The organism is Brachybacterium rhamnosum, from assembly GCF_039526185.1.
Lineage (GTDB): Bacteria > Actinomycetota > Actinomycetes > Actinomycetales > Dermabacteraceae > Brachybacterium > Brachybacterium rhamnosum.
Window position 1 is genome coordinate 1,410,273 of the sequence record NZ_BAAAIS010000002.1, and the last position, 55,300, is coordinate 1,465,572.

General features: G+C 72.4%; 54 protein-coding genes, 6 tRNA genes and 1 pseudogene (2 of these 61 only partly in view). 38 read left to right on the forward strand and 23 right to left on the reverse strand.

Going from position 1 to position 55,300, the window contains the following annotated elements:
* The 3 genes in view from ABD080_RS08265 to mnhG are tightly spaced (each overlapping or abutting the next) and all read left to right on the forward strand, a layout consistent with a single transcriptional unit that may run on beyond the window.
* Positions 1-155: the 3' portion of a Na+/H+ antiporter subunit E gene (locus tag ABD080_RS08265; RefSeq protein WP_343904360.1), read on the forward strand. The gene continues 382 nt to the left of window position 1, outside the view; the window shows 155 of its 537 coding nt (coding positions 383-537); its start codon lies off the left edge, out of view; it ends in the stop codon at positions 153-155.
* Complete coding sequence (locus ABD080_RS08270) at positions 152-697, forward strand: MrpF/PhaF family protein (protein ID WP_343904361.1); 546 nt, start codon at positions 152-154, stop codon at positions 695-697. Before ABD080_RS08265 ends, ABD080_RS08270 begins: the two co-directional genes overlap by 4 nt.
* A complete protein-coding gene (gene mnhG, locus ABD080_RS08275; RefSeq protein WP_343904362.1) occupies positions 694-1,296 on the forward strand; it encodes a monovalent cation/H(+) antiporter subunit G in 603 nt (200 codons plus the stop codon). Before ABD080_RS08270 ends, mnhG begins: the two co-directional genes overlap by 4 nt.
* A gap of 31 nt (positions 1,297-1,327) precedes the next feature.
* Here mnhG and ABD080_RS08280 read toward each other — a convergent pair whose 3' ends face one another.
* Positions 1,328-2,998: a formate--tetrahydrofolate ligase gene (locus ABD080_RS08280; RefSeq protein WP_343904363.1), complete on the reverse strand. Its 1,671-nt coding sequence runs from the start codon at positions 2,996-2,998 to the stop codon at positions 1,328-1,330.
* 240 nt (positions 2,999-3,238) lie between these two features.
* On the opposite strand from ABD080_RS08280, the gene ABD080_RS08285 reads away from it, so the two are divergent.
* The 5 genes from ABD080_RS08285 to ABD080_RS08305 all read left to right on the forward strand — a co-directional run bounded on the left by ABD080_RS08285 (position 3,239) and on the right by ABD080_RS08305 (position 5,579).
* Positions 3,239-3,311, forward strand: a tRNA-Glu gene (locus tag ABD080_RS08285).
* 106 nt (positions 3,312-3,417) lie between these two features.
* Positions 3,418-3,491, forward strand: a tRNA-Asp gene (locus ABD080_RS08290).
* Positions 3,492-3,649: 158 nt separating this feature from the next.
* Positions 3,650-4,669 (forward strand): NADP-dependent oxidoreductase, encoded by a 1,020-nt coding sequence (locus ABD080_RS08295; protein WP_343904364.1) that lies wholly within the window; start codon positions 3,650-3,652, stop codon positions 4,667-4,669.
* 150 nt (positions 4,670-4,819) lie between these two features.
* A tRNA-Phe gene (locus ABD080_RS08300) sits at positions 4,820-4,892 on the forward strand.
* 324 nt (positions 4,893-5,216) lie between these two features.
* Positions 5,217-5,579, forward strand: coding sequence for a metallopeptidase family protein (locus ABD080_RS08305; RefSeq protein ID WP_168198044.1), 363 nt, complete (start codon positions 5,217-5,219; stop codon positions 5,577-5,579).
* Positions 5,580-5,602: 23 nt separating this feature from the next.
* On the opposite strand, the gene ABD080_RS08310 is transcribed toward ABD080_RS08305, so the two are convergent.
* Together ABD080_RS08310 and ABD080_RS08315 are read right to left on the reverse strand one after the other, a co-directional pair.
* The gene (locus tag ABD080_RS08310) at positions 5,603-6,286 is read right to left on the reverse strand and encodes a response regulator (protein ID WP_168198045.1); all 684 of its coding nucleotides are present in this window, start codon (positions 6,284-6,286) and stop codon (positions 5,603-5,605) included.
* Positions 6,271-7,395: a sensor histidine kinase gene (locus ABD080_RS08315; RefSeq protein WP_343904365.1), complete on the reverse strand. Its 1,125-nt coding sequence runs from the start codon at positions 7,393-7,395 to the stop codon at positions 6,271-6,273. Before ABD080_RS08315 ends, ABD080_RS08310 begins: the two co-directional genes overlap by 16 nt.
* A gap of 175 nt (positions 7,396-7,570) precedes the next feature.
* Between ABD080_RS08315 and ABD080_RS08320 the strand changes: the two genes are divergently transcribed.
* The 4 genes from ABD080_RS08320 (at position 7,571) to ABD080_RS08335 (ending at position 10,323) form a co-directional block, all read left to right on the forward strand.
* Positions 7,571-9,220 (forward strand): alpha/beta hydrolase, encoded by a 1,650-nt coding sequence (locus tag ABD080_RS08320; protein ID WP_343904366.1) that lies wholly within the window; start codon positions 7,571-7,573, stop codon positions 9,218-9,220.
* A gap of 106 nt (positions 9,221-9,326) precedes the next feature.
* Positions 9,327-9,402 (forward strand) — tRNA-Thr (locus tag ABD080_RS08325).
* Between the two features lie 538 nt (positions 9,403-9,940).
* On the forward strand, positions 9,941-10,138 hold the full coding sequence (locus tag ABD080_RS08330; protein ID WP_264451882.1) for a hypothetical protein: 198 nt from the start codon (positions 9,941-9,943) through the stop codon (positions 10,136-10,138).
* An 11-nt stretch (positions 10,139-10,149) separates the two neighbouring features.
* Positions 10,150-10,323 carry a hypothetical protein gene (locus ABD080_RS08335; RefSeq protein WP_168198046.1) on the forward strand — a complete coding sequence of 58 codons (174 nt, stop codon included), beginning with the start codon at positions 10,150-10,152 and terminating at the stop codon, positions 10,321-10,323.
* Positions 10,324-10,463: 140 nt separating this feature from the next.
* On the opposite strand, the gene ABD080_RS08340 is transcribed toward ABD080_RS08335, so the two are convergent.
* The 3 genes from ABD080_RS08340 to ABD080_RS08350 all read right to left on the reverse strand — a co-directional run bounded on the left by ABD080_RS08340 (position 10,464) and on the right by ABD080_RS08350 (position 13,280).
* Complete coding sequence (locus ABD080_RS08340) at positions 10,464-11,015, reverse strand: hypothetical protein (RefSeq protein WP_137770022.1); 552 nt, start codon at positions 11,013-11,015, stop codon at positions 10,464-10,466.
* Positions 11,016-11,271: 256 nt separating this feature from the next.
* On the reverse strand, positions 11,272-11,994 hold the full coding sequence (locus ABD080_RS08345; RefSeq protein ID WP_343904367.1) for a response regulator: 723 nt from the start codon (positions 11,992-11,994) through the stop codon (positions 11,272-11,274).
* Positions 11,994-13,280 carry a sensor histidine kinase gene (locus ABD080_RS08350; protein WP_343904368.1) on the reverse strand — a complete coding sequence of 429 codons (1,287 nt, stop codon included), beginning with the start codon at positions 13,278-13,280 and terminating at the stop codon, positions 11,994-11,996. Before ABD080_RS08350 ends, ABD080_RS08345 begins: the two co-directional genes overlap by 1 nt.
* 122 nt (positions 13,281-13,402) lie before the next feature.
* On the opposite strand from ABD080_RS08350, the gene ABD080_RS08355 reads away from it, so the two are divergent.
* Positions 13,403-13,876 carry a Fur family transcriptional regulator gene (locus ABD080_RS08355; RefSeq protein ID WP_137770025.1) on the forward strand — a complete coding sequence of 158 codons (474 nt, stop codon included), beginning with the start codon at positions 13,403-13,405 and terminating at the stop codon, positions 13,874-13,876.
* Positions 13,877-13,944: 68 nt separating this feature from the next.
* Entirely contained in the window at positions 13,945-15,456 is a 1,512-nt protein-coding gene (locus ABD080_RS08360; RefSeq protein WP_343904369.1) for a catalase, read from the forward strand.
* A 77-nt stretch (positions 15,457-15,533) separates the two neighbouring features.
* On the opposite strand, the gene ABD080_RS08365 is transcribed toward ABD080_RS08360, so the two are convergent.
* Positions 15,534-15,917 carry a universal stress protein gene (locus ABD080_RS08365; protein ID WP_137770027.1) on the reverse strand — a complete coding sequence of 128 codons (384 nt, stop codon included), beginning with the start codon at positions 15,915-15,917 and terminating at the stop codon, positions 15,534-15,536.
* A 131-nt stretch (positions 15,918-16,048) separates the two neighbouring features.
* A complete protein-coding gene (locus ABD080_RS08370; RefSeq protein WP_137770028.1) occupies positions 16,049-16,720 on the reverse strand; it encodes a lysophospholipid acyltransferase family protein in 672 nt (223 codons plus the stop codon).
* Between the two features lie 213 nt (positions 16,721-16,933).
* On the opposite strand from ABD080_RS08370, the gene ABD080_RS08375 reads away from it, so the two are divergent.
* The 5 genes from ABD080_RS08375 (at position 16,934) to ABD080_RS08395 (ending at position 22,217) form a co-directional block, all read left to right on the forward strand.
* Positions 16,934-18,565, forward strand: a complete 1,632-nt coding sequence (locus ABD080_RS08375) for a Gfo/Idh/MocA family oxidoreductase (protein WP_343904370.1) — start codon at positions 16,934-16,936, stop codon at positions 18,563-18,565.
* Between the two features lie 575 nt (positions 18,566-19,140).
* On the forward strand, positions 19,141-19,404 hold the full coding sequence (nrdH, locus tag ABD080_RS08380; RefSeq protein WP_168198047.1) for a glutaredoxin-like protein NrdH: 264 nt from the start codon (positions 19,141-19,143) through the stop codon (positions 19,402-19,404).
* A gap of 20 nt (positions 19,405-19,424) precedes the next feature.
* The gene (gene nrdI / locus ABD080_RS08385; protein WP_103384852.1) at positions 19,425-19,823 is read left to right on the forward strand and encodes a class Ib ribonucleoside-diphosphate reductase assembly flavoprotein NrdI; all 399 of its coding nucleotides are present in this window, start codon (positions 19,425-19,427) and stop codon (positions 19,821-19,823) included.
* A gap of 5 nt (positions 19,824-19,828) precedes the next feature.
* Positions 19,829-21,961: a class 1b ribonucleoside-diphosphate reductase subunit alpha gene (nrdE, locus tag ABD080_RS08390; RefSeq protein ID WP_264451510.1), complete on the forward strand. Its 2,133-nt coding sequence runs from the start codon at positions 19,829-19,831 to the stop codon at positions 21,959-21,961.
* Between the two features lie 76 nt (positions 21,962-22,037).
* Positions 22,038-22,217: a hypothetical protein gene (locus ABD080_RS08395; protein ID WP_343904371.1), complete on the forward strand. Its 180-nt coding sequence runs from the start codon at positions 22,038-22,040 to the stop codon at positions 22,215-22,217.
* A gap of 37 nt (positions 22,218-22,254) precedes the next feature.
* Here ABD080_RS08395 and ABD080_RS08400 read toward each other — a convergent pair whose 3' ends face one another.
* Positions 22,255-23,214: an NAD(P)-dependent oxidoreductase gene (locus ABD080_RS08400; protein WP_343904372.1), complete on the reverse strand. Its 960-nt coding sequence runs from the start codon at positions 23,212-23,214 to the stop codon at positions 22,255-22,257.
* A 123-nt stretch (positions 23,215-23,337) separates the two neighbouring features.
* On the opposite strand from ABD080_RS08400, the gene ABD080_RS08405 reads away from it, so the two are divergent.
* The 3 genes from ABD080_RS08405 to ABD080_RS08415 all read left to right on the forward strand — a co-directional run bounded on the left by ABD080_RS08405 (position 23,338) and on the right by ABD080_RS08415 (position 26,950).
* The gene (locus tag ABD080_RS08405) at positions 23,338-24,435 is read left to right on the forward strand and encodes a D-2-hydroxyacid dehydrogenase (protein ID WP_343904373.1); all 1,098 of its coding nucleotides are present in this window, start codon (positions 23,338-23,340) and stop codon (positions 24,433-24,435) included.
* 16 nt (positions 24,436-24,451) lie between these two features.
* Positions 24,452-25,234 (forward strand): IclR family transcriptional regulator, encoded by a 783-nt coding sequence (locus ABD080_RS08410; protein ID WP_343904374.1) that lies wholly within the window; start codon positions 24,452-24,454, stop codon positions 25,232-25,234.
* 162 nt (positions 25,235-25,396) lie between these two features.
* Positions 25,397-26,950, forward strand: coding sequence for an MFS transporter (locus tag ABD080_RS08415; RefSeq protein ID WP_343904375.1), 1,554 nt, complete (start codon positions 25,397-25,399; stop codon positions 26,948-26,950).
* Positions 26,951-27,045: 95 nt separating this feature from the next.
* Here the strand turns inward: ABD080_RS08415 and ABD080_RS08420 are convergent, their stop codons facing one another.
* Positions 27,046-28,464 carry a sugar porter family MFS transporter gene (locus ABD080_RS08420; RefSeq protein ID WP_240811289.1) on the reverse strand — a complete coding sequence of 473 codons (1,419 nt, stop codon included), beginning with the start codon at positions 28,462-28,464 and terminating at the stop codon, positions 27,046-27,048.
* A gap of 330 nt (positions 28,465-28,794) precedes the next feature.
* Between ABD080_RS08420 and ABD080_RS08425 the strand changes: the two genes are divergently transcribed.
* Positions 28,795-30,195 (forward strand): multidrug effflux MFS transporter, encoded by a 1,401-nt coding sequence (locus tag ABD080_RS08425; protein ID WP_343904376.1) that lies wholly within the window; start codon positions 28,795-28,797, stop codon positions 30,193-30,195.
* A 13-nt stretch (positions 30,196-30,208) separates the two neighbouring features.
* Here the strand turns inward: ABD080_RS08425 and ABD080_RS08430 are convergent, their stop codons facing one another.
* Both ABD080_RS08430 and ABD080_RS08435 read right to left on the reverse strand, forming a co-directional pair.
* Complete coding sequence (locus tag ABD080_RS08430) at positions 30,209-31,234, reverse strand: permease prefix domain 1-containing protein (RefSeq protein ID WP_343904377.1); 1,026 nt, start codon at positions 31,232-31,234, stop codon at positions 30,209-30,211.
* Complete coding sequence (locus tag ABD080_RS08435; RefSeq protein ID WP_343904378.1) at positions 31,231-31,617, reverse strand: PadR family transcriptional regulator; 387 nt, start codon at positions 31,615-31,617, stop codon at positions 31,231-31,233. Before ABD080_RS08435 ends, ABD080_RS08430 begins: the two co-directional genes overlap by 4 nt.
* 573 nt (positions 31,618-32,190) lie before the next feature.
* Here ABD080_RS08435 and nrdF point away from each other — a divergent pair.
* Both nrdF and ABD080_RS08445 read left to right on the forward strand, forming a co-directional pair.
* Positions 32,191-33,159, forward strand: coding sequence for a class 1b ribonucleoside-diphosphate reductase subunit beta (gene nrdF / locus ABD080_RS08440; protein WP_343904379.1), 969 nt, complete (start codon positions 32,191-32,193; stop codon positions 33,157-33,159).
* Between the two features lie 82 nt (positions 33,160-33,241).
* The gene (locus tag ABD080_RS08445; protein WP_343904380.1) at positions 33,242-33,775 is read left to right on the forward strand and encodes a 4'-phosphopantetheinyl transferase family protein; all 534 of its coding nucleotides are present in this window, start codon (positions 33,242-33,244) and stop codon (positions 33,773-33,775) included.
* Between the two features lie 274 nt (positions 33,776-34,049).
* Here the strand turns inward: ABD080_RS08445 and ABD080_RS08450 are convergent, their stop codons facing one another.
* The 5 genes from ABD080_RS08450 to ABD080_RS08470 all read right to left on the reverse strand — a co-directional run bounded on the left by ABD080_RS08450 (position 34,050) and on the right by ABD080_RS08470 (position 41,701).
* Entirely contained in the window at positions 34,050-35,438 is a 1,389-nt protein-coding gene (locus ABD080_RS08450) for a M1 family metallopeptidase (RefSeq protein WP_343904381.1), read from the reverse strand.
* Entirely contained in the window at positions 35,435-39,328 is a 3,894-nt protein-coding gene (locus ABD080_RS08455; RefSeq protein WP_343904382.1) for a Pls/PosA family non-ribosomal peptide synthetase, read from the reverse strand. Before ABD080_RS08455 ends, ABD080_RS08450 begins: the two co-directional genes overlap by 4 nt.
* Positions 39,329-39,420: 92 nt before the next feature.
* Positions 39,421-40,182 carry a DUF3349 domain-containing protein gene (locus tag ABD080_RS08460; protein ID WP_343904383.1) on the reverse strand — a complete coding sequence of 254 codons (762 nt, stop codon included), beginning with the start codon at positions 40,180-40,182 and terminating at the stop codon, positions 39,421-39,423.
* A 17-nt stretch (positions 40,183-40,199) separates the two neighbouring features.
* Complete coding sequence (locus tag ABD080_RS08465; RefSeq protein ID WP_137770043.1) at positions 40,200-40,484, reverse strand: hypothetical protein; 285 nt, start codon at positions 40,482-40,484, stop codon at positions 40,200-40,202.
* Positions 40,485-40,486: 2 nt separating this feature from the next.
* Positions 40,487-41,701: an inorganic phosphate transporter gene (locus ABD080_RS08470; protein WP_343904384.1), complete on the reverse strand. Its 1,215-nt coding sequence runs from the start codon at positions 41,699-41,701 to the stop codon at positions 40,487-40,489.
* Positions 41,702-41,998: 297 nt separating this feature from the next.
* Between ABD080_RS08470 and ABD080_RS08475 the strand changes: the two genes are divergently transcribed.
* Complete coding sequence (locus ABD080_RS08475) at positions 41,999-42,283, forward strand: GlsB/YeaQ/YmgE family stress response membrane protein (protein ID WP_137770045.1); 285 nt, start codon at positions 41,999-42,001, stop codon at positions 42,281-42,283.
* 96 nt (positions 42,284-42,379) lie between these two features.
* On the opposite strand, the gene ABD080_RS08480 is transcribed toward ABD080_RS08475, so the two are convergent.
* The 3 genes from ABD080_RS08480 to ABD080_RS08490 all read right to left on the reverse strand — a co-directional run bounded on the left by ABD080_RS08480 (position 42,380) and on the right by ABD080_RS08490 (position 45,597).
* The gene (locus ABD080_RS08480) at positions 42,380-43,783 is read right to left on the reverse strand and encodes a GntP family permease (protein ID WP_137770046.1); all 1,404 of its coding nucleotides are present in this window, start codon (positions 43,781-43,783) and stop codon (positions 42,380-42,382) included.
* A 76-nt stretch (positions 43,784-43,859) separates the two neighbouring features.
* Positions 43,860-44,630, reverse strand: coding sequence for an SDR family oxidoreductase (locus ABD080_RS08485; protein ID WP_343904385.1), 771 nt, complete (start codon positions 44,628-44,630; stop codon positions 43,860-43,862).
* A gap of 190 nt (positions 44,631-44,820) precedes the next feature.
* Complete coding sequence (locus ABD080_RS08490) at positions 44,821-45,597, reverse strand: IclR family transcriptional regulator (protein ID WP_343904386.1); 777 nt, start codon at positions 45,595-45,597, stop codon at positions 44,821-44,823.
* 108 nt (positions 45,598-45,705) lie between these two features.
* Here ABD080_RS08490 and ABD080_RS08495 point away from each other — a divergent pair, with 108 nt between their 5' ends.
* Positions 45,706-46,434 (forward strand): hypothetical protein, encoded by a 729-nt coding sequence (locus ABD080_RS08495; protein WP_343904387.1) that lies wholly within the window; start codon positions 45,706-45,708, stop codon positions 46,432-46,434.
* 10 nt (positions 46,435-46,444) lie between these two features.
* Here the strand turns inward: ABD080_RS08495 and ABD080_RS08500 are convergent, their stop codons facing one another.
* Positions 46,445-47,107: an IMPACT family protein gene (locus ABD080_RS08500; RefSeq protein WP_343904388.1), complete on the reverse strand. Its 663-nt coding sequence runs from the start codon at positions 47,105-47,107 to the stop codon at positions 46,445-46,447.
* Positions 47,108-47,315: 208 nt separating this feature from the next.
* Between ABD080_RS08500 and ABD080_RS08505 the strand changes: the two genes are divergently transcribed.
* Entirely contained in the window at positions 47,316-47,489 is a 174-nt protein-coding gene (locus tag ABD080_RS08505; protein WP_343904389.1) for a hypothetical protein, read from the forward strand.
* A gap of 81 nt (positions 47,490-47,570) precedes the next feature.
* Positions 47,571-47,643: transfer RNA gene (locus ABD080_RS08510), tRNA-Lys, on the forward strand.
* A 373-nt stretch (positions 47,644-48,016) separates the two neighbouring features.
* On the opposite strand, the gene ABD080_RS08515 is transcribed toward ABD080_RS08510, so the two are convergent.
* Complete coding sequence (locus ABD080_RS08515) at positions 48,017-48,445, reverse strand: arsenate-mycothiol transferase ArsC (protein ID WP_137771682.1); 429 nt, start codon at positions 48,443-48,445, stop codon at positions 48,017-48,019.
* A gap of 23 nt (positions 48,446-48,468) precedes the next feature.
* Entirely contained in the window at positions 48,469-49,560 is a 1,092-nt protein-coding gene (gene arsB, locus ABD080_RS08520; RefSeq protein ID WP_343904390.1) for an ACR3 family arsenite efflux transporter, read from the reverse strand.
* 81 nt (positions 49,561-49,641) lie between these two features.
* Here arsB and ABD080_RS08525 point away from each other — a divergent pair, with 81 nt between their 5' ends.
* The 9 genes and pseudogenes from ABD080_RS08525 to ABD080_RS08565 all read left to right on the forward strand — a co-directional run.
* The gene (locus ABD080_RS08525) at positions 49,642-50,007 is read left to right on the forward strand and encodes an ArsR/SmtB family transcription factor (RefSeq protein WP_137770053.1); all 366 of its coding nucleotides are present in this window, start codon (positions 49,642-49,644) and stop codon (positions 50,005-50,007) included.
* Positions 50,008-50,033: 26 nt separating this feature from the next.
* Positions 50,034-50,429 (forward strand): annotated as a pseudogene (locus ABD080_RS08530) (arsenate reductase ArsC); the annotation flags it as partial.
* Between the two features lie 150 nt (positions 50,430-50,579).
* Positions 50,580-50,682: transfer RNA gene (locus tag ABD080_RS08535), tRNA-Lys, on the forward strand.
* A 471-nt stretch (positions 50,683-51,153) separates the two neighbouring features.
* A complete protein-coding gene (locus ABD080_RS08540; RefSeq protein WP_343904391.1) occupies positions 51,154-52,605 on the forward strand; it encodes a hypothetical protein in 1,452 nt (483 codons plus the stop codon).
* Positions 52,606-52,685: 80 nt separating this feature from the next.
* Positions 52,686-53,492: a DUF4184 family protein gene (locus ABD080_RS08545; protein WP_343904392.1), complete on the forward strand. Its 807-nt coding sequence runs from the start codon at positions 52,686-52,688 to the stop codon at positions 53,490-53,492.
* 146 nt (positions 53,493-53,638) lie between these two features.
* A complete protein-coding gene (locus ABD080_RS08550) occupies positions 53,639-53,857 on the forward strand; it encodes a hypothetical protein (protein WP_137770056.1) in 219 nt (72 codons plus the stop codon).
* Between the two features lie 67 nt (positions 53,858-53,924).
* Positions 53,925-54,167: a hypothetical protein gene (locus ABD080_RS08555; RefSeq protein ID WP_343904393.1), complete on the forward strand. Its 243-nt coding sequence runs from the start codon at positions 53,925-53,927 to the stop codon at positions 54,165-54,167.
* A 15-nt stretch (positions 54,168-54,182) separates the two neighbouring features.
* Entirely contained in the window at positions 54,183-54,689 is a 507-nt protein-coding gene (locus ABD080_RS08560; RefSeq protein WP_343904394.1) for a phosphotransferase, read from the forward strand.
* A 98-nt stretch (positions 54,690-54,787) separates the two neighbouring features.
* Positions 54,788-55,300, forward strand: partial view of an acyltransferase family protein gene (locus ABD080_RS08565; RefSeq protein ID WP_343904395.1) — the 5' portion only. The gene runs 540 nt beyond the window's last position; only the first 513 of its 1,053 coding nucleotides appear in the window; the start codon lies at positions 54,788-54,790; the stop codon falls past the right edge of the window.

The following is a 55,300-nucleotide window of genomic DNA, read 5'->3' on the forward strand; positions in this document are numbered from 1 at the left end:
CGCAGCGGGCCACGGGCACCCTCTTCCTCCACGTCATCGGCGCGGCGGACGAGGAGCAGGCGGAGGCGCAGCGCGAGGCGACCCGGGCGCAGGAGCGGCGGCTGCTGCTCGCCCTCGCCCGCCGCGAGGTGCTCGAGGAGGCGGGACTGCGATGACCCCCGTCGACATCGCCCTGCTCGTGCTCGGCGGCGTGCTCGCCCTCACCGCGATCGCGGTCGTGGTGCGCATGATCATCGGCCCCACGATCCTGGACCGCGCCGTCGCCACCGACATGCTCGTGGTGCTGCTGGTGCTCGCCCTCGCCCTGTACACGGCGCACGCCCACGCCGCCTGGGCCGTGCCCTCGATGCTCACCCTCACGGGCCTCGCCTTCATCGGCACCGTCACCTTCGCGCGCTTCGTGGCGCGCGAGGACCCGGCACGCGCGGGCCGGCGCACGCACGGGGAGGCCTCCGCGACGGGCGGATTCCGGGCGCTCGACCTCGAGCAGCCCGGGAGGGTCGCCGGCGGGGACGACGGGAACGGTCCCGAGGGGGCCGACGGCGGTGCGGCCGACGGCGCGAACACCTGGCAGGACGTCGAGGTGGGGGAGGAGATCCCCGTCAACGCCCACGAGGACGCCGACGGCGGACCGGGGCCGGTGGACGAGGACGACGAGCTCGTTGAGGGCTTCGGCCGTGAGGAGGGCCCGCGATGACCGCGCTCGAGATCCTCGCCGTGGCGCTCATGTCCCTCGGCGTGCTGCTCACGGTCGTCGCCGCCGTGGGCCTGCACCGCTTCGACGGCGTGCTCGCCCGCATGCACGCGACCTCGAAGCCGCAGACCCTGGGGCTCATGCTCGTGTTCGGCGGCGTCGCCCTGCTCGTGGGCTCCTGGGCGCTCGCGGGGATGCTCGTGCTCGTGCTCGTCGCGCAGATGCTCACGGTCCCCGTGGCGAGCACGATGGTGGGCCGCGCCGCGTTCCGCCGCGGCTTCGTGCGCGGGGGCGAGTACGCGATCGACGAGCTCACCCCGCGCCTCGCGGACGCGGGCGACGAGGACGACGACGAGGACGGCTTCCTCGACGAGGGCGACGACCCGCACGAGGGCCTCGCGGCGCAGGCGGAGGACCACCGCTTCCCCGAGAACGTCGTCGCGGCGGAGGACGCCGCGGGCGCCGTCATCGACCGCAACTGGGACGAGCCCGAGGACGAGGACGACGACCTCGGCCCGGACCCCGAGAGCTACGACCTCGACCTGGGCGACGAGACCGAGCGCGAGGCCGAGGAGGTCGCGGAGCGCGACGCGCGCCGCTGACCCCCTCCCGGCGCGGGATCGATGAGGTCCGTCAGAAGAGCCCGCGGGCGGTGCCGTCGGCCTCGACCCCCATGCGCAGGGCGGCCGGCTCCTTCGGCAGCCCCGGCATGGTCATCACCGCGCCGGTGAGCGCGACGACGAAGCCCGCGCCGATCCGCGGCACGAGGTCGCGCACGTGGAGCGTGTGGCCGTCCGGGGCGCCGAGCGCGGTCGGGTCCTCGGAGAAGGAGTACTGCGTCTTCGCCATGCACACGGGGAGCGTGTCCCAGCCGTGGCGCCGCAGCATCCGCAGCTGGGCGGGGGCGCGGTCGGTCAGGAGCACCTCGCCCGCGCCGTAGACCTCGGTCGCGATCGTGCGGATCGAGGCCTCCACGCCGTCGGCGGGGTCGTAGAGCGGGCGGTAGTCCGAGCCCTCCTCGAGCACGGCGAGGACCTCCTCGGCGAGGGCGCGCCCGCCCTCGCCGCCGGAGGCCCACACCTCGGAGAGCGCCGCCCGGCATCCCTGCCCGCGGGCCCAGTCGAGCACCGCGTCGATCTCGGCCTCGGTGTCCGTGGGGAAGCGGTTCAGGGCGATGACGGGCTCCAGGCCGAAGCGCCGCAGGTTCTCGACGTGGCGGCGCAGGTTCGCGGTGCCGCGCAGAGCGGCGTCGACGTCCTCCGCGGCGAGGTCGTCCTTCGCGACGCCGCCGTGCATCTTCAGCGCCCGCACCGTCGCGACGAGCACCGCCGCGTCGGGGTGGAGGCCGCCCAGGCGGGCCTTGATGTCGAGGAACTTCTCCGCCCCGAGGTCCGAGCCGAAGCCGGCCTCGGTGACGACCACCTCGGAGAGGTCCAGGGCAAGGCGGGTCGCGGCGAGGGAGTTGCAGCCGTGGGCGATGTTCGCGAAGGGGCCGCCGTGCACGAGTGCGGGGGTGCCGCCGAGGGTCTGCACGAGGTTCGGCAGCAGCGCGTCCTTGAGCAGCAGCGTGATCGCGCCCGCGACGCCGAGGTCGCCGGCGGTGACGGGGGAGCGGTCGTAGCGGAAGCCCACGACGATCCGGGCGATTCGGCGCTCGAGGTCGGCGACGTCGGTCGCGAGGCACAGGATCGCCATGATCTCCGAGGCGACGACGATGTCGAAGCCGTCCTCGCGCGGCACGCCCTGGGTGGGGCCGCCGAGGCCGACGACGACATGGCGCAGGGCGCGGTCGTTGACGTCGACGACGCGCCGCCACTGGACCCGACGGGGATCGATGCCGAGCTCGTTGCCCTGGTGGAGGTGGTTGTCCACGAGGGCGGCGAGCGTGTTGTTCGCGATCTGGATCGCGTGGAAGTCGCCCGTGAAGTGCAGGTTGATGTTCTCCATCGGCACCACCTGGGCGTGGCCGCCGCCGGTCGCGCCGCCCTTGACGCCCATCACGGGGCCGAGCGCCGGCTCCCGCAGCGCGACCATGGTCCGCCTCCCGGCGAGGGAGAGGGCGTCGGCGAGGCCCACGGTCGTCGTCGACTTCCCCTCGCCCGCGGGGGTGGGGGACATGGCGGAGACGAGCACGAGCTTCCCGGTGCCGCCCGACGGGGTCACGCGCGAGCGGTCCACCTTCGCGATGTGGTGGCCGTGGGGGATCAGCGCCTCCTCGGGGATACCCGCGCGGGCGGCGATCTCGGCGATGGGGCGCAGCGCCGCGGCCTGGGCGATGGCGAGATCCGGGTTCTCGGACGGCATCGGTTCCTCTTTCTCGGGACGGAGGTGGTCCTGGGACGGCGGCGGCGCCGGCGGGTGGCCGGCAGTCCTCACCCTAGGGTCGTGGCGCGGGGCGCGCGGCGGCTTCGCCGGGTTCCGGCCCGGTGGTCCCGGTGGCCCCGGAGGCGGCGACGGTGTCGGGTGCGCCGCATCGCGGCGGGGACGTCTCGCACGCGGGTCTCGGGCATGGGTATGCTCGGCCCGGGCAGCTCGCTGCCCCGGGCCCCCATCGTCTAGCGGCCCAGGACACTGGCCTTTCACGCCGGCGACACGGGTTCGAATCCCGTTGGGGGTACTGCTCGCAGGACTGCGAGGGGCGTCACAGCGAAAGTGGTCATGACCCCCCGCGGAGGTCCGGTAGAGTTATCCGAGTCGAGAGGCCGCGAGGCGGAACGACGAATGGCCCTGTAGCTCAGTTGGTTAGAGCGCCGCCCTGTCACGGCGGAGGTCGCCGGTTCAAGTCCGGTCAGGGTCGCACCGCACAGAAGGCCCCGGAGCATCGCTCCGGGGCCTTCTGCATGCCCGCCGGTCCTCCGAGCGCCCGAGGGTCGCGCTCGCGCATCGGCCGAGGCCTGAGTGCCGCTCACACCCCTGTCACAGCGTGCAGGGGCAGGCGGCTCCTAGGGTTGAGGGATGAGCACCCCCGTCAACCACCGGATCCGTCTCGCCTCCCGTCCCCACGGCGTGCCCGCGCCGGAGGACTTCGTCCACGACTCCGCCCCGCTGCCCGTCCCCGGCCTGGGGGAGGCGCTGCTGCGTACCCTCCACATCTCGCTGGACCCGTACGTGCGCGGCCGCATGAGCGACGCCCGCTCCTACGCGGCCCCCATGGAGATCGGGGACGTCATCGTCGGCGCGACCGTCGCCGAGGTCGTCGCCTCGGAGGCGGAGGGCCTCGCGCCCGGCGAGATCGTCCTCGGCTACGGCGGCTGGCAGGAGTACAGCGTCGAGCCCGCCGCGACGCTGCGCCGCCTCGACCCGGCCGTCGCCCCCGTCACCACCGCCCTCGGCGTGCTCGGCATGCCCGGCTTCACCGCCTATGCGGGCCTGCGCGCCATCGGCAAGCCCCAGCAGGGCGAGACCCTCGCCGTCGCCGCCGCCGCCGGGCCCGTCGGCTCCGCCGTCGGCCAGATCGCCCGCCTGCGCGGCGCCCGAGCGATCGGCATCGCCGGCGGCGAGCGCAAGGTCGAGCACCTGCGCGGCCTCGGCTTCGACGAGGCCCTCGACCATCGCGCCCCGGACTTCCCGGGCCGCCTCGCGGCCGCCTCCCCGCGGGGCATCGACGTGTACTTCGAGAACGTGGGCGGCGCCGTGTGGGACGCCGTGCTGCCGCTGCTGAACGAGTACGCTCGCGTGCCCGTGTGCGGCCTCGCCGCCCAGTACAGCGCCACCTCGCTGCCCGAGGGGCCGGACCGCTCGGGGCAGCTGCTGGGGCAGGTGCTCTCGCGGAGCCTGACCCTGCGCGGCTTCATCCAGCGGGAGTTCCGCGAGGAGATGCAAGAGGACTTCCTGCGGGAGATGACCGCCTGGGTGCAGGACGGCTCCGTGCGCTACGCGGAGGACGTCACCCGGGGCCTGGACCGGGCGCCGGAGGCGTTCGTCGGCATGCTGCGCGGGGACAACCTCGGCAAGGCCCTCGTGACCCTCGGCTGAGGCGCGACCGGCACTCGACCGGCCGGCGCGGGGCGACCGTCGAGTCCGTGAGGGTGGTGTGCCTTACACCGGCGGCCGTCGGTTGGGAGCGGGGCGTGAGCCCTGCTAGCCTATTCCTCGGTCGCCCCGCGACCACGGCCTGACGGCCACGGCTCTGTAGCTCAGTTGGTAGAGCGTTCGACTGAAAATCGAAAGGTCACCGGATCGACGCCGGTCGGAGCCACCGCGGAAGGCCCCCTGCATCGCAGGGGCCTTCGTCGTGTCGTGGCCAGGTCATGTCCGGGCCCGATCGTGCAGGGCGGTCGTCGGGCACCGATGCCACGTCTCGGGTCGCCGTCGTCCCCCGGGGGTCCGGCCAGGGGGTCCGGTGCCGCACGAGCTCGAGGTCCTCGCGGGTCGCCGCGACCCCGTGCGCCGTCGTGTCCAGGGGGAGAGCCCGCGGCGGCCCCGGGGGTCCTGCCTCGGGACGGCCCGCGTGAGGATCGGCCGGAGGAGCACGGAGTGCCGGCCCCATCGTGCTCCCACCCGGACATGCTTCGATGACCGCATGATCGAGATCAGCCGCGCGGACTTCGAGGAGGCGGTGGACGACGCCCTCGACTCGCTGCCGGACGAGATCGCCCGCACCATCGCGGAGTCCAACGTCGTCATCCTCGTCGAGGAGGAGCCGGAGCCGCGCGGCGACGGCACCGAGCTGCTGGGCCTGTACGTGGGCATCCCCCTGGACCGTCGCAGCGTGTTCGACGGCTTCCGCGAGCCGGACCGGATCTTCGTCTACCGCGGGCCCCTGCAGCGTCACGCCCGCAGCCGCGAGGACCTCGTGCGGCAGATCGCGGTCACCGTGCTGCACGAGCTCGGGCACCTCTTCGGCCTCAGCGAGAAGCGGCTCCACGAGCTCGGCTGGGGCTGAGCCCCGGGCCGCGCCGTGACGGCTCAGTCGGGCAGGTCGACGTCGAGGTCGCTGAGCCCCGCCTCGTGGGCGATGATCGCGATCTGCACGCGGTTGGTGCAGTCGAGCTTCGAGAAGATCTTCGAGACGTGCGCCTTCACGGTCGCCTCGCTCATGAACAGGCGCATGCCGATCTGCGCGTTCGACAGCCCCGCGCCCACCGCGCCCAGGACCTCCGTCTCCCGCTCCGTGAGCTGGTCCAGCCCCGGGTGGCGGTCCTGCCGGGAGCCCGGGTTCGCCTCCGAGAAGTGCGAGAGCATCCGCTTGGTGACCGTCGGTGCGAGCATCGCCTCGCCGCCCGCGACCACGTGCACGGCGCGGGCGAGGTCCTGCGGCGGGGTGTCCTTGAGCAGGAACCCGCTCGCCCCCGCCTCGAGCGCCTGGAAGACGTACTCGTCCATGTCGAAGGTGGTGAGCATGATGATCTTCGGCGCCTCCGCGAGCGCCACGACCGCCTTCGTCGCGGCGATGCCGTCCATCTGCGGCATCCGCACGTCCATCAGCAGCACGTCGGGCCGGTGGCGGTGCACGAGGGTCACGGCCTCGGAGCCGTCCTTGCCCTCGCCCACCACCTCGATCCCGGGATCGGCGCCGAGGATCATGGCCAGCCCGGCGCGCACCAGGGAGTCGTCGTCGATCAGTCCCACGCGGGTCACGTCGCCGGCCATGGGATCACCGCCCTCACTTCGAATCGTCCGTCGTCGGTGGGGCCGGAGGTGATGGTCCCTCCTGCGTGCAGCACACGCGTCTCGATCCCGGACAGGCCCATGCGGGCGCCCGGCAGATCCGAGGTGAACCCCTGGGGAAGAACATTACTGACCTCGATGATCAGCTCGGTCCCGGGCTCGCCGATGAGCGCCACCCGGGAGTCGGTGAGCCGCGCGTGCTTGTGGATGTTCGTCAGCCCCTCCTGCACCACCCGGTAGGCGGTGCGCGCCAGGGCGTCCGGCACCGGGTCGTCGATGAAGTCGAACATCTCCACGCTGATCCCCGCCTCGCGGGAGCCGGCGACCAGGGCGCGCACGTCCTCCCAGGTGGGCTGCGGGGCGAGCGGCGCCTCCTCGCCGTCGCCGCGGAGCACGCCGAGCACCTCCCGCAGCTCGTTGAGCGCGGAGGCGGCGGTCTGCCGGATGAGCCCGGCGGAGGCCTGCACCTGCTCCCGCTCGAGGTTCGGGTTCACCTCGAGGGCGCCGGCCTGCAGGGCGACCAGGGAGATCTTGTGGGCGACGATGTCGTGCATCTCGCGGGCGATGCGGGTGCGCTCGGCCCGACGGGCCTGCTCCTCCGCGAGGCCGCGGCCGGACTCCGCCTGCTCCGCGCGCTGGCGGAGCTGCCCCAGCAGCAGGCGCCGGGTCGCGGTGTACATGCCCGTCGCGGTCGCCGCCGCGACGACGAGCACGCTCGTGAGCGCACCGGTCACCGAGAGCATCGTGTCGCCGAGGAACAGCGTGGGCATCGCGCCCGCGACCCCCGCGACGGCCGCGATGAGCACCGTGCGCAGCCGCGAGGCGCTGCGCGTCGCGTAGGCGTAGGTGCCCACGACCATCACCACGAGGGAGCCGGCCAGGGCGTTGAGGGCGAGCACGAGCGGCAGCAGCCAGGTCCAGCGGGGCCAGCGCCACAGCAGGGCGGCGCCGAGCACGAGCGTCACCGCACAGGCCAGGAGATCGGCGCGCCCGGTGCGCAGCACGAAGGTCAGCATGGTCTCGAGGAGGACGAGGAGGGCGAGGCCCACCTCCTGCCACCGGCGTCTGACCGGCATCCCCAGCTCGTCCATCCGCCCAGCCTATCGGCGCTGAGAGCGGTGCGGCGCGCCCGGCGCCCTAGGATGTGCGGGCCCGCAGGACGGTCCTCGCGACCGCCCCGACCCCCGCCCGACCCCCGCCCGACCCCCGCCCGTCCCTCGCCCGTCGACTGCGCCGGCTCGTCCCCGCCGGCGCGCAGGAGCCTCCATGAGCAGCACCCTCCCCGCGTCCCGCCGCCCCCTCGCCCGGCTCGGCGTGCTCGCCGCCGCCGCGCTCCTCGCGGTCACCGGCTGCACCCCCGGAGGGGGGTCCGACGGGGCCGACGCGTCCGACGGCGGCGCGGACCAGGGCGCCGCGAGCACCGGGACGGCCGCCGCGGAGCTCGCGGACCTGGGCACCTCCCACGCCGCGGATCTCGACGTCGACCCGGCCTCGGACCCGGCCTACGCGCAGTACTACGACCAGCAGATCGACTGGGGCGCCTGCGAGGACGTGAGCGGCTCCGTCGGGCTCGAGTGCGGCACCCTCACCGTGCCGCTCGCCTGGGACGACCCCTCCGCCGGGGACGTGGAGCTCGCCGTCGCCCGGCAGGGCGCGACCGTCGACGCGAAGGGCTCGCTCGTCGTCAACCCCGGCGGCCCCGGCGGGTCCGGGGTGGACATGGCCGCCCAGGCGGATGCGTACTTCTCCGCCGACGTCATGGCCTCCTACGACGTGGTCGGCTTCGACCCGCGCGGCGTCGCCCGCTCCCAGGGCATCGACTGCCTCACCGACGAGGACCTCGACCAGATGCGCGCCGATTCCTTCGACCTCCTCACCGAGGGCGGCGAGCGGGCGCAGCACCCGTGGGTCGAGCGCCTCGCCGAGGGCTGCGAGGACGATCCCGGCTCCGCGGAGCTGCTCCCGTACCTCGACACGGCCTCCTCGGCGCGGGACCTGGACGTGCTCCGCGCGGCCGTCGGCTCCGAGCAGCTCGACTACTTCGGCTACTCCTACGGCACCTTCCTGGGCTCGACCTACGCGGGCCTGTACCCCGAGCGTGTGGGGCGGATGGTGCTCGACGGCGCCGTGGACCCGACGCTCACCGCGGACGACTTCAGCGCCGGCCAGGCGGGCGGTTTCGAGCAGGCCACCCGCACCTTCCTCGAGGACTGCCTGAAGCAGGGAGAGGGCGAGTGCCCCTTCACCGGCGACGTCGACGCCGCCTCCCAGCAGCTCCTGGACCTGTTCGAGAAGGCCCAGTCGGACCCCCTGCCCACGGACGACCCGGATCGCCCGCTCACCGGCGCCCTCGCCCGCTCCGCCGTGCTCATGCTCATGTACGACGACAGCTCCTGGCAGTACGGCCGTGAGGGGATCGCCGCCGCGCTCGACGGAGACGGCCAGATCCTGCTGAACATCGCGGACCAGTCCGCGAGCCGCAACCGAGATGGCAGCTACAGCGGCAACGGCAACGAGGCCATCACCGCCGTGAACTGCCTGGACCGCCCGGGTCTCGCGAGCGAGGAGGAGGAGACCGCCCTCGCGCACCAGCTCGCGAAGGACGACCCGGTGTGGGGCTCCTCCTTCTCCTACGCCGCCACCACCTGCGGCTACTGGCCCGAGAAGCCGGTGCGCGAGCCCGCCCCCGTCACGACCGACGGCGCCGCCCCGATCGTCGTCATCGGCACCACCGGCGACCCGGCCACCCCCTACACGTGGGCCGAGTCCCTCGCCGACCAGCTCTCCTCGGGCGTGCTGCTGACCTTCGAGGGCAACGGGCACACCGCCTACGGCCGCTCGGGCGGCTGCATCGAGGAACAGGTGGACGCCTACCTGCTCGAGGGCACCACCCCCGCGGAGGGCACCCGCTGCTGACCCCGCGCGGCGCCGGGTGTGACCTGCGGCGGGATCCGCCCCGGCGTTTTGCGCCGGGGGCCGGGAGTCGCCTACAGTGATCCGGTCCGCCGTGATCGGCGGTGACGCCGCCTTAGCTCAGTCGGTAGAGCGATTCACTCGTAATGAATAGGTCGCCGGTTCGATTCCGGCAGGCGGCTCCACAGGTCAGGACCCGAGACGACCCCCACGGTGTGTGCGCCGTGGGGGTCGTTCGCGCTCGTCGTGTGTTCGTCTGGTCCAGGGGGTTCGCAGGGGAGACCGTGCGACGCACCCCCGGCCTCCCGGGATGCATGCAGGCCTCCACCGTCCCGTCGGGAGTGAGGGCGCCCTCGCGACGGTCAGCAGCGGCTGTGTGCGCGGCGGGTGGTGCGCGAGCGTCGACGGCGGCGTCGCACGACCGATGCCGCCACCAGGACGAGCAGTGCGACCGATATGCCGATCAGCAGGATCCAGGGGGGTTGTCGCCGGTGAGCGGCGAGGCGCCGATCGCGAAGGCGATGGCGGCGACGGCCAACGGGCACCGCGGGAGCAGCTCGGACCTCGTCGACGTGGGGTCGGGCTGATGCCTGCTCAGGTGCCGGCTGGGGTCGGGCCGCCCGGATGGCGGTCGGTCGACCGCCCGGTCGATCCCGCCCTCGCCGGAGCCGGACAGCTCGTGATGGCAGTAGCCTCGACGCCACGCGACCCCAGGAGGCCGACATGGACCGAGAGAAACTCACGCTGGCCGTCACCCAGGCCATCGACGCACGCAGCAGCGAAGGTTCGCACGACCCCGCCGACTTCGACATCGACGCGATCGTCGACGAGCTGATCCGACGGGCCCCTGAGGGCACGGTCCAGGAGCTCGACGGCGCTGACTACTGGGACATCATCGCGAAGCATCGTCGCCGACCATGATCCCGGACCCGATGGACGTCACCGACACCCGTCACGAGCAGGCCGGCCGGTGCAGGTTCTTCACCTGTGAGAACCGCGCCGTCGCCGAGGTCGAGCTGCCCTACGCCGACGGCTTCCGACGAGTTCCGCTGTGCGCGTTCCATCATGACTGGGTGCTGAAGATGGACCACGGTTCGCCGTCCTGAGCCCCACGGCCCGAACTGCCGGCGCTCGCCCGGGCGCGTCTCGGACGCCCATGGTCTCCCCGTCGACACTGACCGCAGACGCAGGGACGTGCCCCACCCTCCGTGAGGAGAGCGGAGCACGCCCCGCGAGTGCGATGAGGTTAGATCAGGAACGAGTTGCCCCTGACCAGCCTCCGCCACCGGCGACCGAGGCCCACATGGTCACCCGCGGCGAGGCCGGCCATGGCGATGAGCACCGCCGCCATGATGACGTGGTCGTCGTAGAGCGGGTTCGTCGTCATCGGAAACGCCGCCAGGTACATCAGCAGGTACATGGCCGTGCCGCTCACGGCGGCGATGCGCATGCCGATGCCAAGCAGCAGCGCGACGCCGATGCCGAGCAGGCCGAGCATGAAGAGGGCGTCGGTGAAGGGGTTCAGGCTCAGCCAGAACGTCCAGAATCCGGCGAACGGATTACCTGCCTCGATCGACCCGCCCAGGAATCCTGAGGTGGGGGAGCCGCCGTTGAGCCACGCCCTCTCCGCGGGAGTCGAGAAGCCCAGACCGAACAGCTTGTCCAGGAACGCCCACAGGAAGGTGAAGCCGAGGAGGATCCGAACGATTCCCAGTGCGGTGAAGCCCCAGGGCGACGGCTCGGTGTGGAGAGCCTGAGTGGTGGAGGCGGGGATGGTGGGGGTCGGGGATGCGGTCACAACGGACTCCTTGAGAGGTGGCCGAGGGCGGTAGCTCCGCTTCGGATACGTCGAAAGTACCGGTCAGGGCAACTCCCGACAGGGCCTTAGGGCCCGTCGAGCGCTCACGCGGCGTCCTATCCTGAGGAGGGTCCTCATGCATCGCAGGGCGAGGGCCGTGCATCCCTGCCAGCTCGGCACCCTCGCGTCCCCCCGTGCCCCGGCGGCGTCCGGGCGGTGCGTCCTCCTGACGCGGCGCGGAGCGGTGGCCGGGTGATCAGTCCCGGCCGCCCTGCTCGCGGCGGTCGGGAGGCAGGGCCACGAGGCCCAAGGTGAAGGCGCGCACCGTCAGCGCGACGCGCGACCGGCATCCGAGCTTCGCGTTCAGCGCGGTGACGTGCGACTTCACGGTGGACTCGGTGACGCCGAGCTCCTGGGCGATCTCAGCGTTCGAGCTCGCCCGGCACACGGCGGCGAGCACCTCCTGCTCGCGCTCGCTGAGGCCCAGGGCCGCGGCGGCGTCGCCGTCGGCGTCCCGGTCCTCGGGATCGGTGGGCGCTGCGGCGGCGATGTTCGCGGCGATGACCGGCGAGAGCACCGTCACCGCCTCCTGTCGGGCGGCGCGGACGGCCGCGACGATGGCCGTCGCCGTGGTCGTCTTCAGGAGGAACCCGGCGGCGCCCACGCCGAGCGCGGCGCGGGCCTGCTCCTCGGTGCCGAAGGTGGTCAGCACGAGCACGGAGGTGTGCGGTCGGCGCTCGACGATCGCCGACGTGGCGGCGATCCCGTCCATGCCCGGCAGGACGAGGTCCATGAGCACGACCTCGGGCTCGAGCTCCTCGATGCGCGCGAGGGCGGCCTCCGCGGTCTCCTCGACGGCGACGACCTCGAGGTCCTCCTCCCGGTCCAGGTAGGCCGCGAGCGCCTCCCGCACGATCGGGTCGTCGTCGCACACGAGCACCCGGGTGCGCGGGGCGGGGGAGGAGGCGCTGCGCTGCATCAGGCGGCGTCCGTGAGCGCCGGGATCGCGAGACGGGTGAGGAACATGCGGCCGTCGCGCTCCGTGTGGAGGGTGCCGCCCACCGCGGCGAGGCGCTCGGTGATGCCGGTCAGTCCGTGGCCGCCGGAGAGCGCCGAGGGCCGGTGGTCGTCCACCGCGTTCAGGACGATGATGTCGACGCCCGCTCCGAGGCCGGGCGGAGCCGTGGCGGCGCGCGGTGCGTGATCCGGGGCGTCCTCGATCTCGACGAAGATCGCGACGGGGGCCTCGCGGTCACCGTGGCGCAGCACGTTCTCCTCGATCTCCGTGAGGCAGCGGCGCACCACGGCACCCGGCCCACCCGGGATCGCCTCGGCGCCCGCGGCGTGGAGGTGCACGGTGAAGCCGTCGCCGGCGAGCCGCCCGCGCAGCGTCTCGAGGGCCTCCGCGAGCGGGGCCTCCTCGGCGACCGTGGGGGACGGGGTCCCCCGGGTGGCGACGGCGGGTGCCGTGGCGGAGGCGGGGCCGGCCTGCTCCTCGCGCAGCTCCTCGAGGAGCGAGCGCAGCTGGTCCGTGCCCTCGCGCGCGGTCGCGGAGATGCGGCGCAGGGGCGCCCGGTGCTGCTCGCCCGGCTCCCGCGGGGCGGACTCGGCGAGCATGACGACGCGGGCCATCGCCCGGACCCCGGTGTCGTGGAGCTCGCGGGCGATCGCGCGGCGCTGCTCGGCGAGCTCGAACTCGGCCCGAGCACGCTCGGCGACCTCGCGCTGCACCTGCGCCCGGCCCCAGCTGCCGCCCAGCAGGGCGGTCACCTGGAGCGTCATCCAGCCGATCGTCTGGGCGAGGACGGCGTCGAGGTGCACGCCGCGCAGCACCTCGGCCACGGCGGGCGAGGCGACGTGCCACAGCGCGACCGCGACCGCGAGACGGGGGCGGCCGTGCGCGGCGAGGGCGGCGATCGCGAGCGGGCTCGCGAGGATGCCGGTGCCGATGTGCGCGGGGCCGAGTCCCAGGGCGAGCGTGAGGACGCCGCCCGTGAGAGCCGCGGCGGTGACCGGGCGGCGCAGGGCGAGGCCGCCGGAGACGCTGAGCGCGCCGGCGACGGCGAGCGAGGCGGGGCCCATGCCGTCGGCCACGGGGAGCGTGCCGCCGAGCAGCAGGAGGGTGACGACGACCGCCGCGGCGCGGCTGTCGAGGCGCGGGAGGCTGCTCACCGCCTGCGCGTCCCGGCCGTCGGGGGAGTCCGCACCCGGCCCCGTGCGGGGGCGTGCGGAGGCCCCGACGGGTCGTAGTGTGTGCTCGATCACTCGGCAAGGGTAATGCTGATAGAAGTCTGATCGAAGTTTGTGTCTGGACTGTGGATGAACGCCGCTGTCTGGAAGATGCCCGTTTCTTGATCAAGTCCAGAGAGCTGGGTACAGTCGGGGTCATGTCCACCGCTGACCACTCCACCGCCCTGCGCGCCGCGGGACTGCGGGTGACGGCGCCACGGCTGGCCACGCTCGAGGCCGTCGAGAAGCTGCCTCACGCCGATGCCGACGCGGTCGCGCAGTCCGTGCGCTCGACCCTCGGCACCATCTCCCGTCAGGCCGTCTACGACATCCTCGGCGCCCTCACCGAGGCGGAGATCCTGCGTCGGGTGTCGGTGGGAGGCCGGAGCATGCTCTACGAGATGCACCGCCACGACAACCACCACCACCTCGTCTGCACGCGGTGCGGCCGGCTGGAGGACGTCCCGTGCGCCGTCGGCCACGCCCCCTGCCTCACCCCGCAGGAGGACCACGGCTTCGAGATCGAGGTCGCCGAGGTCGTCTACCGCGGTGTGTGCACCCGCTGTCGGAGCGAGCGCTCCGTGGACGCTCCCCCGGCCGCCGCCCCCGCAGGCGCCACCCCCCGCGGCTGAGCGCCGCCCCACAGACCTGCCCTCCGGGGCAGCCCTTCCCGACCACCGTCCGACCGAAGGAGAAGCCCATGACCCACCTGGATCCCACGGCCCACCACGATTCGTCGCTGCCCTCGACCACCGAGTCCGGCGCCCCCCGCGAGAGCGACGCCCATTCGCTCAGCGTCGGCGCCGACGGCCCCCTGCTCCTCCACGACGTCGCCCTCGTCGAGAAGCTCGCCCGCTTCGACCGCGAGCGCATCCCGGAGCGCAGCCCCCACGCGAAGGGCTCCGGCGCCTTCGGCGAGCTCGAGATCACCGAGGACCTCTCCCAGTACACGAAGGCCGGGCTCTTCCAGAAGGGCGCGAAGACCCCGATGCTGGCCCGCTTCTCCACCGTCGCCGGTGAGCTGGGCTCGCCCGACACGTGGCGGGACGTGCGCGGCTTCGCGCTGAAGTTCTACACCGGCGAGGGCAACTTCGACATCGTCGGCAACAACACCCCGATCTTCTTCCTGCGCGACCCGATGAAGTTCCCCGACTTCATCCACAGCCAGAAGCGCCTCCCGGACTCCGGCCTGCGCGACAACACCATGCAGTGGGACTTCTGGACCCTCTCCCCGGAGAGCGCCCACCAGGTCACCTACCTCATGGGCGATCGCGGCCTGCCCAAGTCCTGGCGTCACATGAACGGCTACTCCTCCCACACCTACCTGTGGGTCAACGAGGCCGGCGAGAAGTTCTGGGTCAAGTACCACTTCCTCACCGAGCAGGGCCTGGAGTTCCTCACCAACGAGGAGGCCGGCGAGCTCGCTGGCTCCGACGCGGACTACCACCGTCGCGACCTCTTCGACGCGATCGCGGGCGGCGAGTTCCCGTCCTGGCGCGTCGAGGTGCAGCTCATGCCCTACGACGAGGCGAAGGACTACCGCTTCAACCCCTTCGACCTCACGAAGACCTGGTCGAAGAAGGACTACCCGCGCATCCCGCTGGGCCGGTTCACGCTGAACCAGAACCCCACCAACCACTATGCGCAGATCGAGCAGGCCGCGTTCAGCCCCTCGAACACCGTGCCGGGCACCGGCGTCTCCCCGGACAAGATGCTGCTGGGCCGCGTCTTCTCCTACCCGGACGCGCAGCGCAACCGCCTCGGCACGAACTTCAACCAGCTGCCCGTGAACCGCCCGCTCGTGGACACGAACTCCTACGACAAGGAGGGCGCGATGGAGTTCCTGCACAGCGGTGACGCCCCGGTGTACGCGCCGAACTCCTTCGGTCGCGCCTACCAGGAGGCGCAGGGGCCCGTGGACAATGGCTGGGAGGCCGACGGCGCGCTCGTGCGCTCCGCCTACTCCCTGCACGCGGAGGACGACGACTTCGGTCAGGCGCACACCCTGATCCGCGAGGTCATGGACGAGGCCGAGCGCGGCCGTCTCGTGGAGACCGTCTCCGGTGCCCTCTCCACGGTCCAGGAGCCCGTGCTCTCGAACGCCTTCCAGTACTGGAAGAACATCGACCAGGAGGTCGGTGCGGCGATCGAGGCGGCGGTCAAGGCCGGCCTCGAGGAGCAGGTCCCCGGCGCCGATCCCGTCGACGAGTGATCTGACCTCACGGCCCGACGCGCAGCGGCCCGCCTCCGGAAGGAGGCGGGCCGCTCGCGTTCGTCAGGGTCGGGCGCTCAGACGACGAGCACCTCGGAGGGGGAGGAGAGGAGCAGCTTCTGCACGGTGAGGCCCATGAGGTGCCGGCCCAGCTCCCGCTGCCGGCGGATCCCGAGCACGAGCAGCTCGGCCCGCTCCTGCTCGACGACCCGCAGCAGCACGTCGGCGATGTCGTCCTCCGTGCGCTCCTGGCGCACCTCCACGCGCACCGCGGCGCCGCGCAGGTGATCGGCGGCGATGTCCAGCTGTCCCTCGTCGGCGTGCCGGGGATCGTCCTCGACGCCGTCGCGCACCACGTTGACCAGGATCAGCGGGCCGCCGCGGCGCTCCGCCTCGGTGCGGGCCGCGTCGAGCGCCGCGAACCCCACGTCGGTGGGGATGAATCCGACGACGACTGCCATGACCACTCCTGGGGTGCTGCTCGGGGACCGGGGCGCCGCGACGGTGCGCGATCTGCCCCGATCCTACGGCGTGCGCGGGGGCGGGCGGTCCGGGGTCCGCTCCCTTCCCGCCGGAGCCGCGGGAGCCGGGCTCAGACCTCGGCGTCGGGGAGGACGACGTCGGAGCGGGTCTGGCCGGAGAGCTTCTGGATCTCGTCCATGATCCGTGCCGTCAGCAGGCGGCGACGGGCGCCCTTGCTCAGGCTCGGATCGATCTCGGCGACCTCGATCGGACGGCCCACGCGCACGGACACCGTGCCGCGCACCTTCCGCCACGGGACGGAGAAGATCGACGGGGTGTTCTTCACGCCCACCGGCACCACCGGGCAGCCGGACTCGATCGCGAGCCATGCCGCGCCCTGCTTCCCCGGGTGCAGCAGGCCGTCCTTGGAGCGCGTGCCCTCGGGGTAGATGCCGAACCCGTGCCCCTCGCGCAGCACCTCGAGGCCCGCCTGCAGTGCGCCCTTGCCGCTCGAGAGCGCCTCACGGTCCAGCGGCACCGCGCCCACCTGCTCGAAGAAGGTCTTGAGGATCCAGCCCTTGAGGCCGGGCTTCTTCCAGAAGTCGTCCTTGGAGACGAAGTGGACCTCGCGGTCGAACACGACCGGGATGAGGAAGGAGTCGACGTTGGCGAGGTGGTTCGCCGCCATGACGTACCCGCCCTCCCGGGGCACGTTCTCGAGCCCGGTCACGCGGGGCTTCCAGAACAGGCGGACATAGGGGCGCACCAGGGCGCGGGCCCCGTAGTAGAACGCGGTGGGCACGGTACCTCCAGGAGGGGTCGACGATCGGGGACACCGTACCGCCGCGGGCGCTCCCGGGCCGTGCGGGACCGCCCCGTGAGGGCCCCGGTGTGTGTGGTAGAACAGGCGCAGCGCCCGCGCCGGCCGTGCGCGGCGCCCCGGGCCGGTGAGGCCCCACGGCGACCGCACGCGGTCCGGGCGCCCGCCCCGCCCAGCCCGAGGAGCTCCCCCGACATGCCCAAGACCCTGAACATCGCCGTCATCGGCGCCGGGACGATGGCCCAGGCGGTCCATCTGCCGGTGCTGCGACGGCGCTGGGACCGCTTCGCCGTCACCGCGCTGGTGGACCACTCCGAGCGTCGGCGCCGCGAGTCCGCGGAGGTCTGGGGCATCGCCGAGGAGAAGCGGTACGCGACCGTCGGCGAGCTCGTCGACGCGATCCGCTCTCGCGCGATCACCGTGGACGCCGCACTGCTGTCCACCGACGGTCTCCACGTCGACGACCTCCTGCAGCTCCTGCGCCGCGGTGTGCCCGTGCTCGTGGAGCCGCCGCTGGGCTACTCCGCCGCGGAGATCGCGAAGATCGCGGACTTCGAGCGGATGACCGGCCGGAACCTCGTGATGATGGCGTACCCCCAGCAGTACGACGACTCCGTGGGGCGCATCGCCGAGCAGATCGCCGTCAAGGACGTGCGGATGATCGAGCACCGGGTCCTCATGCCTGCGAGCCAGCCGCTGTTCGGCGGCGCCCACGTCACCACCTCGGCCTACGACCTGCCGGCGGAGCAGCGCAGCGAGCGCCGCAACGCCCTGCAGGAGGCCGTGGTCGCCGGCAGCGGCGAGAGCGCCACCCAGCGCGACCGCGACCTCTACGTCAAGGGTCTGCTGACGGGCGTGGCCCATCAGCTCTCCGTCATCGAGTCCGTCTACGGCCCGCTCACCGAGCTCACCGCCGTGCGCCACTGGCCCAAGGGCGTCATCCCCGGCTCGATCGAGCTGCTCGGCGAGCTCGAGGGCGGCGCGCACGTGCACCTCGTGTGGCACTACCTGCCCTTCGCCCCCGAGTACTCCGAGACCCTGCAGATCCTCTCCGCGCGCAAGCGCCTGGACCTCGAGCTGTTCGCCCCCTCCCACGGGGACCGTCGCTCCACCCTGCACCTGCGGGAGAAGAAGTCCGGCGTCGTCACCGAGGTCGCGACCGTCGCGGGCCTGGGCTCGGCGGAGTCGATGTGGGAGGCGTTCCACGCCTTCGTCGAGAAGGGCGAGGCGCCGATCTCCGGCCCCGCCTCCGCCCAGCAGCAGGTGGCGCTCCTGCGCAAGGTGCTCGCCGCGATCGTCGAGGCCGACGGCCGCGACATCGACGCGGTCGTGGAGAAGGAGGAGCCGGAGGCCGACGCCCCGGTGGCCGCGGAGGAGGGGACCGGGATCGAGGTGGTCGCCCCCGCCGCTGCCGCCTCGACCGTCACGGAGCCTGCCGAGCCCACCGAGGCTGCTGAGCCTGCCGAGCCCCCTGCTCCTGCGGAGCCCGTCGTGCTCCCGTCGGAGCCGGCCCCGCTCGCGGGCGAGCCCACCGAGGTCCTCCCGGACCTCTCCAGCGAGGCCGAGCCGTCCACGCGCACCGACGGCATCGTCGATGCCTGGTCCGTCGAGGGCGTGCCGAGCGAGGGTGAGCCGGTCGAGGGCGAGCCGGTCGGGGACGACGTCGCCGCCTCCTCGTCGTCCGAGGATCCCGCGCTCCCGCACGAGTCCACCGGTCCGATCCGCTCGAGCTGGCCCCCGGCCGCCGCCGGATCCGCCGAGGGCCCCGCCTCCGATGCCGCCGAGCCGTCGACGGGGGAGGGGTCCGCGCCGGACGCCGGCCGCTGACCGGGCACCTTCCCCACACCGTCACAGGGCGCCGCACCCCCGGGTGCGGCGCCCTGCGACGTGTCGGCCCCGCGCCGTCGACGGGGCGTGCTGGGGACGGTCTGGGGACGGCCGGGGGAGCCCGGGGGACGACACGCCGGGACACGCCGAGCGGATCACGATCCTCGCCGGGCGACGGACCTCACGTCGAGCCCCGGGGTGCTGCTCCCGGAGGGGTCCGTCCCCACCGGCGGAGGGCCGCCCGGACCCCCGTCCACAGGCCCTCAGGGCCCGCATCCTCGGGGTTCGTGCGTGGTGGGCGGCGCGCTGTCGTCCTCGTCCACCGCCGTCCCCCGCCATCCACATCCCCTCCACAGGAGTGCTGTGGATGACAGACATGTAGTTCAGTACATCTTGTGGTCTCCCCAGCCGGGCACCACTAGGTGTAGTGTTGGAGAGGTCGCGGTGATCCACCGCAGAACCGCCGGACGGGCCCCTGATCAGGGGTCCTCGCCGGAGGGATCCCACCCCGCTCACCGCATGAACACCGCTCCTCGCGCCGCCTCGGCGCGGCGCTCGAGAAAGGCCCTCTTCCCGTGGACATCACCGTGTACTCCAAGCCCCTCTGCGTCCAGTGCGACGCCACCAAGCGCGCCCTGAACAAGGCCGGCGTGGCCTACGACGTCGTCGACGTGACCGAGGACGCCGAGGCCCTCGCGCACATCAAGTCGCTCGGCTACGTGCAGGCCCCCGTCGTCATCACCGGTGAGGACCACTGGTCCGGCTTCCGCCCGGACAAGATCAAGGCGGTCGTCGCCTCGGCCGGCGCCGCGGCGCCGCGCCGCACCGCCGCCGTCTGACGACCCGGAGGGAGGAAGGCGTGTCCGCCCTCGTCTACTTCTCCTCGGTGTCGGGCAACACCCACCGCTTCGTCGAGAAGCTCGGGCTCCCCGCGCAGCGGATCCCGCTCTACCCCAAGGAGGAGCCCCTCGTCATGGACGAGGAGTTCGTCCTCATGGTCCCGACCTACGGCGGGGGCAACGGCCGCGGAGCCGTCCCCAAGCAGGTCATCAAGTTCCTCAACGACCAGCGCAACCGGACCCTGATCCGGGGCGTGATCGGTGGGGGGAACACCAACTTCGGCGAGACCTACTGCCTGGCGGGGGACATCATCTCCGCCAAGTGCCAGGTCCCCCACATGTACAAGTTCGAACTCCTGGGCACGCCGCGCGACGTGCAGCGGGTCCACGACGGATTGGAAGAGTTTTGGCGACACTGACCGAGATGCCAGCGGTCGAGCACCACAAGCAGCTCGACTACCACGCGCTCAACGCGATGCTGAACCTGTACGGACCGGACGGGAAGATCCAGTTCGACAAGGACCGCCTCGCCGCGCGGGAGTACTTCCTGCAGCACGTGAACCCCAACACGGTGTTCTTCCACTCCCTCAAGGAGAAGCTCGACTACCTCGTCGAGAACGAGTACTACGAGCAGGCCGTGCTCGACCAGTACGACTTCTCCTTCATCGAGTCGCTCTCCGAGCAGGCGTACGCGAAGAAGTTCCGCTTCCCGACCTTCCTCGGCGCGTTCAAGTACTACACCTCGTACACGCTGAAGACGTTCGACGGGAAGCGCTACCTCGAGCGCTTCGAGGACCGCGTCCTCATGGTCGCCCTCGCCCTCGCGCGCGGTGACGAGCAGCTCGCCCGCGACCTGGTCGACGAGATCCTCGACGGCCGCTTCCAGCCCGCGACCCCCACCTTCCTCAACGCCGGCAAGGCCCAGCGCGGCGAGCTCGTCTCCTGCTTCCTGCTGCGCATCGAGGACAACATGGAGTCGATCGGCCGCTCGATCAACTCCGCCCTGCAGCTGTCCAAGCGCGGCGGCGGTGTGGCCCTCCTGCTCTCGAACATCCGCGAGTACGGCGCGCCGATCAAGCACATTGAGAACCAGTCCAGCGGCGTCATCCCCGTGATGAAGCTCCTCGAGGACTCCTTCTCCTACGCGAACCAGCTCGGCGCGCGCCAGGGCGCCGGTGCCGTGTACCTGCACGCGCACCACCCGGACATCCTGCGGTTCCTCGACACAAAGCGCGAGAACGCCGACGAGAAGATCCGCATCAAGACCCTCTCCCTGGGCGTCGTGATCCCGGACATCACCTTCGAGCTCGCGAAGAAGAACGAGCCGATGTACCTGTTCTCCCCGTACGACGTGGAGCGCGAGTACGGCAAGCCCTTCGCGGACGTCAACGTCACCGAGAACTACCGCGAGATGGTCGACAACCCGCGCATCGCGAAGAAGAAGATCAAGGCGCGCGAGTTCTTCCAGACCCTCGCCGAGCTGCAGTTCGAGTCCGGCTACCCGTACATCATGTTCGAGGACACGGTGAACCGGGCCAACGCCATCCCCGGCAAGGTCACCCACTCGAACCTGTGCTCGGAGATCCTGCAGGTCGCCACGCCGTCCACGATGAACGACGACCTCAGCTACGACGAGCTGGGCCGCGACATCTCCTGCAACCTGGGCTCGCTGAACATCGCCAAGGCGATGGACTCCCCGGACTTCGCCCGCACCATCGCGACGTCGATCCGCGGCCTCTCCGCCGTCTCCGACACCTCGGACATCGAGTCGGTGCCCACCATCGCGGAGGGCAACCGGAAGTCCCATGCGATCGGCCTGGGCCAGATGAACCTCCACGGCTACCTCGCCCGCGAGGCGATCCACTACGGATCCGAGGAGGGCCTGGACTTCACCAACATGTACTTCTACGCGGTGACCTACCAGGCGATCCGCGCCTCGATGGAGATCGCCAAGGAGCGCGGCGAGGTCTTCTACGACTTCGAGAACTCCGCCTACGGCACCGGCGAGTACTTCGACAAGTACATCGACGGCGAGTGGGTCCCCCGCACCGAGAAGATCCGCGCGATCTTCGAGGCCTCGAGCGTGCACCTGCCCACCCCGGCGGACTGGACGCAGCTGCGCGAGGACGTGAAGAAGCACGGCATGTACAACGCCTACCTGCAGGCGGTGCCGCCCACGGGCTCCATCTCCTACATCAACGGCTCGACCTCCTCGATCCACCCGATCGTCTCCAAGATCGAGATCCGCAAGGAGGGGAAGATCGGCCGCGTGTACTACCCGGCGCCGTACATGACGAACGACAACCTCGAGTACTACGAGGATGCGTACGAGATCGGCTACGAGAAGATCATCGACACCTACGCCGAGGCCACGAAGCACGTGGACCAGGGCCTGTCGCTGACCCTCTTCTTCCCGGACACCGCCACCACCCGTGACGTCAACAAGGCGCAGATCTACGCCTGGCGCAAGGGCATCAAGACCCTCTACTACATCCGCCTGCGGCAGATGGCCATCGAGGGCACCGAGGTCGAGGGCTGCGTGAGCTGCATGCTCTGAGGTCCCCCCTCCGCCGACGGGCGGGTCTCCCTACGGGGAGGCCCGCCCGTCGGCGTCCATGGCCACCGTCCACAGCGTGCGAAGCACCGAGGCGTCCGTGCTGATACCGGTCGCGGTGATCGGGGAGCTGATCCTCTGGGGCGCGGCCCTGCTCGCGACCGGCTATCGCCGCGTCATGCCGTTGTGGGCCCGCCCGTCCTGGCTGCGCCCGCACCGTCGCGCCGAGCGGGAGCGGCTGCGCGCGGACGACCGCTGAGCCCCGCGCGAGCGCCGGCCCTGCGGGCGCGGCGCGCTCAGCCCTCCTCGCGGGCTCCGGACCGACCGGCGGTGAAGCGTCGCGTGGCCGCGAGATCGCGGTCGCCGAGGCCCGCGTCGACGAGCTCGTCGTAGGCGGCGCGCAGGGCCGGGAGCAGAGTGCCCTGGGTGCCGGTGGCCTCCGCGGTCTCCGCCGCGAAGCGGAGGTCCTTGACCATGTACTTCGCGACGCCGCTCGGGGAGTCGTCGCCGGTCGTGAACTTCTCGCGGCGCGCCCGGAGGAACGCGGAGCCCGCGTAGCCGCCGCCCAGCACGTCGAAGAGGGTCTCGAGGTCGATCCCGCTGCGCTCGGCGAGCACGGTCACCTCGCCGAGGGCGAGCGCGGTCGCGCCGACGATGAGCTGGTTGCAGGCCTTGGCGACCTCGCCGGCGCCGAGCGGGCCCAGGCGCACGGGAGTGCCGCAGGGGGCGATCAGGCGGGCCGCGAGGGCCGTGTCCTCCTCGGCGCCGCCGAGCATGATCGACAGGGTGCCGGCGCGGGCGCCGTCCTCGCCGCCGGAGACGGGGCAGTCCACGACCCGCACGCGGCCGTCGGTGCGGGAGCGGAGGTCCGCGTCGAGGGCGCGCACGGCGACGGGGGAGGAGGTGGAGCCGATCATGAGCAGGAGGTCGCCCGCGCCGGCGAGCAGGCCGTCCTCGCCCTCGAGCAGGGGCTCGAGCTCGGGGAGGTCCGGGAGCATGACGAGCACGGCGGTGCTGGCCGCGGCGAGCTCGCGCGGGGTGGCGGCCCAGGCGGCGCCCTGGTCGGTGAGCTCGGGCCGAGGCCGACGGGAGCTCACCGTGAGCGCGCCGTGGGCGGCGAGGAGGTGCTCGGCCATGGGCAGGCCCATGGCGCCGAGGCCCAGCACGCCCACCGTCGGCGCCGGGCCGTCCGGAGCGGAGGCGGGTGACACCGGCTGGGGCGTCGGGGCGGGGAGCAGGACGTCGTCGTGGCTCATGGCACGAGGTTACCGCGAGACCAAACAGTAGAACAGTGTCCAATATGTTGAACACGCGCTAGGGTGGAGCCGACCCTGTTGCCGAACCGGCCTCGCCGCAGAGGACCGGGCGAAGGAGCTCCCGTGTCCACCACCTCTCCCGCCCCCGCCGTCGGTGATCGCGCCGCCGCGCCCACCGACCGGCTCCGCGTCGTCATCGCCACGGACCTCCCCGAGGACCTCTGCCGCCGCATCGAGGAGGCGCAGCCCCGCGTCGAGGTCGTCCGCGATCATGCGCTCTACCGCCCCCGCCGCGGCCCGGCCGACTGGTCCGGCGACCCCGCCCACGAGCGCACCGCCGAGCAGCAGGCCGCCTTCGACGCGATGGTGGACTCCGCCGACGTGCTCTTCTCCCTGCCCGACGTCGACCCCGCCGCGCTCGCCCGCACCGTCGCCGCGAACCCGCGCCTGCGCTGGGTGCAGGCCATGGCCGCCGGCGGCGGCTCGCAGGTCCTCGCCGCCGGCCTCGACCGCGAGGCCCTCGACCGCATCACCTTCACCACGACCGCCGGCGTGCACGGCCGGCCGCTCGCCGAGTTCGCCCTCTTCGGCGTGCTCGCCGGCGCCAAGACCCTCCCGCGCCTCGGCGCCCAGCAGCGGGCCCACGAGTGGACCGACCGCTGGGAGATGCAGCATCTCGACGAGATGACCGTGCTCGTCGTGGGCCTCGGCGGCATCGGCCGCGCGTGCGCCTCCCTCTTCCGCGCCGCGGGCGCGCGCGTGCTCGGCACGACCCGAAGCGGCGTGGCCGTCGAGGGTGTCGACGAGCTCGTCCCGATCGACGACCTCGCCGCCGCGGCCGCCCGCGCGGAGGCGATCGTCGTGACCCTGCCCGGCACCGCCGCGACCGAGGGCCTCGTGGGCGAGGAGGTGCTCGGTGCCCTGCGTCCCGGCACGATCGTGGTGAACGTCGGCCGCGGCACCGTGATCGACGAGGTCGCGCTCCACGCCGCCCTCGAGGACGGCCGTGTGGGCTTCGCCGCCCTCGACGTCTTCGCGACCGAGCCGCTGCCGGAGTCGAGCCCCCTGTGGGATCATCCCCGTGTCCTGGTCAGCCCCCACACGGCGGCGCTGTCCTCGCGCGAGGAGGAGCGGATCGTGCGGCTGTTCGTGGACAACCTCGACCGCTTCCTCGACGGGCGGGAGCTGCGCAACGTGGTGGACACCGTCGAGTTCTACTGATCGACCAGGAGTGCCCATGAGCGCCAGCACCACCCCCGAGGGGCGCGACCCCTCACCCGCCGTGAGCCGTGCGATGGGGGTGCTGCGGGCGCTCGAGGCCGCCGGCGCCCCGCTGACCCTCTCCGAGGTCGCCCGCGGCCTCGGGATCGCGAAGTCCTCCGCCTCGAACATCTGCCAGGCCCTCGAGGCGGAGGGCATGATCCAGCGTGCCGAGAGCGGCTACCGCCTGGGGCTGCGCACCGCGGAGCTCGGCGGCGCCTTCGCCGCCCAGTTCAACCAGGTGCGCGAGTTCTACGCCGTCGTCGAGGCGGATCCGCTGCTGCGCGGCCAGGTCGTGCAGGTCGCCATGCTCGACGTGCCCGACGCGATCTACCTCGCCCGCCACGAGGGTCGCCGCGAGCGCCTCGGCACGCCGCTCGGCTCGCGCCTGCCGCTCGTGCACTGCGCGGTCGGCAACGCCATGCTGCTCGCCATAGGTGATGCCGAGGTCGAGGAGGTCCTCGGGGCCTCGACCTTCACGCCCTCCACCGAGCTGTCCGTGCGCACCCCGCAGCAGGTACGCGAGAAGATCGCCGCCGCCCGGGAGCGCGGCTACGCGATCGACCGCGGGGAGTCCTTCGCCGGCGTCCACGGCGTCGCCGCGCCCCTGGATCCCTGGCAGCCCGGTGACCCCCGCATGGCCGTCGGCGTCGCCCTCAGCGCCGCCGAGGCGGACGAGGGCACCGTCGCGGGCATCGGCGAGGCCCTCGTGGGGATCGCCGCCCAGCTCACGAACCCGCTCTCGCGCCGCCCGTCCTGACCTCCGGCCGGCCCTCCGGCGTCGCGGCCGTGGATCCACAGGAAACCCGTTCGTTCAACCTGTTGCACAGTGTTCAGAATTGAGTACAGTGGGCGTCACCCGCGGCGCACGCCGCCCGCATCCGACGCCCTTGCCCGCTTCGGTCGCATCGAAGGAGATGCCATGAGCTCGACGACGAACTCCCCTCACCCCACGGGGGCCCCGCAGCCCGACGCCACGGACCCTGCTGCCGCCGCTGCGTCCGCTGACTACGCCGCGAACCTCCGCCGCGCCACGCTCTCCTCGAGCATCGGCAGCGCGATGGAGTACTTCGACTTCGCGATGTACGGCCTCATGACCGCGCTCGTGTTCAACACACTGTTCTTCCCCGAGGGCAACCCCGCGATGAACACCGTCGCCGCCTTCGGCATCTACGGCGTCGGCTTCGTCGCCCGCCCCTTCGGCGGACTCATCTTCGGCACCCTCGGCGACCGCCTGGGCCGCAAGTGGGTCCTCGTGATCACCGTGCTGCTGATGGGCGGCGCCTCCACCCTCATCGGCGTGCTGCCCACCTTCCACCAGGCCGGCTACCTCGCCCCGATCATGCTCGTGGTGCTCCGCCTCCTGCAGGGACTCGGTGCGGGCGCCGAGCAGGCCGGGGCCACCGTGCTCATGGCCGAGTACTCGCCCGTGCGCCGCCGCGGCTTCTTCTCCGCCCTGCCGTTCATCGGCATCCAGGGCGGCACGCTCCTCGCCGCGCTCGTCTTCTCCCTGCTCACCCTCATGCCCGAGGAGTCCTTCCTCGCCTGGGGCTGGCGCCTGCCCTTCCTCGCCTCGTTCGTGCTGATCATCATCGCGCTGTTCATCCGCTCCCACCTGCGCGAGACCCCCACCTTCGTGCACCTCGAGAAGCACGAGCAGGTCGCCGAGCGTCCCCTGCGCGAGATCTTCACCCGCGGCCGCGCCGGGGTCGTCGTCGGCATCGGCCTGCGCATGGCGGAGAACGGCGGCAGCTACATGTTCCAGTCGCTCGCCCTCGCCTTCGTGACCTCCGCCGCGATCGGCATGGACCGCGGCACCGTCACCTGGGGCGTCACGATCGGTGCGCTCATCGGCACGATCACGGTCCCGCTCTCGGGCCACCTCTCCGACCGGTTCGGCCGCGTGCCCGTCTACCGCGCCGGCGCCGTCTTCATGCTCGCCTACACCTTCCCGGCCTGGTACCTGCTCTCCTCCGCAGGCGAGGGCGTCGCGGTCGCCGTGATCGCGATCGGCATCGGCGTCGCCGTGAACACCATGCTCGGCCCGCAGTGCGCGATGCTGCCCGAGCTCTTCGGCGCCAAGCACCGCTACCTCGGCGTGGCCATGGCCCGCGAGATCTCCGCGGTGCTCGCGGGCGGCCTCGCCGGTGTGCTCGGCGCGGCGATGCTCGCCTGGACCGGCGGCAACTGGACCGTGCTCGCCGTCTACATGGGCACGCTCGCCTCGATCACCGTCGCCTCGACCTTCCTGGTCCCCGAGACCCGTGGCCGTGACCTGCTCCGCACGGAGGACGCCCTGCGCATCTCCTGCGACGAGCACGACCACGACGTCCCCGACGTGCCCGCCGCGGCTCTCGCCCAGGTCCCCGCACAGGATGCGGTGCCGACGGACGGCGCCGTGGACGGCGGCCGCGCGTCCGTCGGCCCCGAGACCGCCGGGGCGGGCCGGACCCCGCTGCCGACGACCGCCGGCTGACGGCACCTGCCCCCTGGGGCGCAGGAACGCCGGAGGGCGCTGGGAGATCTCCCAGCGCCCTCCGGCGTTCGTCGTGCACCTCGAGGGTGCTCCGCTCAGGAGCGGCGGCGGTACCGCTCGGAGCTGCGGGTCGTGGGCAGCAGGGTGTCCGCCTGCTCGAGGGACAGCCCGTTCGTCTCCGGCAGGAACAGCTTCACGAACAGCAGCGAGATCACCGCGAAGGCCGTGAAGATGCCGTACGCGAGCCCCAGCGACACGTCCGCCACCACCGGGAAGGAGGTGCTGACGATGAAGTTCGCGATCCAGTGCATGCCGGTCGCCACGCCCATCGCCTTGCCGCGCAGGCGGGTCGGGAAGATCTCGCCCAGCAGCACCCACAGCACGGGGCCCCAGGTCGCGCCGAAGAAGACCACGTAGAGGTTCGCGGCGACCAGCGCGATCGGGCCCCACGCCCCCGGCAGGGACGGTGCGCCGTCGACCTCGACGGACTGCGAGAAGGACAGGGCGAGCGTCGCGAGGGTGACGATCATGCCGCTCGAGCCGATCAGCAGCAGCAGCCGACGGCCGATCCGGTCCACGAGACCGATCGCGATGAACGTGACGGCGATGTTCACCAGACCCGTCACCACGGAGATCGTGAACGAGTCGGACTCGGTGAAGCCCACGGACTGCCACAGGGTCGTGGAGTAGTAGAAGATCGCGTTGATGCCCACGAACTGCTGGAGCATGCCGGCGGCGATACCGACCCACACGATGGGCTTCAGGCCCAGCAGGCTGCCCTTGAGGGAGCCCGAGCGGCCGATCTCCTCGTCCTTGAGCGCCTCGCGGATGTCCCGCAGCTCGCGGTCCATCTCCTCGGGCGCGACGATCGTCGCGAGCACCTCGCGAGCCTTCTCCTCCTTGCCCTTCATCATGAGGAAGCGCGGGGACTCGGGGATCACGAGCGCGACCACGCCGTAGACGACGGCGGGCACGGCGCCCACGAGGAACATCCAGCGCCAGGCCGGCAGGCCCAGCCAGAGCTGCTGGGCGGCGCCGCCGGCGCTGTTCGCGAGCACCGCGTTGGACAGCAGCGCCGCGAAGATGCCGATCGTGATCGCGAGCTGCTGGAGGGAGGCGAGGCGGCCGCGGATCTTCCGCGGGGCGATCTCCGCGATGTACGTGGGTGCGGTGACCGAGGCGATGCCGATGCCGAGGCCGCCGATGATCCGCCAGATCACGAGATCCGCGACGCCGAAGGCGAGGCCCGCGCCGATCGAGGAGGAGAGGAACAGGACGGCGCCCACGAGCATCACCGGGATGCGGCCCCAGCGGTTCGCGAGACGACCGGCGAAGTAGGCGCCCACCGCGCAGCCCAGCAGGGCGCTCGCGACCGCGAAGCCGGTGATCGCGGGGTCGAGGCCGAACTGCCCCTCGATGGCGCCGACGGCGCCGTTGACCACGGAGGAGTCGAAGCCGAACAGGAACCCGCCGAGGGCTCCCGCGAGGGCCAGCGCGAGCACGCGCGCGCTCAGCGCCTTCGCGCCGGGGGCGGGGGAGTCGGGCGGCTCCGCGACGGTGCGGCGGGGTTCAGTGGACACGGAGGGCTCCGATGCTCGGGGACGTCTGGCACGACGCCGGATCGGGGCGACCATGCGGATTCCCCCGAACCGACTGTGGCGGCGACGAGGATAGACCCTCCGACGGGGGCTCGGCGAGACGGTGTCAGCGGGCCGACAGAGGGGGCCGGTCCACTCCGTGGCCGTGAACGTGCACATCCGCGCGCTGCGGGGGTAGGTTCGAGCGAGCGGTCCCTGCCCCCGGCATCCCGTGTCCCCTTCCCTCCCCTCGATGTGAGATCACCGATGACTGCGCCCGACGACGACCGCACCCCGTCGCAGCCCACCCCCGCACCCGAGACCCGCCGGTCCGGCGCCTCCCACGAGGACGCCGAGCCGCGCACCTTCACCGGCCCCATCCCCACCACGATGACCGGCGGCATCCCGGTGCTCGAGGACCTCGCCGACCGCGACCTCGCGCACCTCCCCAGCGAGGCCGAGTACGCCCGCACCCGCTCCAAGGTCACCGTCATGGTGATCGTCGTGCTCACGACGCTCAGCGCGATCGGCCCGCTCGCGACCGACATGTACATCCCGGCGTTCCCGGACGTGACGAGCGACCTCGGCACCACGGCCGCCCTGCTGCAGCTGACGATCACCGCGTTCTTCGTCGGCACCGCGGGCGGTCAGATCGTCGCCGGCCCGCTCTCCGACCGCCTCGGCCGCCGCGGACCGCTGCTCGTCGGGATCGTGCTGTGCCTCGTCGGTTCGATCGTCTGCGCGCTCGTGCCGAACATCCAGGTGCTCCTGATCTTCCGCGTGCTGCAGGGGATCGGCGGCGGCTTCGGCATGGTGCTGGGCCGCGCGGTCCTCATCGACCTCACCGACGGCCCCGAGCTGTTCCGCACCATGAACATCATGCAGGGCGTGGGCGGCGTCGCCCCGATCGTCGCCCCGCTGCTGGGCGGGCTGATCCTGCTGGTCGGCCAGTGGCGCGAGGTGTTCCTCGTGATCGCCGCGATGTCCCTGATCTCGCTGATCGGCGTGCTGCTGCTGATCCCCGAGTCGCTGCCGCGCTCCCGGCGCCACAGCGGCGGGTTCCGGCTGTTCCTCACGAGCACCGGGGACCTCCTGCGCCGCCCCCAGTTCACCTCGTACATGATGGTCAACGCGTTCTCCGCGTTCTCCCTCATGGCCTACGTCGCCGCCTCCTCCTTCGTCATGCAGGAGATGCTCGGCTTCAGCTCGCAGGAGTACTCGGTGCTCTTCGCGATCAACTCGGTGGGCATGATGGCGATGTCGCTCACCTCCGCGCGGCTCTCCGGCCGCGTGGCCCCGCGCACCCTCGTGAAGGTCGGCCTCTCGGTGACGTCCGTCGCCTCCGTGAGCCTGCTGATCGGCGCGCTGCTGCTGGGCACCCCGGCGTGGATCGTCATCCCGGGCTTCTTCCTCATGGTCGCCCCGCAGGGCCTCATCTTCGGCAACGCGGGCGCCCTCGCCTCGCGCGAGGCGCTGGACCGCGCGGGCACCGGCTCCGCCCTGCTGGGCCTCGGCTTCTCGTTCTCCGCCTCGATCGCCTCGCCGCTCGTGGGTGTCGCGGGCACCGAGTCCGCCGTGCCGATGGGCATCGTCATGGTCGTCGGCGTCGCCGCTTCGGTCACGTGCCTCGTGATCGCGGGCCGCACCCGGCACCGCGCGACGGCCTGAACCGCCCCGTCCCTCAGCGGGCGGGGCGCCGCTCCTCGGGTCGCTCGAGCGCGGAGTTCAGCGCCCACAGCGCCGCGTAGAGCACGCCGGCCACGGGCCAGATGATCCAGGTGCGATCCCAGTCGCCGGTGAAGAAGCTCCATCCGAGGTAGACGCCCGCGAAGACCGGCCAGTACACCGCGGCGATCGCGCGGACGGCGGGCGACGAGCTGTTCTCGAGCGACTCCTCGCCGGTCTCGGTGGCGAGCAGCGTCTCGGCGACGTCGGAGGACCAGCTCGTGGAGAACATGAAGGCGATGCCGAGCGCGACCATGACCAGCGTGCCCACCACGCCGTAGAGCGGCAGCACGCTGCTGCTGTCGCCGTCCGCCGCGAAGGCGGTGAGCACCACCGGCGCGGCGGCGAGGATCCACAGCGTGGTCGCGACGGCGCCGCCGATCGCGCGGGTGCGGGCGTGCTCGGTGCGGAGGTCCGCGGCGTAGCGACGCACCTCGGGGGAGGGGCGTGACGTCATCTCGGTCACGTCCTCGAACCCGGCGAGCCGGGCCCCACGGACGGTCATCAGCACCACGCCGGCGGCGACCACCACCAGCAGCAGCACGAGTCCGATCCCGATCGCCCAGGGGGCCGGCTCGGGGACGACCGTGCCGTGCACGGCGATCGCGAGCATCAGGGGGACGGGGCACAGCACGAACAGCACGATCGAGGCTGCCGAGAAGCCCTGGACCCCGCGCGCGGCGGCGGCGTACTCCTGCGCCCGCGGGAGGTCGAGGGTGGGACGGTCCTCGGTGTCGGAGTGCGCACCGTGCGCGGCGCGGCCCAGCTCGCGGTCGATGCCGAGCTCGCCGGCGACCTCCTCGAGGCTGCCGAAGTCCGCGATGACGCGGCCCAGGGCCTGCGACTCGGTCAGGCCCTCGCCCATGAGGCCCTGCACGGAGTCCTCCATCATGTCCCGCAGCTCGATGCGCGCCTCCCGCATGCGGGCGGTGTCGGGGTAGGGCGCGAAGAGGGTGTCGAGATAGGAGTCGATGACGCTCATGACGGGACCTGGTCCTGTTCGTGGGAGGGCTGAGCTGCGGAGGAGGGCTGCGCGTCCCCGGTGGGGACGGCGAACTGGTCGACGAGGTCGCGGGTGCTGCGCCATTCGTCGCGCTTCAGGGCGAGCTGCTCGTGGCCCTCTACGGTGAGGGCGTAGTAGGTGCGGGGCTTGCCTGTCTCGGAGAGCTCCTCGTGCGCATCGAGGAGACCCTGGGCCTGCAGACGCTTGACCGCCGTGTAGAGGGTGGTCTGCTTGATCGTGTACTCGCCGGAGGAGCGGCGCTCGAGCGTCTTGGAGATCTCGTAGGCGTAGGAGCGCCCGTGCTCGATGGTCGCGAGCAGGATCAGATCGATGTGCCCGCGGATCGCGTCGGCTCCGATCATCGGTCCTCCTCGTCGTGACGGCGGGGAGGACGTCTCCCTGCTACGGCCACCGTACTACGGCAGACGTACTACGGCAAGGGGTGCGTCGAACGAGGGGCTTCGGACCCTTTCGACGCCCGCGCCCGGCTCGTCCGGCTCTCCCGCCGCAGCCGGGAGGTCCAGGCCCTCGCCCGGGCGTCGAGCATGAGGTCGAGGGGGAGTGGGCCCGCCACCCCGGCGCCCGGCGCCGGCGGGCGCCGCGCGAGGCGCTCGTCGCGCGGCGCGGGATCGCGGACCCCTGCGCCCGAGCGGCGCGCCCTCACGCCGCGCGCTCTCGCATCGCGCGCCTGCACGACTCGCCTTCACGCCGCGCGGCCGCACGACTCGCCCTCGAACCGCGTCCTCGCGCCGGAGCTCGCGGGCTCCGCGGTCGGCCGCGGACGCTGCTCCGCGCCCCCGACCTCGGTCTTCCCGTGGGGCGCCCTGGGGCGGGTGGGAAGCCCCACTGCGTCACGGCCCGGCGGGCCCGCTCCGGGCCGCCGCGCCCGCCTAGACTGGCCACGATCAACTCCCAGACGTGACAGCGAGGCTGCGGTGAACGACCACCTGAAGACGACCGTCCAGGCGATCAACTGGAACCGGATCCCGGATCCGAAGGACCAGGAGGTCTGGGATCGCCTGACCGGCAACTTCTGGCTCCCCGAGAAGGTGCCGCTCTCCAACGACATCCAGTCGTGGGGCCGGCTCACCGAGCAGGAGCAGACCCTCACCATGCGCGTGTTCACGGGGCTCACGCTCCTGGACACGGTGCAGGGCACGGTGGGCGCGGTCTCCCTGATCCCCGACGCGGTGACGCCCCACGAGGAGGCCGTGTACACGAACATCGCGTTCATGGAGTCCGTGCACGCGAAGTCCTACTCGCAGATCTTCTCGACGCTCTCGAACACGAAGCAGATCGACGACGCCTTCCGCTGGAGCGAGGAGAACTCCGCGCTGCAGAAGAAGGCGTCGATCGTCATGGGCTACTACCAGGGCGACGACCCGGAGAAGCGCAAGATCGCCTCGACGCTGCTCGAGTCCTTCCTCTTCTACTCGGGCTTCTACCTGCCCATGCACTACTCGAGCCACGGCCAGCTCACGAACACCGCGGACATCATCCGCCTGATCATCCGTGACGAGGCCGTGCACGGCTACTACATCGGCTACAAGTTCCAGAAGGCCTACGAGCAGGCCTCCGCGGAGCGCCAGGCCGAGCTCAAGGACTACACCTTCTCGCTGCTCTTCGAGCTGTACGAGAACGAGGAGGAGTACACGGAGGACCTCTACGACCCGGTGGGCTGGACCGAGGAGGTCAAGACCTTCCTGCGGTACAACGCGAACAAGGCGCTCATGAACCTCGGCTTCGAGGCGCTCTTCCCGGCGGACCAGGTCGAGGTGAACCCCGCGATCCTCGCGGCGCTCTCCCCGAACGCGGACGAGAACCACGACTTCTTCTCCGGCTCCGGCTCGAGCTACGTCATGGGCAAGGCCGTCGACACGGACGACGAGGACTGGGACTTCTGATCCCCCGGTGATCACCACCTCGTGCACGGACGGCGTCGGACCAGCGGGTCCGGCGCCGTCCGTGCATGTGCGCCTGCTCCCGGTGGCCACCGACGCCGACAGGGCCCTGCGGGCGCAGGTCGCCGATCTGCTCACGGACGCCGGGGCCGACGTGGCCGGTGTGCCGGCCAGGCGGATCACGGCGGCCGACGTGCGCACCGGGCGGCTGTGCCCCGCCTGCGGCTCATCCGCGCACGGGCCTCCCTGGGCGCGGGTGGCGGGGCAGGCCGATGGGGACGGCGTCCGGATCGGGGTGAGCCTGTCCCGGTCCGGTCCGCATCTGCTGACCGCAGTCCACCTCGGAGGCGGGATCGGCGTGGACATCGAGGAGATCGCCGCGGTCGATGCCCGCTGGGACCCGTCGCTCGTCCTCGCGCCGGGGGAGGAGCACCTCGCCCGCACGTCGGAGGGCCGGGCCCGGCTGTGGGCAGGCAAGGAGGCAGTGCTCAAGCTGCTCGGCACGGGCCTGCGCACCCCGATGCCGGATGTGCGGCTCGCCGACGTCGACGTGCGCCGGATCGCGGCGCCACCCGGCTTCGTCGCCGCGATCGCGCTGCCGGGCGGGCCGCCGGGCTGAGTAGCGGCCCGCGGTTGCGTTGCCCGTCGGCCCGCCGGGCTGAGCCGCGGCGGGGTCGGGACGTTATCGCGCAGATGCGGCCCGTATGCGGGGGACCTGCGCGATGACGTCCCGTGAGCTCCTGGAGTGCGGGACCTCTTCGTACGGGTCGAGCTCCAGGAGCGGACATGCGGTCGAGGAGGTCCCGCAGCCCGGCCGACGGAGCGGCGGGGTCGACGGGGGCGACCCGGCAGGGCAGGCCCGGCCGACCGGGCCGACGGGGCCCGGCACGTCGTCAGGAGCGGCTGAACAGTCCGCGCAGGCCGCGGTGGGTGGGCTCGCGCGGCGCGGGCTCCTCCGGCAGCTCCGGCAGCTCGCGCTCGTGCAGCCAGGCGCCGAACAGGTCGGAGAGGTCGTCGTCCCCGGCGGCGGCCTGCGCATGCTCCTCGAACATCTCGGTGGTGACGGAGCCGCCCGAGTGCTCCGCGATCCACGAGGAGACCAGGGCGAAGAAGGCCTCGTCGCCCACGCGGCGGCGCAGCGCGTGGACCGTGAGGGCGCCCCGCTTGTAGACGCGGTCGTCGAACATGAGCTCGGGGCCCGGATCCGCGAGCAGCAGGTCCTGCTTCTTGCGGGCGAGGCCGGCGTGGTGGCGGAGCGCCTCCTCGGCGACGCTCGCATGCCCCGTCTCCTCCGCCCACAGCCACTCGCAGTAGCAGGCGAAGCCCTCGTGCAGCCAGATGTCCTGCCAGCGGGCGAGGGTCACGGCGTTGCCGAACCACTGGTGGGAGAGCTCGTGGGCGACGAGCCGCTCGGACTCCCAGTCCTCGCCCACGAAGTTCTTCCCGAAGGTGGACAGGCCCTGCGACTCGAGCGGGATCTCGAGGTCGTCGGCCGTGATCACGGCCGTGTACGAGGCGAATGGGTAGTCGCCGAACAGGCCCGCGAAGAAGGCGATCATCTCGCCCTGCCGGCCGAAGGTCGGCGCGAGGTCCCGCTCGCCCACCCCGGAGGGGACGAGCGTGCGCACGGGCACCGGGCCGCCCTCGTGCTCGACCGCCGTGTACCGGCCGATCTGCACGGTCGCGAGGTAGGTCGGCATCGGCACGTCCTGGCGGTAGGACCAGGTGGTGACGGCACCGCTGCGGTGCTTCCCCTCGAGCTCCCCGGCGAGGGCGACCCAATGGCTGGGCGGGGCGGCGACCCGCATCGTGTAGGTGGCCTTGTCGTCCGGCCGGTCGTTGCACGGGTACCAGGAGGGCGCGCCGTGGGGCTGCGCGGCGACGATGACGCCGTCCGTCAGCTCCTCCCAGCCGGCGCTGCCCAGCACCTTCGAGGGCACCGGGTGAGGCTTTCCCGCGTACTTCACGTGCACGGTGAGCTCCTCGCCCTCGCGCACGGGGTGCTTCACGGTGAGCGCGCCGCCCTCGTGGGTGTGCTTGGCGGGCTTCCCGTCGACCTTGACGGCGCGGACGGTGAGGCCGCGCAGGTCCAGGCGCAGCGACGGGGCGTCGGCGAGACCGCGGCAGGTGAGGGTCGCCTCGGCGTCGAGCCGGTTCGTGTCGACCTTGTAGACGAGGTCGAGGTCGTAGTGGAGCACGCCGTAGGAGGCATCGCCGTGGCCGGGGACGTACGGGTCGCTGCCGCCGCGACCGCCGTGGTGGTGGTTGCTCTGCGAGCTCATCCGCTCTCCTCTTCCGCCCAGGGGCTGATGGGGTTGCCGGTCCAGCGGGTGCCCGGGGGCACGCGCTCGCCGCGCATGACCAGCGAGACGGGCCCGACGGTCGCGTGGCGGTCGATCCGGGCGGCGGGGAGGATCACGCTGCCCGGACCCAGGGTCGCACCTGCGTCGAGGGTCACCGTGTCCATGCTCAGCACGCGGTCGTGGAAGAGGTGGGTCTGGACGACGCAGCCGCGGTTCACGGTGGCGCCCGCGCCGAGGGTGACGAGGTCCGTCTCGGGCAGCCAGTAGCTCTCGCACCAGACGCCGCGGCCGATGCGGGCGCCCATCGCCCGCAGCCACCACACGAGCGCGGGGGAACCGGTGGTGACGCGGGCGAACCAGGGCGCGGCGAGCACCTCGGTGAAGGTGTCCGCGAGCTCGTTGCGCCACACGAAGGAGGTCCACAGACCGTGCTCGCCCTCGCGGTGGCGGCCCACGACGAGCCACTTCGCGAGCACCGCCATGAGGGCCGCGGCGACCGAGCCGGCGAGCAGCACGGGCCCGCCGAGCAGCAGGGCCGCGGCGAGACCGTCGCCGGGCCGCACGAGCAGCGCGAGCAGGGTCGCGCCGACGGCGGCGTACAGGAGCACGGCGAGCAGCAGCGGCACGATCCGGCAGGTCTCCACGAGGCCGCGATACACGTGCAGGCGCCGCGCGGGCGCGTAGGTGCGGGACTCGTCGGCCTCGCCGCCGGTGCGGCGCAGCCTGCGCGGCGGGCTGCCCATCCAGGAGCTGCCGGCCTTCGCGCCCTTGCGCCGCGGCGCCGCGGAGAGCACGGCGACGAGGGACTTCTTGGGGACCTTGCGGCCCGGGGCGAGCATGCCGGAGTTGCCGACGAAGGCGCGGCGGCCCACCTTCACGCGCTCCACGCGGATCCAGCCGCCGCCGAGCTCGTAGGAGCCCACCATGGTGTCGTCCGCGAGGAAGGCGTGGTCGCCCACCTGGACGAGGCTCGGGATGAGCAGCACGGTCGAGGCCTCGACGCCCTTGCCGACCTTCGCGCCGAGCAGGCGCAGCCAGATCGGGGTGAGCGCCCCGGAGTACAGCGGGAACAGCCAGTTCCGGGCCTCGTCGAGGAGGCGCAGGGTGCCCCAGATCTGCACGCCGGCGGCGGAGCGCACGGGATGGTGGCCGGGGCGGATGCCGAGGGCGAAGAGGCGGGTCAGGACGAGCACGCCGACGCCGAGCAGCAGGTAGCCGGCGAGGGCGGCGAGCGGCAGCCAGGGGAGCGCGGCGAGGATCGCCTCGCGCAGGGACGCGGTGCCGTTCGCGGCGGGCAGCAGCACGGCGGCCCCGGCGAGCACGGCGAGACCGGGCAGGGAGCCGACGAGGAGCGCGACGAGCGCGTAGGCGGCGAGCCACAGCGGGCTGCGGGAGGGGTGCTCAGGGGACCAGGGGCCGCGGGCCCGGCCGCGACGGGACGCGGGGGAGCCGGACCAGAACTCGCCGGCGGGCACCTCGCCGAGCACGGCGCTGCCGGGGCCGACCTCCGCGTCGTGGCCGATGCGGGCTCCGGGGCCGAGGGTCGAGCGGGCGCCCACGCGGGCGTGCTTGCCGATGCGCACGGTGCCGATGTGCAGGGTGTCCCCGTCGATCCAGGTCCCCGCGAGGTCGACCTCGGGCTCGACGCTCGCGCCGGTGCCGACGTGGAGGCGACCGGTGACGGGCGGGAGGGAGTGGAGGTCCACGTCGCGGCCCAGGCGCGCCCCGAGCAGTCGCGCGTAGAACGGGATCCACGGGGCCCCGGTGAGGTGGGTCGCCCCGAGCTCCTCCTGGACCCGTTCGGCGACCCACAGCCGCAGGTGCACGAGGCCGCCGCGGCGGTGCGTCCCCTCGCGGACCCCGGCGAGCAGCAGACGGGCGAGCAGGGCCGCGATCGTCATCCGCACCGGCGGCAGCAGCACGGCGAGGGCGAGCGGGATCGTCACCGCGAGCGGGACCGCGGGCAGCCACGGCAGGTCCAGGACGGGCGCGGCGAGGGCGGAGGCGACGAGCAGCCAGGCCACCCAGCGCAGCGCGCCGAGCGCCCGCAGCGGCAGCAGCGCCACGAGCTGGGCGAGCTGGAAGCCGCGGCGCAGCGGCGGGACCTCGCGGTCGCTGCGGGCGGTCGCCACGCCCATCGACTCGACCGCGGCGGCGAGGCCGGCGAGGGTCGGGTGGGTGTAGACGTCGGCCACGGCGACCTCGGGGTGCTGCTCCCGCAGGCGGCCCACGACCTGCGCCGCGGTGAGGGAGCCGCCGCCCAGGTCGAAGAAGTCCTCCGTGCCGGAGGTGACCCCCGCGCCGAGGACGTCCGCCCAGATCTCGGCGATCCAGGCGGCGGTGCCGTGGAGCGCGGAGCCGCCGTCGGCCCCGCCCGCGGACTGCGGCAGCGGCCAGGGCAGTGCGTCGCGGTCCACCTTGCCGGAGGTGCGGGTGGGCAGCTCGTCGACCACGGCGAGGCGCGGCACGAGGGCGGCGGGCATGCGCTCGCGCAGCAGGGCGCGCGCGGCGGAGGCGTCGTAGGCGGCGTCGACGGTGAGGTAGCCGACGAGGAGCTGGTTGCCGGAGGCGGTGCGGCGCACGGCGGCGGCCGCGGAGACGACGCCCGGCAGGCGCAGCATCTGGTCGTCGATCTCGCCGAGCTCGATGCGGCGGCCGCCGAGCTTGATCTGGTCGTCGGCGCGGCCCGCGAAGAGCAGGCCGGCGGGATCGTTGACCACGCGGTCCCCGGAGCGGTACGCGCGCTCCCAGCCGAGGGTGGGCATCGGGGCGTACTTCTCGGCGTCCTTGGCGGGGTCGAGGTAGCGGGCGAGGCCCACGCCGCCGATGATCAGCTCCCCGGTGCCGCCCTCCGGCACGGGCACGTCCTGCTCGTCGACGACGGCGAGGTCCCAGCCGTCCAGCGGGAGGCCGATCCGCACGGGGCCCTGCCCGTCGAGCTGCGCGCCGCAGGCGACGACGGTCGCCTCGGTGGGCCCGTAGGTGTTCCAGACCTCGCGGCCGGGCGCCTGCAGGCGGGCGGCGAGCTCGGGCGGGCAGGCCTCGCCGCCCATGATGAGCAGTCGCACCTTCTCCAGGGAGGAGTTCGGCCAGAGCGAGACGAGGGTGGGGACGGTGGAGACGATCGTGATGGCGTTGGCCGTGAGCCAGGGGCCGACGTCGACCCCGGAGCGCACGAGGGAGCGCGGAGCGGGCACGAGGCAGGCGCCGTAGGCCCAGGCCAGCCACATCTCCTCGCAGCTCGCGTCGAAGGCGACGGAGAGCCCGGCCATGACCCGGTCCCCGGGGCCGATGGGCGCGTCCTGGAGGAACATCCGCGACTCGGCGTCCACGAAGGCGGCGGCGCTGCGGTGGGAGACGGCGACGCCCTTGGGCTTGCCGGTCGAGCCGGAGGTGAAGATGATCCAGGCGTCCTGGGCCGGGGTGACCGCGGCCCGTTCGCGGGCGGCGCGGCCGGCGCCGACGTCGGTCGCCGTGATCGCGAGCTCGTCGCCGATGACGGCGACGGCGGCGGACTCCTCGAAGACCACGCGGGCCCGCTCGTCGGGGTCGTCGGCGTCGACCGGCACGTACGCGCAGCCGGCGAGCAGGATCCCGATGATCGCGATGTAGAGGTCCGTGGTGCCGGAGGCGATGCGCACGCCCACGGCGTCGCCGGGGCCCGCGCCGATCGCGGCGAGGCGGTCGGCGACCTCGTCCGCGGCGTCGTGCAGCTCGCGGTAGGTGAGGGAGGTCAGTCCCGTGTCGAGGGCCGGGGCGTCGCCGTTCGCGGCGACGGTCCGGGCGAGGACGTCGACGAGGGTGCGCGCGGCGGGGGCGCGGTCACCGGCGAGGAGCTCGGGGAGGAGGGAGGGCACGGGGTCTGTCACCTCGTGATTGTCGCCCGTCGCGCGCCCCGGGGACAGGGAGCGTCCACGGGACCTGCCGTGCGGTGTGACCTGCGCGTCCTCCGCTGGGGACCTCAGCCCTCGGCGCGGAGCGGCCAGCCCTTCTCGGCGAGATGGGAGGCGAGGCGCGCCATGTCCTGCTCGGCGGGGAGCTCGTCGGTGTAGCGGGTGATGAGCGTGCCGGCGTCGACGGTGTCGATGTCCCCGGCGCGCGCGTCGTCGATCAGCCGCGCGGCGACCTCCTCGACCTCCTTGTCCGTGAGCCGGCGGCGCAGCAGCGCCATGAGCGGCACGCGGTCGGTGGCGGGGATGCCGTCGGGGTAGCCCTCGGTGAGCCAGGAGATGACCCGCTGGGCGGCGTTCGGGGAGGGGACCCCGAGCGCGGCGCCCTCGGCGGCGGGATCCGGGGGCGGGATCTCCCCGGTGGTGCCGGTGGTGACGGCGGCCGGGCCGACGGTGCCGCCGTCGGCGCCGCTGCCGGTGCTCGTGCCGGCGCCCGCGGCGGCCTCGTGGGCGCGGGCCACGGCGCGGAGCTCGTCGTCGTCGGGGGAGTCGCTGAGCGGCCAGCCGACGGCCGCGAGTCGACCGGCGACGCGGTGCACGTCCTCCGGGGTCGCGGCGGCGCGCTTGCGCTGCTCGATGCTCTCGTGGACCGCCTCGGGGGCGATGCGGCCGTCGGGGTTCTCGGTGATGACCGAGGCGACGATCTCGTCGACCTCGGACTCGCTCAGGGTGCGGGTGAGCAGCGCGAGGAGGGGGGTGTAGTCGCGGGGCGGGATGCCGTCCGGGTAGCCGGCGTGCAGCCAGTCCAGGACACGGCTGACGGGGTTGGCCATGGTCGGTCCGTTCCGGCTCAGAGGGGGAGCTCGATGCCCAGGTAGTGGCTGATCGAGCCCTTGGTGATGAACAGCAGGCCGTAGAGCACCACGAGCGCGACGACCGCGAAGACCGCCCAGGAGGCGTAGCGCGCGGCGGGGTTCGGCGCGGTGATGCTGCCGTCGGCGTGCTCGCCGCCGGCGCCGCGGTCCTGCAGCACGATGCCGAGGCTGAACAGGAGGGGGAGACCGGCGCCCAGCAGGATGCCGACGACGATCACGCTGAGGGTGCTGGTGGCGATCGAGGTGAGGTCGATGTCCATGGTCAGGCGTCCTTCCCTGCGGTGGCGAGCTCGGGCGCGAGCTCGGTGCCCTCACCCTCCCACTCGGCGTTGACGTTCGTGTGGTCGACCTTCTGCTGCTGCGAGCGGCGGTAGATCGCGCCGCCGGCGACCACGAGGATCCCGAAGACGAGGAAGGCGCCGCCGACGCCGCCCACGAGGTGGCCGACGAAGTAGGTCACGGCGCCGACGATCGCGGCGGCCGGGAGGGTCATGAGCCAGCCGACGACCATCCGGCCGGCGACGCCCCAGCGCACCTTCGCGCCGGGTCGGCCGACGCCGGAGCCGATGATCGAGCCGGTCGCGACGTGGGTCGTGGACAGCGCCATGCCGAGGTGGCTCGAGGTGAGGATGATCGCCGCGGAGGAGGCCTCGGCGGCCATGCCCTGCGGGGAGTCGAGCTCGACGAGACCCTTGCCGAGGGTGCGGATGATCCGCCAGCCGCCCAGGTAGGTGCCGAGCGCGATCGCGCCGGCGCACAGGACGATGATCCAGACCGGGAGGCCGTTGGCCTCGATCTCCTGGTCGGAGAGGGTGCCGTGGGCGATGAGGCCGAGGGCGATGACGCCCATCGTCTTCTGCGCGTCGCCCGTGCCGTGGGCGAGGGAGACGAGGGAGGCGGTCGCGATCTGGCCGTAGCGGAAGCCGCGCTCACGGCGGGCCTCGCGCACGCCACGGGTCACGCGGAACACGAGCCACACGCCGATCGCGGCGACGAGGCCGGCGATGAAGGGGGAGAGCAGGGCCGGGATGATCACCTTCGCGGTGAGGCCGGACCAGTTGATGCCGGCGGTCCCGAGCGCCGCGAGGCCCGCGCCGAGCAGGCCGCCGAACAGGGCGTGGGACGAGGAGGAGGGCAGGCCCAGGAGCCAGGTGAGCAGGTTCCACAGGATGCCGCCGACGAGGCCGGCGAAGATGATGAACATCGCCGTCTCCGCATCGAGGCCAGCCATGAGGGCGCCCGTGTCGGTGTCCTGGATCTTCAGCACCGAGGTGGTCACGGTGACCGCGACCTCGACGGAGAGGAACCCGCCGACGAGGTTGAGGATCGCCGAGAGCGCGACGGCGACCTTGGGCTTCAGCGCGCCGGTCGCGATGGAGGTCGCCATCGCGTTGCCGGTGTCGTGGAAGCCGTTGGTGAAGTCGAAAGCGACTGCCGTGACGATCAGCAGCAGGAGGATGACGAGTTCTCCGGTCATGACGTCAGGATGCGACCGGGCGCCGCCCCCGTGCCACCCGCCGATCGAGCCGTTCATCTGCCGTTCACCTTCCACGTGCGGGGATGCCCGCGGGAGTTCGCGAGATCACACGCGCCGTCTCCGCGCCTGCCGGCGTCGGCCCTCCCGCGCGTTGCACAGGAGGGGTGCGCTCTACCGCGCGGTCGCGATGACCGGCGTGTCCGTCCGAACTCCAGGCATTCCGGCTCGTCGGAGGGCATTATGAGAACGGAGGCGTCTGCGCCTCCGCCCTTCCCCCGAACGTAAGGAGAGAACGACATGGGTCTCATCGGCCTGATCATCTCGTGGCTCATCATCGGCGCCATCATCGGGCTGCTCGCCCGCGCCGTCATGCCGGGCAAGCAGGCCATGGGCCTGGGCATGACCATCGTCCTCGGTGTCGTCGGCGCGGTCGTCGGCGGCTTCATCGGCAGCCTCTTCGGCGGTGACGGCATCTCAGGGATCATGAACAACCCCTGGAGCATCGGCACGATCCTGCTCGCCGTGGTCGGCGCGATCGTCGTCATGGCGATCTACGGCCTGGCCACGCGCAACCGCGCCTGAGCCTCCCCGCGCCGGCCCCGTGCCGGCCCCCGGGAACGACGAAGCCCGGGACCGATCCGCCGATCGGTCCCGGGCTTCCGCCGTCCTGGGCGCGGGTCAGACGACCGAGGCGATCCCGAACAGCACGAGCGAGAGCGCGAAGCCGACGACGGCCATCGCGGTCTGGATGAGGGTCCAGCTGGCGAGGGTCTGCTTCATCGAGAGGCCGAAGAAGCGGGAGACCAGCCAGAAGCCCGAGTCGTTGACGTGCGCGACGCCCACGGAGCCCGCGGACATCGCCATGACGATCGCCACGACCTGCAGGGCGTTGAAGTCCCCGGCGGCCACGACGGCCGTCATGAGGGAGGCGGCGGTGGTCAGCGCGACCGTCGCCGAGCCCTGCGCGATGCGCACGATCTGGGCGATGAGGAACGCCGCGACGATCACGGGCATGCCGAGGCTGTTGAGCGAGCCGGCGACCGCGTCGCCGATGCCCGTCAGGCGGAGCACGCCGCCGAACATGCCGCCCGCGCCGGTGACGACGACGACGGAGCAGATCGGGCCGAGGGCGGAGTCCTGGATCTTCTCGATGAGGGTGCCGCTCTTCCCCGCGCCCCAGCCGAGCACGACCATCGAGACCAGCACGGTGATGAGCAGCGCGATCGGGGTCTCGCCGAGGACGCGCAGCACCTGCACGACCGGCAGGGCCTTGAAGGCGTCGGGGTCGTCCTTCGTCGCGGCGAGGGTGTTCAGGCCGGTGTTGAGCAGGATCAGGACGAGCGGCAGCAGCAGCATGGAGATGATCGCGGGGACCGACGGGCGGGACTCGAAGCCCGTCTCCTCGGAGTTCGAGTCGAGGATCGTGGGGACGGGCACGCGGATGTGGTCGCCGAAGACCTTGCCGGCGAGCGGCGCGACGGTCGCCCAGATGATGAGCGCGAACACGAGGCCCACGAGCAGCACGAGGCCGACGTCGGCGCCCATGATGTTCGAGGCGGCGACGGGGCCGGGGTGCGGCGGGGAGAAGATGTGCATCGCCGAGAACGCCACGGCGCTCGGGAAGGCGATCGAGAGGAACGAGGCGCCGGTGCGGCGGGCCACCGCGTAGATGATCGGCATCATGACGACGAGGCCGGCGTCGAAGAAGATCGGGAAGCCCATGAGCAGGCTCGCCACGGAGAGGGCCATGCCCGCGCGGCGCTCGCCGAACAGGTCGATCATCTTCTCGGCGAGGACCTGGGCGCCGCCGGAGGCCTCGATCATGCGGCCGAGCATCGCGCCGAGGCCCACGAGCAGCATGACGTTGCCCAGCGTCGAGTTGAAGCCGAAGCCGATCGCCTCGAGCAGGCGGTTGGCGGGCACGCCGGCGATGACGGCGGTGAGCAGGCTCGTGATGAGCAGGGCGAGGAAGGCGTGCATGCGCAGCGCCATGATCATGACGAGCAGGCCGGCGATCGCGGCGACGGCGAGGATCAGCAGACCGCCCGTGCCGAGATCCCAGTTCAGGACGAGATCGTCCATCGTCGGACTCCTTTGTCGAGGTGAGGGGTGAGGGGTGAGGGGTGTGGTGGGACGCGGAGGCGGGGCCTCCGGGGGATCAGATGACGGCGGTCATGCCGCCGTCGACGTACAGGGTCTGGCCGTTGACGAAGGCGGCCGCGTCGGAGGCGAGGAAGACGAGCGGGCCCACGAGGTCCGCGGTCGCGCCCCAGCGGCCGGCGGGCGTGCGCCCGGCGACCCAGGCGGAGAACTCCTCGTCGGCGACGAGGGCGGCGGTCAGCTCGGTCGCGAAGTACCCGGGGGCGAGGGCGTTGACCTGGACACCGTGGGGCGCGAGATCGGCGGTGAGGCCCTTGGTGAGCATGACGATGCCGCCCTTGGTCGCGCTGTAGGCGGCGATCGAGGGGCGCGCGAGCTGGGACTGCACGGAGCCGATGTTGATGATGCGGCCGGAGCCGCGGGCGATCATGCCGGCGGCGGCGCGGCGGGCGCACTTGAAGGCGCTCGAGAGGTTCGTGGCGACGAGGTCGTCCCAGTCCTCGTCGGTGAACTCGGTGAGCGGGGCGCGGCGCTGGATGCCGGCGTTGTTCACGAGCACGTCGAGGGCGCCGTGCTCCGCCTCGAGCGCGGTGAGGGCCGTGTCAATCTGGGCGGTGTCGGTGACGTCGAAGGCGGTCGCGAGGGCCGGGGTGCCGGTCGCGGCGGTGATCGCGGCGGCCTCGGCGGTGGCCTGCTCGAGGCTGCGGCCGTGGACGACGACGGTCGCGCCGGCGGCGGAGAGCCCCTCGGCGAGGGTCCGGCCGATCCCGCGGGTGGATCCGGTGACGAGGGCGAGGCGACCGCTGAGGTCGAAGGCGGCGACGGACATGGGGCGGCTCCATTGGCGAGGCGATGTCGGTGGTGCTCGTCGACGGGTGACGAGGACCGGCGCCAGACTACGACACCCGGTCCTCTCTGGGGAACACGGTTCAGCATCCTGAACCGTGAGGCAGTGTGAGACAGGTCGCCCTCATCCTCTCCCGGAGGAGCGGCGGAGGCGGGGGAGACGGGGAGAGTGCTCAGCGGCGGCGCGAGGCCGCGCCGAGCGGATTCGTCAGTGCCGCGGCGACGCGCAGGATCGCCGCGGAGATCGTCTCGATGCGCGCAGGGTCGAGCTCCGCGGAGGGGATCGCCGTGCCCACCGCGAGCATCGGATCGGCCGGGTGCCACGGCGGCAGCGGCGCCGCGATCCCGGTGACGCCCACCGTCGAGGCGCCCTCGTCGATCGCGACGCCCCGCTCGCGGGCCTGCTCGATCTGCGCGCGGATCGCCGCGGAGGAGGTCGACGTGCGCGACGTGAGCGCCGGGATCTCCGTGCGGGCGAGGACGTCCTCGACCGCCGCCTCCGGCATGGCGGAGAGCATCGCGAGGCCGGTCGCGGTGAGCACGAGCGGCAGGCGGGTGCCCAACGGCGATCCGAGGCGCCGCTCGCGCCCCTCGTAGCGGACGAGGTACAGGGTGTCGAGGTCGTCGTGCGCCGCGATCTGCACGAGCTCCCCGGCGAGCTCCGCCTCCTCCTCGACCACGGGGAAGAACTCCCGGATCTGGTGGAACTGGAGGGCGAACTGGCCGCCCAGCTCCGCCGTGCGCATGCCCAGCACGTAGCCGCCCTCGACGCGTCGGATCATCCGGCCCTGCTCGAGGGCCGCGCACAGGTTCGAGGTCGAGGACTTCGCGATCCCGAGCTCTCGGGCGATCGTCGTCAGCGTCATCGGCTGCGCGGGGGAGGCGCCGAGCACGGTGAGCACGCGCAGGGCGCGGCTGACGGCCGGGGCGGGATCCTTCACGTCGGGCATCGGTGCCTCTCTCCGGGGTGGGGACTGCAGGGATCCTAGCGGCGGGAGGGCCATGTCCCCGGACCGTGCGGCCCGTCCCGGACCGGGCCGCCCCGATACCGTGGGGGCATGGCCGCCCGCCGACGAGCCCCCGCCCCCGAGGAGCAGCTGGAGCATCTGTGTGATCGCTTCGGCCTCACCGCGCGCCCGGAGGCGACGCCCCTGGCCCGCCGGGAGCACGCGGACCCGGCGCTCCTCGAGGCCCTCGAGGTGCCCCACTACGCGTGGCTGTACAACGCGAACGTCGTGCCCCGGGAGGCGTACGCCCAGCGCGGCCGGCTCGAGGGGGCGCTCGCCGTGGACGTCGGCGTGCCCTGGCGTGCGGGCGTGCCCGGGGCGGCCGCCGCGATCCAGCGGTCCCAGCTGCTGGCCCGCGTGCTCATGGAGCAGTTCGACGCTCCCGGCGCGGTCTACTCGATCCAGGCCCTCGCCTGGGAGGAGGAGGCCGCCTCCGGGACGCTCGTCGTCGAGGTCGCGAGCGGTCGCGGCAGCGGGGACAGCCTCGCCCGGGTCGAGGACGGCGACCTGGGGCCCGTGCTCGAGGCGGTGCTCGACGCCGTGCGACCGCCCGGCACCGCCTTCGCGATCTCCCGCGATCCCGTGGACCTGCGCGACGAGCCTGCCTCCCACTGGCGCTGGGTGCACCCCGTGGTGCCGGAGGAGCGGATCGAGGAGTTCGCGACCCTCGCCCGGGACACGGCCTTCGAGGTGCTCACGCTGCTCGTCGGCTCCGCCGAAGGATCGTGCCGGCCCCTGAAGACCGTGCCGGACTGGTACGTCGACGTGCCCGGGCTCTGAGAAGCAGGCGTCAGGATCGGGCGAGCGGGACGTCCGCGAGGCGCGACCCGGCCTCCTCGACCCGTGCCCGGCCCGCGGACCACCGCGCGGCATCGGCCCGCAGCTCCTCCAGCAGGGAAGGCTCGACGAGCACCGTCAGCACGGCCGTGCGGGACCCGTAGGTGGTGGGCTCCATCGCGGCGCCGTGCGCCTCGGCCCAGGTCCGCACCGCATGCTCCGCCGCGCCCGCATCGGCGTGGCCCACCTCGATCCGCGCGACGCTCAACGTGGTGCGGCGCAGCAGCGTCGCCGCGGCGACCGCCTGCTCCACGCCGGCCGTGTACGCGCGCACCAGCCCGCCCGCACCGAGCTTCACCCCGCCGAAGTAGCGGATGACGATCGCGAGGGTGTCCGTGAGCTCCGCATGCAGCAGCGACTGCAGCATCGGCATCCCCGCCGTGCCCGACGGCTCCCCGTCGTCGCTCGAGCGGTGCACCACCGCCGCGGTCTCCGTCTCCCCGATCACGAGGGCCGTGCAGCGGTGGCGCGCGGAGGGATGGTCCCTGCGCGCCGCGAGGATCCGCTCCTCGGCCTCCTCCACCGAGGTGACGCGGTGCAGACGCGTGAGGAACTGGGACCGCTTCTCCACGAGCTCCGTCTCGACGTCGGCGGCGAGGACCAGCGGATCAGGCACGGTGACCGGCTTCAGACATGGTGGAGAGTCTAGGACGGGCGACAGCCTGGGCAGATCCTGGACGGACCGATGAAGGAGCCGCTCATGACCGCCGGATACCCCGGTGCCCCGCCGGGCGGCCAGTGGCAGCCCGGCCCCGCCGCCCCTCCGAAGCGCCGCTCCAAGGGGCCCGTGGTCCTCCTTCCTGGTCATCGGTGCCCTGATCCTCGTGCTCAGCGTCGTCGCCGGCATCCCCGTCGCCCTCGGCCCGCCCCTCTCCATCGGCGGCATCGTCAGCGGCGTCGGCGGCGTGCTGATCGCCGTGCTCGGCGGCGTCCTCGGCTTCCTGCTGCTCCTCGCGGGCATCAGCTGGATGGTCGTGCAGCGCCGCCGCACCGCCTGACCGGCCCCTGCCCGCACCGCAGGCTCGTGCCCGCCACGGCCCGTCCCGCCGCTACGATGGGACGGCCCGCCTGGCGGGCACGGGCCTGTAGCTCAGTCGGCAGAGCATCGGACTTTTAATCCGCGGGTCGTGGGTTCGATCCCCACCGGGCCCACCCTGGTCGAAGCCTGTCGTCGGCGACATGGCCGCGTCCTGTGGGGAGTCGACGGGAACTTGGTCGCACACCCGGCCCGTATGGCGGGGAGTGCCTGCCGGCTGCGTCCGCGGGACGAGCAGGGTGTACACGGTGCGAGAACCATGTCGGCGACCGATCGGTGTCGAAGCGCGGTCTCGCCTGCGCGAGTGCCCAGGCGGAGGCGCTGGTAGGCGCCGCTCTATTGACGGGTCCGGCATCCGGGGCAAGGAGCCGAGAGCCGCGTTCTCAGAGGTGGGCGGCAGCGGCCGGGCCGATGGGACCAGGGTCGATGACGACCAGGGAGGCGAGTTCCATGCGGTGGCGAGGTCGGGCCGTGTCGCTGCAAACGTGGTCAGTTCGCGGTAGGGGTGAGGTCGTTCAGGAGTGCACGGACGCGGGCGTCGATGTCGTCCCGCACCAGGCGCATGCGCTCCATCCCTTCGATGCCCCTCAGGGAGGGCTCATCGGTGTGCCAGGTGGTGACCGGCGCGGTCATTCCCTCGACGGGTTCGATGACGGCTTCGCCGCCGATGACGATCACGTGATCGACGCTGCGCAGCAGCTCGGAGGTGACCGGCTGCGGGACGGCGGAGGACATGTCCGCGCCGACCTCGGCAATCGCCTCCGCGGACTGGGCATTGATGGCGGTGCCGGGGCGGGTGCCGGCGGAGTGCACCTCGACGGCATCTCCGGCGTGATGGCGCATGAGGGCGGCCGCCATCTGGGACTTACCGCCGTTCTTCACGCACACGAACAGGACTGCGGGGCGTTTCGCGGTCATGGTGACTCGATCTCTCTGCTGGTTCATCGTGTGGGAACGGTCGCGTCGCCGGGGAAGAGCCGGCGGCCCATCGCGAGAGCGACGTAGACGAGGGCGACGAGGACCGGGACCTCGATCAGGGGGCCGACGACACCGGCGAGGGCCTGGCCGGAGGTGACGCCGAAGGTGCCGATGGCGACGGCGATGGCGAGCTCGAAGTTGTTGCCCGAGGCGGTGAACGCGACGGTCGCGGACTTCGCGTAGTTCAGGCCGATCGCCCGTCCGAACAGGAAGGACCCCAGGAACATGACCACGAAGTAGACCAGCAGCGGCAGAGCGATGCGGGCCACGTCGCCCGGGGCGGAGAGGATCGCGTCGCCTTGGAGGGCGAACAGCAGCACGATGGTGAACAGCAGCCCGTACAGCGCCCACGGGCCGATCCTCGGGAGGAACCGCTCCTCGTACCAGGTCCGGCCCTTCGCCCGCTCGCCGAGGATGCGGGTCAGGAACCCGGCGACCAGAGGGATCCCGAGGAAGATCAGCACGCTGAGGACGATCGCGCCGATCGAGAACTCGGCCGACGTGGTCGGCAGCCCCAGCCACGACGGCAGCGCCTGGAGGTAGAACCAGCCCAGGGCACCGAAGGCGATCACCTGGAAGACGGAGTTGATCGCGACCAGCACGGCGGCAGCTTCGCGATCACCGCAGGCGAGGTCGTTCCAGATGAGGACCATCGCGATGCAGCGCGCGAGACCGACGATGATCAGGCCGGTCCGGTACTCCGGCAGGTCGGCAAGGAAGATCCACGCGAGGCCGAACATGAGGGCCGGTCCGACGATCCAGTTCAGCACCAGCGAGGTCACCAGCAGGCGTCGGTCAGCTCCGATTCTCCGGGTCTCGTCGTAGCGGACCTTCGCCAGGACCGGATACATCATCACCAGCACTCCGATCGCGATGGGCAGGGACACGGATCCGATCTTCACCGCCTCCAGCGCGGTGTTCAGGCCGGGGACGAACCGCCCCAGCAGGAGTCCCACGGCCATGGCGGCCAGGATCCATACCGGGAGCCAGCGGTCGAGAAAGGACATCTCCTTCATCACGCGCGGCTGCTCCACGTCCTTGGTGGTCGTACTCATCAGACCTCGGAACCTTCCATCGACGGCTATCGATGAGCACGCTATGGTCCACATCGATGACTGTCAATGTAAGGTGAGGGCGTGACCACGACGACCGACGCCACAGCCACCGGATTCGCGGCGAGGACCGGCTCTGGCGAGTGCTGCACGCTGTCCGCAGGCCCTGTCGACACTGTCGACGCCGAGCGGATCGCCTCTCTCCTGAAGGCGCTGTCCGACCCCACGCGCCTCCGGCTCCTGTCCCACGTCGCCGCCCAGGGCTGCGAATCGGTCTGCGCATGCGATCTCACCGAGCCGCTCGGCATCAGTCAGCCCACCGTGAGCCACCACATGAAGAAGCTCGTCGACGCCGGCCTGCTCACGCGCGAGCAGAAAGGCCGCTGGGCCCACTACTCCGTCGTCCCGTCAGCTTTCGCCGAGCTCCGTGCGTTCCTCGACATCGCCTGAACCTCACCCCCGGTCGGGAGGCTCTCCTGACCGTTCGCCCCAGCGTCTTGTTCGTCTGTGTCCACAACGCCGGTCGAGCTCGGATGGCAGCCGGGTGGCTGCGAGAGCTCGCCGGGGACCGCATCGAGGTCCCCTCCGCCGGGTCTGCGCCCGCCGACTCGATCAACCCCGCAGCGGTGGAGGCCATGGCGGAGGTCGGCATCGAGATCTGCCACCAGAAGCCGAAGATCCTCACTCCCGATTCCGTCCAGGCCTCCGATGTGGTCATCACCATGGGATGCGGCGACGCCTGCCCCTACTACCCCGGCAAGCGGTACGAGGACTGGAAGCTCGAGGACCCAGCCGGCAAGGGCGTCGCGGAAGTCCGCTCGGTGCGCGACGAGATCCGTACCCGCATCAAGGAGCTCATCGGCAGCTTGCTGTCCCGCGAGCCACTCGACATTCCAATCCAAGGTCGAGGAAAGCCGAGCGCACGTGTGACGAGGGCTTCTGGAGACACCATCCCCAAGGAACAGATGCCGACTCGTCTCGAACACCTCTTGACAGCAACGCGATGGTGTCCGTCGCGCTTCGGGTAGCAGTACCAGCCCTCTGACCTGCTTGTACACGCTCTGCGGCCGATGCTCTGGCGGACTTTTCATCCGCGGGTCGAGGGTTCGATCCCCTCCGGGTTCACCCTGGTCACGCCACGATCCCGGGGTCCGCGAGCACCCCGTCGGCCCGCTCCGGACTGGTTCATGGCCGGAGAAGACTGGTCATCATGTACATGATGACCAGTCTTTTCGCGGGAGGCCCTGGCCCTGCCGCCCTCGATCCGCCCCTCGGCCCCGTCCCGCGGCGATGATCGAGTGCCACCCGACGGTCGCGACGGCGCAGGCGCCGGCTTAGCGCCCGGCACCGAACGGCCGGTCACCCGGCCTCGGGATCGTCCCCACCCCCGGATAAACTCCCGCTCGGGGGTACATCACCGCGCCCAGAAGAGTCAGGCACGTGAGAGGGACGCAGATGTCGGAGTGGAATCAGTCCTATGGCGGCAACGGGAGCCCGGCGCAGCCGGGCGGGGTGCAGCCGGGACAGGCGCCCGGGCAGCACGGCGCGCTGGTGCCCAGCGCCTCGGCACCCAGTGCCGCTGTGCCGAGTGCCGCAGTGCCCAGCGCCCCGGAGCCGCAGCCAGCATGGCAGCCGGCGCCCGGCTCGAACCTGTCGACGGCGCAGCTCGGCGCGACCCTGAAGAAGATCGGCATCGGGAACCCGCTGCCCACCTTCATCGCCGGGGCCGTCGCCTACATCATCGCGCTGCTGGCCTCGCTGGTCGTCATCGCCTCCGCCGTCGCCGCCGCGCTCACCGCGGACACCGGCGACGTCACCGGCGGCACCCTCGACCCCACCGGCGGCAGCACCACACCCTCGAGCAGCGACGGCGCGTTCGAGTCGATCGTGGGACTCCTCGGGATCCCCTTCCAGCTGGTCTCCCTCGCCTCCTTCGGCTCCTACGAGATGCACATGGACCTCGGGTTCTTCGGCAGCTTCAGCTTGAGCTGGCGCGGTCTCCCGCTGCTGATCACGATCGCGATGGCCGTCGCCGGCTTCGTGCTGGCGCGCCTCGCGCAGCGCCGCTGGAGCAGCAACGGCGTGCTCGGCGCGGCCCTGTGGTCCGGCATCTCCGGTCTGGGCGTCGCGATCGTCGCCGTGATCATCGTGCGCCTCACCGCGTTCTCCTACGCCGACGAGTCCCTCGGGATGTCGCTGTCGATGCACTCCGCCGGGGCGGACATGTTCTTCGGGACCTGGGCGCTGATCACGGTGCCGCTGTTCCTCGGCCACATGGCAGGGCTGACGAAGCCGCGCTGGTGGCCGCTCGTCGCGGACCTCGCCGCCGGCTTCCGCCTCGCCCTCGTCCACGCGCTCACCTTCGCGATCCCGGTCGGGATCCTCGGCGTGATCGGCGGCGCGATCGGCCTCGCCGTCGACGGTGACGGCGGCTCCGTCCTGCCCCTGCTCCTCTCCCTCCCGATCTGGGGGCCGACGGCCCTCGCCCTCCTGCCCGGGCTCGGGATGCTGGTCGTGCCGGTGCGCGTGAGCACGCAGGGCGACGTCGAGAGCCTCGGGCTGCGCCGCGACGGCGAGTACGTCTGGTTCTTCGACCTGCCCTGGTACGTGTGGGTCCCGATGGTGCTGATCGCCCTCGTCGTGCCGCTCCTGGTCGCCGTGCTGTGGAACCGGGGCCGCGAGATCGAGAAGGGGAACGTCATCGCCCTGGTCGCCTCGTGGGCCGCCCTCCCGCTCGCCTACACCGCGTGGTCGATGGTCCTGCTCGCTCTGGTGTGGACGAGCGCGCAGGCGCACCTGGGGATGATGGGCTCGATCGTGGTGCACATGGGCCTCGCCCTCTGGATGCCCCTGCTCGCCTTCGTCATCGGCGCGGTGATCGAGGCGATCTCCCGGTTCGGCGCACCGTTCGTGGACCGCTTCGTGCCGGGATTCCTCGTGAACTGGTTCCGCCGCTCCGCCCGGGCGCGCCGCACCGAGCAGGGCCTGGCCGACGGGCCGGCCGCACCCGGCCAGGCGCCGCCGGCGCCGTTCTTCCCCGGGGTGTGAGCGCGGGGTGGCCCGCCGCCTTCGAAAGCGCGGGCGGCCGTCGGACGGCTGAGCTCTCGCCGCCGATCTAGCATGCGGCCATGCCGTTCACCCCGAGTCACGCGATCGTCGCGCTGCCGTTCGCGCGCCGCGCCCGGGTGGCCGCGCCGCTCGCCGTCGGTGCGATGGCCCCGGACCTCCCGCTGTTCCTGCGCGGGATCGTCCCGAATGTCTACCCGTTCACCCATGACCAACGCTGGATCCCCGTCACCGCGCTGCTCGCCCTCGGCCTGCTGCTGATCTGGCGCGGCCTGCTGCGGCCCGCCGCCCGCGCGCTCGCACCGCCACGGGTGGGCGAGCGGCTGCCGTCGTGCTGGGACGGGAGCGGCGACGGCGCGATCCGGGAGACCTTCCCCTCGGTGAGAGCATCGGTGGTCCTGCTGCTCCTGCTCGCCGCGGGCGTCGGCAGCCACCTCCTGTGGGACGCGTTCAGCCATGCGCACCGCGCCGGCACGCAGTGGGTGCCGGAGCTCGCGGCGATGTGGGGGCCGCTGCCCGGCTACAAGGTCGTGCAGTACACCTCGGGCATCGGCGGGCTCGTGGTGCTCGCCGTCTGGGGCGCGCTGCGCCTCAGCAGGCAGTCGATCGCACCGGTCCGGCCGGCACCGGGCGTGGTCCGGTGGGGCTGCTGGCTGTCACTCCCGCTGCTCATGGCCGGCGCTCTCGTCCTGGGTGCGGCGCACTCGGGGGTGCCCGGCACGGGTGGTGAGGCCTACCGCCTCATGGGGGTCCTGCCCACCGCCTGCGGGCTCTGGGGACTGCTCGTGCTCGCCCTCGCGATCGCCCTGCGAGGGCGCTCCAAGCGCTTTCCCCAGCAGGTTTCCGACGGGTCACAAAAACGCGGGTGACCTGCGAAAACGATTCACAGCGGTGAAAGCGGAAACCTTTACATTCCCGAGACCTGTCGGGGCTTCGGGCGTGCGTACTATCCGTCCATCCGGTGCCGCCGTTTCATCGACCAACGACGGCCACCGGCGGAGGATCCGGAGCGATCATGAACCATCCCGCACTCGAGCTGACCGACGTCGACACCGACGCCCTGACCCTGCACGCCGACTCCGCAGGGATCTGGGTCACCTGCACCAGCGGGGAGACGGAGGTGACCGTCGGCCCGCTCCCCGGGAAGAGGCTCGCCGACTGGATCGCCGCGGTCGCGGCCCCCGCCGCTCTCACCGCGCCGACCGTGCTCGCCGCCCCGCCCGTTCCCGCCTGACCGGGCCCTCCCGGCCGTCGGCCGGAAAGTAGAGGACAGCCCGGAGATCGAGCGACATCCTGGTGGCATGAACGAGATCGAGGTCGTCGTCGCCCACAGCGAGCGGGCGACGCTGCGCGTGGGGGACGTGTTCCTCAAGGTCGACGCGGATCCCGCCCACGCCGCCGTCGAGATCCGCGGGGTGCAGCTCGCCCCCGTGCCGACCCCGCCCGTGCTCTGGCACCGGCCGCCCGTGCTCGCGATCGCGCGCGTCCCGGGCCGTGCGCTCGGCGTGCCGGGCGAACCCTCCCCGGCCACGGCCGGCGCCTAGCACGCTGCCGGGCGGGTGATCCGGCGGCTGCACGAGGCGCCGCTTCCACCCGGCACGATGCGCCTGGCCGCGGAGCTGCAGGCGGAGCTGGACCGCGAATGCAACTGGCTGCTGGCGAGCGCCGTGATCCCCGCCGAGCTGGTGCACCGCAATCGGGCGATCGCCGAGCAGGCGCTGCGGCCCGTGGCGCCGGCATTCATCCACGGGGACCTGCAGATCACGCACGTGTTCGTCGATGGTGACGAGGTCACTGGGATCATCGACTGGTCCGAGGCCGCCCCGGGCGATCCGATGATGGACCTCGCCGTGCTCACCCTCGGCCACGAGGAGCGCCTCGAGGATCTGCTCGCCGGCTACGACGGCGACGGCCGGGAGCCCGCGGACCGCACCGCGATCCGGGCCTGGTGGTCGCTGCGCAGTCTGACGGCCGCGCGCTGGCTGCTCGAGCACGGCTTCGACCCGGGCGCGCCGGGCTGCGAGTTCGACGTGCTCCGCGCCCGGATGGACGATCCCGCCCCTTGAGCCGGGTGCCCGGGGCGCGGCCGGGAGGACGTGGCGCGACACACCGTGTCGGCCCGAAGGGGAGCGCTCGCGGCGCACGGACCGTACCGTGGACGACCATGTCCACGCCTGTCACCGATCGCGCCGCCGATCTCGTGCCCGTGCCGCGCGCCCGCCATCACTGGATGGACCTCGTGCGCGGGACGGCGATCCTGCTCGTGGTCCTGCTGCACCTCGAGATCCTCCAGGGGATCTGGGACGGCGACACGCCGCGCGCGCTCGTGGTCATCGCCCAGGCGGCGACCCCGTTCCGCATGCCGATGCTGCTGTTCGTCTCCGGGATGCTGCTGCCCCGCTCGCTGAGGAAGCCGCCGGGCCGCTTCCTCGAGGGCAAGGCCCGCAACCTCCTGTGGCCGTGGCTCGTGTGGTCGCTCGTCCTCGGTGCCACCCAGCTGTTCGAGTCCTCCGCCGAGCCGCTGTGGTGGATCAACGGGATGTACACGTGGTTCCTCATGGCGCTGCTGAGCTACTACGTGGTGGGCCTGGTGCTGAAGCGCGTGCCGCCGGGCTGGGTCGCGATCGCGAGCATCGTGGTCTGGACGGCCGCGCCGCTGTTCGGTGTCTCCCCGGAC

Coding starts and splice junctions, on each gene's coding strand:
- ABD080_RS08305 (WP_168198044.1), top strand. CDS start 5,217: ATGATCGAGATCAGCCGCGCGGACTTCGAGGAGGCGGTGGACGACGCC.
- nrdE (WP_264451510.1), top strand. CDS start 19,829: ATGCCAGCGGTCGAGCACCACAAGCAGCTCGACTACCACGCGCTCAAC.
- ABD080_RS08295 (WP_343904364.1), top strand. CDS start 3,650: ATGAGCACCCCCGTCAACCACCGGATCCGTCTCGCCTCCCGTCCCCAC.
- ABD080_RS08485 (WP_343904385.1), bottom strand. CDS start 44,630: ATGTCCGTCGCCGCCTTCGACCTCAGCGGTCGCCTCGCCCTCGTCACC.
- ABD080_RS08460 (WP_343904383.1), bottom strand. CDS start 40,182: ATGGCCAACCCCGTCAGCCGTGTCCTGGACTGGCTGCACGCCGGCTAC.
- ABD080_RS08415 (WP_343904375.1), top strand. CDS start 25,397: ATGAGCTCGACGACGAACTCCCCTCACCCCACGGGGGCCCCGCAGCCC.
- ABD080_RS08555 (WP_343904393.1), top strand. CDS start 53,925: ATGAACGAGATCGAGGTCGTCGTCGCCCACAGCGAGCGGGCGACGCTG.
- ABD080_RS08365 (WP_137770027.1), bottom strand. CDS start 15,917: ATGGCAGTCGTCGTCGGATTCATCCCCACCGACGTGGGGTTCGCGGCG.
- ABD080_RS08435 (WP_343904378.1), bottom strand. CDS start 31,617: ATGATCGGAGCCGACGCGATCCGCGGGCACATCGATCTGATCCTGCTC.
- ABD080_RS08480 (WP_137770046.1), bottom strand. CDS start 43,783: ATGGACGATCTCGTCCTGAACTGGGATCTCGGCACGGGCGGTCTGCTG.
- ABD080_RS08465 (WP_137770043.1), bottom strand. CDS start 40,484: ATGGACATCGACCTCACCTCGATCGCCACCAGCACCCTCAGCGTGATC.
- ABD080_RS08410 (WP_343904374.1), top strand. CDS start 24,452: ATGAGCGCCAGCACCACCCCCGAGGGGCGCGACCCCTCACCCGCCGTG.
- ABD080_RS08355 (WP_137770025.1), top strand. CDS start 13,403: ATGTCCACCGCTGACCACTCCACCGCCCTGCGCGCCGCGGGACTGCGG.
- ABD080_RS08425 (WP_343904376.1), top strand. CDS start 28,795: ATGACTGCGCCCGACGACGACCGCACCCCGTCGCAGCCCACCCCCGCA.
- ABD080_RS08545 (WP_343904392.1), top strand. CDS start 52,686: ATGCCGTTCACCCCGAGTCACGCGATCGTCGCGCTGCCGTTCGCGCGC.
- ABD080_RS08335 (WP_168198046.1), top strand. CDS start 10,150: ATGGACGTCACCGACACCCGTCACGAGCAGGCCGGCCGGTGCAGGTTC.
- ABD080_RS08430 (WP_343904377.1), bottom strand. CDS start 31,234: ATGAGCGTCATCGACTCCTATCTCGACACCCTCTTCGCGCCCTACCCC.
- ABD080_RS08310 (WP_168198045.1), bottom strand. CDS start 6,286: ATGGCCGGCGACGTGACCCGCGTGGGACTGATCGACGACGACTCCCTG.
- ABD080_RS08360 (WP_343904369.1), top strand. CDS start 13,945: ATGACCCACCTGGATCCCACGGCCCACCACGATTCGTCGCTGCCCTCG.
- ABD080_RS08550 (WP_137770056.1), top strand. CDS start 53,639: ATGAACCATCCCGCACTCGAGCTGACCGACGTCGACACCGACGCCCTG.
- arsB (WP_343904390.1), bottom strand. CDS start 49,560: ATGAGTACGACCACCAAGGACGTGGAGCAGCCGCGCGTGATGAAGGAG.
- mnhG (WP_343904362.1), top strand. CDS start 694: ATGACCGCGCTCGAGATCCTCGCCGTGGCGCTCATGTCCCTCGGCGTG.
- ABD080_RS08330 (WP_264451882.1), top strand. CDS start 9,941: ATGGACCGAGAGAAACTCACGCTGGCCGTCACCCAGGCCATCGACGCA.
- ABD080_RS08470 (WP_343904384.1), bottom strand. CDS start 41,701: ATGACCGGAGAACTCGTCATCCTCCTGCTGCTGATCGTCACGGCAGTC.
- ABD080_RS08490 (WP_343904386.1), bottom strand. CDS start 45,597: ATGCCCGACGTGAAGGATCCCGCCCCGGCCGTCAGCCGCGCCCTGCGC.
- ABD080_RS08320 (WP_343904366.1), top strand. CDS start 7,571: ATGAGCAGCACCCTCCCCGCGTCCCGCCGCCCCCTCGCCCGGCTCGGC.
- ABD080_RS08495 (WP_343904387.1), top strand. CDS start 45,706: ATGGCCGCCCGCCGACGAGCCCCCGCCCCCGAGGAGCAGCTGGAGCAT.
- ABD080_RS08475 (WP_137770045.1), top strand. CDS start 41,999: ATGGGTCTCATCGGCCTGATCATCTCGTGGCTCATCATCGGCGCCATC.
- ABD080_RS08400 (WP_343904372.1), bottom strand. CDS start 23,214: ATGAGCCACGACGACGTCCTGCTCCCCGCCCCGACGCCCCAGCCGGTG.
- ABD080_RS08315 (WP_343904365.1), bottom strand. CDS start 7,395: ATGGACGAGCTGGGGATGCCGGTCAGACGCCGGTGGCAGGAGGTGGGC.
- ABD080_RS08515 (WP_137771682.1), bottom strand. CDS start 48,445: ATGACCGCGAAACGCCCCGCAGTCCTGTTCGTGTGCGTGAAGAACGGC.
- ABD080_RS08280 (WP_343904363.1), bottom strand. CDS start 2,998: ATGCCGTCCGAGAACCCGGATCTCGCCATCGCCCAGGCCGCGGCGCTG.
- ABD080_RS08345 (WP_343904367.1), bottom strand. CDS start 11,994: ATGCAGCGCAGCGCCTCCTCCCCCGCCCCGCGCACCCGGGTGCTCGTG.
- ABD080_RS08270 (WP_343904361.1), top strand. CDS start 152: ATGACCCCCGTCGACATCGCCCTGCTCGTGCTCGGCGGCGTGCTCGCC.
- ABD080_RS08450 (WP_343904381.1), bottom strand. CDS start 35,438: ATGAGCTCGCAGAGCAACCACCACCACGGCGGTCGCGGCGGCAGCGAC.
- ABD080_RS08375 (WP_343904370.1), top strand. CDS start 16,934: ATGCCCAAGACCCTGAACATCGCCGTCATCGGCGCCGGGACGATGGCC.